Here is a 57,671-nt window from a genome sequence, read left to right as displayed (position 1 = left end):
AATCATCATGTGTTCGGCAATGGGGCAGCAGGCAATGGTAATCGATGCCATTCAAGCAGGAGCTAAAGACTTCATTGTAAAGCCATTCCAGGCAGATCGGGTAATCGAGGCGATTCAGAAGGCTTTAAGTTAACAGTTTTTTAAGAAGGTGTATGGATTGAAGAAGCTTCAACTAGTAGTAAGTTTAGTATTGATGTTCATACTGGCAGGTTCTGGAGAATCAACAGCGCTTGCCAATATGAAGTCTGTGGATGATTGGTATGAAAAGCCAGCAGAAAATGATGGGGAGAAGGAAGGGGATCCTTCTTCTCCTAAAGAGGAGTCTATTGAGAATCAAGCTCCGACAGTCACCTTTTTTGATTATGTGAAAATGGTAGCGGCCCTCATTTTTGTGGTGGCACTCATTTACTTCCTCTTAAAATTCATCAATCAAAAAGGAAGATCATTCCAACAGACGAAAATAATTAATAATTTGGGCGGTACACCCCTGGGGGGCAATCGTTCAGTCCAAATTGTGAAAATCGGAAATCAGGTATTGGTCTTAGGAGTTGGTGAAGACATTCAGCTGTTGAAAGAGGTCCAGGACGAAAAAGAGAAAGAAGAGATATTTGCTTTTTATAATAGCGGAACGGAACAAATGAGTGATCCAAGAACTTTGGTTTCTAACATGCTGATGAAAGTAAAAGGCAGCCAATCGGATGCTTCGTCAAGCTCTTTTCAATCCCACCTTAAAACACAGCTGGAAGAAATGAGTAAAGGAAGAAAAAAGATGTTAAAGGATTTAAAGGGTAAGGAGAATCATTCAGATGAATGAATTCATGGAGTTTTTTAATAGTAGCTCAGCGGATTCTGTCTCCACCAGCGTAAAACTTTTACTATTATTTACGGTCCTTTCTCTGGCACCAAGTATACTCATCCTTATGACATCCTTTACACGTATCATGATTGTCCTTTCGTTTGTTAGGACTTCACTGGCAACTCAGCAGATGCCTCCTAATCAAGTTTTAATAGGGATTTCTCTGTTTCTGACTTTCTTCATTATGGCTCCTACTTTCCAGGAGGTTAACGACCAGGCTTTGACGCCCCTTTTTAATGAAGAAATAAATCTTGAACAAGCTTATGAGAAAGCAGCTGTCCCGTTTAAAGAGTTTATGAGTAAACATACAAGACAAAAAGATTTAGAACTTTTCTTAAATTACTCAGGTGCAGAAAGACCGGAATCGATTGAGGATATCCCAATGACATCCCTTGTTCCTGCATTTGCATTGAGTGAAATCAAAACAGCTTTCCAGATCGGTTTCATGATTTTCATTCCTTTTCTCGTTATAGATATGGTGGTGGCCAGTGTCTTGATGTCGATGGGGATGATGATGCTTCCGCCGGTTATGATATCATTACCATTTAAAATTTTGCTCTTTGTATTGGTGGATGGCTGGTACCTAGTCGTTAAATCTCTTTTAGAAAGTTTTTAAGTAGGTGAGTTTTATGAATGCCGAATCTGTTATAGCTTTAGCTGAACGAGGAATTTATGTAACCTTGATCGTTTCAGGTCCATTATTGCTGCTTGCCCTGGTAGTGGGACTGATCGTAAGTATTTTTCAGGCGACAACTCAGATTCAGGAACAGACGCTTGCGTTTATTCCGAAGATTGTCGCTGTATTAATCGGTATCGTTTTTTTCGGCCCATGGATGCTGACGAAAATCGTTACCTATTCATCTCAGATATTTTCCGATTTAACCAGGTTTGTAGGTTAATAGAATGGAAGATCTCGTACCTGTTTTATCGGTATTTCTACTGGTATTTGTAAGAGTTTCAGCCTTTTTCGTCACCATGCCTTTATTCTCTTACCGAAATATACCAGCTCAGCATCGTGTTGCTTTTTCATTGGTTCTTTCATGGGTGATGTATTATACGATTGATTCAAAAGCATTTGAAATCAACGGTCAGTACTTTCTTCTGGTGATGAAAGAAGCGATGATCGGCCTATTAATCGGTTTTGCTGCGTATATGATCATTTCCGCGATCCAGATAGCCGGCGGATTCATTGATTTTCAAATGGGATTTGCCATTGCGAATGTCATTGATCCCCAGACGGGTGCTCAAAGCCCATTAATGGGACAGTACCTATACACTTTTTCCCTTTTATTACTGCTCGCGTTGAATGGGCACCATCTAATTCTTGACGGTATTTTTTACAGCTATCAGCTCATGCCGATAGACAGCCCTTGGATCCCGTTTGGCGATGGACTGTTGATGGAATATATAGTGAAAGCATTCAACTCAATGTTCATCATCGCTTTTCAAATGTCGATACCGGTTGTAGCCACTCTCTTTCTGGTTGATGTTGCATTGGGGATTGTTGCACGGACTGTGCCTCAGCTTAACGTATTTGTAGTAGGTTTCCCGATAAAAATTGCGGTTTCATTTATCGTCCTTTTTATTGTGATGGGTGTTATGTTTGCAGTCATGCAGGAATTATTTGAAATGATGTTCGTGACGATGAGAGATTTAATGAAGTTAATTGGAGGCTCGTAAAGTGCAGTGGTTAACATTAGATTTACAGTTCTTCAGCGGTGAAAAGACTGAAAAAGCGACACCCAAAAAACGGGACGATGCCAGAAAAAAAGGGCAGACAGCAAAGAGTCAGGATGTTAATACAGCCATCATCCTCCTGGCCGTTTTTTTATTTTTAACCTTTGGTGCCTCTTATATCGGAAATATTGTATTTGACTTGTTCCGTCATTCCTTTCAGGAATATATGCTGATGGAACTAACCGAAAATACTGTTCAGGTAATCACTCTTGATTTAATGAAGGAGCTTGCCTTGCTGCTTGGACCGATCATGTTAGTTGCAATGCTTGCAGGAATCGTATCCAACTATATTCAAGTAGGCGTCATGTTTACGACAAAACCGCTTGAGCCCAAGCTTGAAAAAATCGATCCGATTAAGGGCTTCAAGCGTATTTTTTCGATGAGAGCCATTGTCGAGTTATTAAAATCGATCTTAAAAATCTCTTTTATCGGTGCAATCACGTTCGTCATTCTATGGATGAATATTGAGGAAGTGCTTAGTTTATCTTTCAAATCGGTAGGGGATTCATTGGTGACGATGGCCAAACTTGCCGTTCAGATGGGAATAGCCGCTTCTTTTGCGCTGTTGTTTCTATCAGTTTTTGATTATCTTTACCAGAAATATGATTTTGAAAAGAATATCAGGATGTCAAAGCAGGATTTGAAGGATGAACATAAAAATATCGAAGGTGACCCCTTGATCAAGTCGAAAATCAAACAAAGACAGAGGGAAATGGCCATGCGCCGTATGATGCAGGAAGTCCCGCAGGCAGATGTTGTGATTACAAACCCTACTCACTTTGCGATTGCACTGAAATATGATGAAAGCAAAAGAGACGCTCCCTATGTTGTTGCGAAGGGAGTAGACTATCTGGCGCAAAAGATAAAATATATAGCGAAAGAAAATGAAGTTGTGATGGTGGAGAATCGTCCATTGGCCAGGTCCCTTTATGATGCAGCTGAAATAGGAGATACAGTCCCGGAAGAATTTTTCAAAGCAGTTGCTGAAATTCTGGCCTATGTATATCGAATCAAAAACAAATTGTAAGAATGTTAGGAGAGTATTAGTATGTCAGCAAGAGATTTATCCGTATTAGCCAGTGTCATATTGATTGTTGCAATGCTTATCATTCCTTTCCCGTCATGGATGCTGAGTGTGCTGATCATTATTAATATTTCACTTGCTCTTTTAGTGCTCCTAACCTCCATGAATATGAATGAGCCGCTCCAATTTTCTATATTTCCGTCATTATTACTGCTGCTTACACTTTTTCGTTTAGGTCTAAATGTTTCCACAACGAGATCAATTCTCAGTAAAGGAGAAGCAGGGGGCGTTGTGGAAACGTTTGGAACATTCGTGGTTGGCGGAAACGTATTAGTAGGACTCGTCGTATTCGTGATCCTGATCGTCATCCAATTCATTGTTATTACGAAAGGTTCAGAACGTGTGTCTGAAGTAGCAGCAAGGTTTACTCTTGATGCAATGCCCGGTAAACAAATGAGTATCGATGCAGACTTGAATGCAGGAATGATTTCGGAACACGATGCCAGACATCGAAGAGAAAAAATCAGCAGGGAAGCTGACTTTTATGGTGCAATGGATGGTGCTTCCAAGTTCGTAAAAGGAGACGCGATAGCAGGTATTGTCATTGTCATGATCAACCTGATCTTCGGAATCGTTATCGGTATGACCCAGCAGGGACTTCCGATCGGGGAGGCTGCGACGCGCTATTCGCTTCTCACTGTCGGTGATGGGATTGTCAGTCAGATACCAGCTTTATTGATATCAACAGCTACGGGGATTGTCGTAACCCGCGCCGCTTCGGAAGGGAATCTTGGACAGGATATCATGAATCAGCTTTTAGCTTATCCGTTCATGCTCTATGTTGCCGCGTTTACTATTTTCATGCTTGGGGTGGCAACACCCATTGATGATATATTGACAATACCTATTGCTGCGGCGATGGCATTTGGAGGTTACATGCTTTCTCGCACCCCTGCTGAAAGTGAAACGGAAATTGCAGCAATGGAAGAAGAAGTAGAAACGGATGAAATGAAGAGTCCGGAAAGTGTTGTGAATCTTCTTAATGTCGATCCGATTGAATTCGAGTTCGGCTACGGCTTAATCCCCCTTGCTGATACAAATCAGGGAGGAGATTTGCTTGATCGGATCGTGATGATCAGAAGGCAGTTGGCGATAGAGTTAGGATTGGTCATTCCTGTAGTTAGAATAAGGGATAATATCCAGCTGCAGCCAAATGAGTACCGATTGAAAATCAAAGGAAATGAAATGGCACGCGGTGAACTATTGCTGGATCATTATTTAGCCATGAGTCCTGGAGTTGAAGATGATTCAATCGAAGGGATTGACACAATCGAACCATCATTCGGTCTTCCTGCAAAATGGATTTCAGAGGAAATGAAGGAGCAGGCAGAAATATTCGGGTACACAGTGGTAGATCCCCCATCCGTCGTATCCACTCATATTACGGAAGTGATAAAGACGAATGCACACGAGCTTCTTGGGCGACAGGAGACAAAACAGTTGATCGATCATCTTCAGGAATCATATCCTATTCTGGTTGAAGAGGTCACCCCTAACCCATTGTCTGTCGGTGAAGTTCAAAAAGTACTGGCTAAACTGTTAAAAGAGAATGTATCGATTCGTAATCTGCCGATCATATTTGAAACTCTCGCAGACTTTTCGAAAATGAGTTCTGATACTGATTTACTTGCAGAATATGTAAGACAGGCGCTTGCCCGTCAAATTACGAATCAATATGTTCAGGATAACGGGTCTCTTAAAGTCGTCACCATGTCCGGAAAGTCAGAAAAACTGATTGCAGACTCCATACAGCAGACAGAGCATGGTAATTATCTATCAATGGACCCGAATGATTCTCAGCGGGTACTGGAATCCGTAGCTTCTCAGATCGAACAATTATCATTAATGGAAGAATCTCCGATTATCTTATGTTCACCTGCGGTCAGGATGTACGTTAGACAATTAACAGAGAGGTATTTCCCGCAAGTGCCGATTCTGTCTTATAACGAATTAGAAGCAAATGTAGAAGTACAAAGTGTTGGGGTGGTGAATATAGAATGAAGGTTATAAAATACGCAGCACCGACTATGAATGAAGCCATGAAAAAAGTCAGGAATGACTTGGGGGAAGATGCGGTCATATTAAATTCGAAAGTAACACATTCAGGCGGTGTTTTTGGTTTATTCAAGAAAAAAATGGTTGAAGTCATAGCTGCAGTCGATCCTGGTATAGAAAAAGAAAAAGCGGAAATGAAACGGCAGCGTTCACAGCCTGTTGTACAAAATTCCGCTCCTTTAATAAAAGGAGCATCCAGAGAAATACAGAATATAAGTGATGGATCTGTTCAACAAGAGTTGAAAGAGTTAAAAAACATGATTGCTTCATTTAAATCAAATAACCAATTCGAAAGATATGATTCTTCGATTCGTGAAATATTGATTCATCTCCAAAACCATGGGGTCAATGAGTCACTGCTATTGCAGGCAGGAGACCATTTGAAAGACCGGTTGAAATTTCTGAATGAAAGCAAACAAGGGTTGAACGATTCATTACTTATGGAGGCTAGACACTTTTTGAAAAATGCGGTAAGTGGTCTTCCAATGAGTGGTATAAGCTATGATAAAAAATATATCAATGTCATCGGACCGACAGGGGTTGGAAAAACAACGACCCTTGCAAAAATGGCCGCAGCAGCTGTGATTGAAAAAAGAATGAAAATTGGCTTCATAACGACAGATACCTATAGAATTGCAGCTATTGAACAATTAAAAACTTATGCCGGACTGCTGAATGTTCCAGTGGAAGTAGTCTATAAACTGGATGACTACAAAAAGGCCGTTGAGAAATTCAAGGATTTCGATCATGTCTTCATTGATACGGCTGGAAGGAATTTCAGGGAAAAAAAGTATGTAGAGGATCTTCAAACGGTTATAGATTTCGATCGCGAAATGGAAACATTCCTTGTATTATCTCTTACAAGTAAAGAAAGTGACATGAAAGAAATCATTAAACAGTTCTCTTCTATTGATATCAACCGCTTTATCTTCACCAAGCTTGATGAAACATCAAGCTATGGATCAATGGTAAATATCATCACCGAAACAAAGACCGGTATCGCCTATATCACAACAGGTCAGGATGTTCCGGAAGATATTACTGAAGTAGATGCTTCAAAAATTGGAGATTTACTTCTGAAAGGGTTCAATTATGAAAGATCAGGCATATAATTTAAGGCAAAAAATGCTTCTAAACTCAACAGCTCCTGCAAAGACGATCGGTGTTGTAAGTGGAAAAGGCGGAGTAGGCAAGTCTAACATCTCATCCAATCTCTCCATTTTATTAGGCGAGGCTGATAAGAAGGTTCTGTTGTTTGATATGGATATTGGGATGGGAAACATCCACATATTGTTAGGCAGTTATCACAAATACTCGATCATGGATTATATTGAGGAAAAAGAACTAGTGATTCAGGATGTGATCTGTGAAAATGTTCATGGAATTTCCTATATTAGCGGCGGTAATGGACTTAAAAATATAGTAGAGTGGAAGGAAGAGCAGAAAGAGCGTTTTTTTGATGCGCTAGACTATCTGGTTCTAAAGTATGACTATATTGTGTTTGATATGGGAGCGGGCGCGACTAAAGAAACATTAAATCTACTTTTAACGATGGAACAAATAATGGTTGTTACAACACCGGAGCCGACTTCTATCACCGATGCATACTCAATGATGAAATACATCCATCTGAGAGACGGGGAGAAAGAATTCTATCTTGTCTGTAATCGTGCTGATAACAAGCAAGAAGGGGTGTTGACCATTTCGAGATTGCAAGAAACGGTAAGGAAATTTTTGAACAAGGAAGTGATATCCTTGGGAACTTTACCGGAAGACCCTGCGGTGAGAAAAGCAGTAAGCCAGCAGACGCCCTTGATAAAATGTTTTCCGCGTGCGCCGATTACAGTCAGTTTACAATCCCTTGCAAGCAACTTTCTCTCTGAAGCTGATAAATTGGAATTTCAAAACGCGAAACCTTCGTTCTTGAAAAATATTAAGAACTTATTTTTCAGGAGGTAAGTTGATGAAGAAAAAAGTACTCGTTGTGGATGATTCTGCATTTATGAGAAAGCTGATCAGTGATTTTCTATCAACTTCAGAACAGCTGGAAGTTGTGGGAATTGCCCGTAATGGGGAAGATGCGATCGCGAAGATAAAAAAACTTTCACCTGACGTGATGACCCTTGATGTTGAAATGCCAATAATGAATGGGATTGAAGCCTTAAAGAAAATAATGGACGAGCACCCGTTGCCGGTAGTCATGCTTTCCTCCACCACCAAAGAAGGTGCAGAAGAAACATTTAAAGCTATTCAGCTCGGTGCCGTTGATTTTATTGCCAAGCCTTCCGGTACAATCTCACTTGACTTACATAAAATCCAGGACGAAATCGTGCGCAAGGTGTTGTCAGCGAGTCAAGTATCAATCACGAAACTATTTAACAAACCGGCTTCATCAGTACCTGTTCAAAACAAAGCGAGCATTGAACGACAAACCGTTTTGGGAAAAGAAGATCTTGATATAAAGAAAGGTTCTTCTTCTAATTTCAGTGACAACCATAAGCCAAGGATCATTCTGATCGGAACCTCTACAGGTGGACCAAGAGCATTGCAGCATGTGCTGACTGACTTACCTTTCTCCTTAGATGCACCTGTGGTCATCGTTCAGCATATGCCTCCAGGTTTTACTAAATCATTGGCCGGACGATTAAACTCGCTTTCAAGCATCAGGGTAAAAGAAGCTGAACATGGGGAGCTGCTCCAAAAAGGTACTGCTTATATCGCCCCCGGCGGATTTCATATGCAAGTAATGCAATCCGAGTCAGGGCTTAAGGTCGAACTAAATAAAGAAAACCCACGTAAAGGACATCGTCCTTCTGTTGATGTTTTATTTGAATCAGCGGGCAGAATCGATGATTACAATAAAATTGCTGTCATTATGACAGGCATGGGTTCAGACGGTACACAGGGGTTGAAAAGGCTAAAGGAGTCCGGCAGTGTATTGGCAATCGCAGAGTCACATGAAACTTGCATCGTATACGGAATGCCGAAATCGGTGATAAATGCAAATCTTTCAGATGAAGTTGTGACTGTCGAGGCAATTGCTCAATCAATTATGAAGTACATGGTATAGAGAGGTGTGAAGCACATGGAAATGAGTCAATATTTAGAAGTGTTTATAGAAGAAAGCAAAGAAAACTTACAAACATGTAACGAACAATTACTTGAACTTGAAAAGAATCCTCAGAATCTATCAATCGTAAATGAAATATTTCGAGCAGCTCACACATTAAAAGGGATGTCGGCCACGATGGGTTACGAAGATTTAGCAAATCTTACTCATAAAATGGAAAATGTCCTGGACGGGATCAGAAATGAAAAGATACATGTTTCCCCTGAAATCCTGGACGTTGTATTTAAATCAGTGGATGATCTCGAAGAAATGGTCCTTTCTATTTCAAATGGAGGGGACGGTAAAAAAGATGTGACTGAAGTTGTTACTATGCTGCAAGCAATCGAAAACGGAGAAACAATACCTTCTTCCCAGACGATGGCAGTTCAAGAAACAGCCGCGTCAGCTGTGGAAGACAATGCTTCTTCCATTCATTATGAAGCATATGAACAGACTGTCATTGAACAATCATTTGAACAGGGAATGCAGTGTTATGAGCTGGCAGTATCTTTGAGGGAGGATTGTCTTCTTAAAGCAGCCAGAGTTTATATGGTATTTGAAGTTTTAGAGAAAATCGGGGAAGTGATCAAATCTGACCCGACCGTCGATAGACTTGAAGAAGAACAGTTCGATCAATCTTTTATCGTTACAATCGTAACGAATGACAGCCCCCTAGACCTGGAAAAGAAAGTAATGAAGGTGTCTGAGGTTCAAAAAGTAGAGGTTAGAGAAATAACACATGAAAACTTCCAAAGCCAGAATTCAGTAGATACAAAAGCAGAAGAAGAGCAAAATCCTGAAAGTAAGACAGTGAATCCTTCTGTAAACGAAGAAAAGTCTATCAAAGACTCGAATTCTTCTAAAGAATCCCCAAAATCGAGCACTTCAAATAAAACGATTCGCGTAAATATCGAACGACTGGATATTTTGATGAATTTATTTGAAGAGCTGGTTATTGACCGCGGAAGACTGGAGCAGATTTCCAAGGACCTGGATGATCCGGAATTAAATGAAACGGTTGAAAGAATGACAAGAATTTCGGGTGATTTACAAACGATTATCCTAAATATGCGGATGGTTCCGGTCGAAACAGTGTTTAATCGTTTTCCGCGTATGGTGCGTCAGCTTGCCAGAGATTTGAATAAAAAAATCAACATAGAAATAATCGGAGCTGAAACGGAATTGGATCGTACAGTCATTGATGAGATTGGGGACCCATTGGTCCACCTGATCCGCAATGCGATTGACCACGGGATTGAAAAGCCGGATATCCGTATAAAAAATGGTAAACCGGAAGAAGGTACGGTCAAGCTTAAAGCTTACCATAGCGGAAATCATGTATTTATTGAACTTGAAGATGACGGAGCGGGCATCAATACCCAGCGGGTTTTAGAAAAAGCGATTCAAAAAGGGATTGTTAGTGAAGAAACTGCGGTCACACTGACAGACCGTCAAATCTATGAGTTGATATTAGCTTCCGGCTTTTCTACGGCAGAACAAATTTCTGATATTTCAGGAAGGGGTGTCGGACTGGATGTCGTGAAAGCAACGATCGAGTCCCTTGGCGGATCGATCACCATTGACTCTACGGAAGGACAGGGTTCACTGTTTTCCATTCAACTGCCTTTAACACTTTCTATTATTTCGGTGATGCTTATTGAAATCGGGAAAGAAAAATATGCTATCCCGCTATCGTCAATAATCGAAACGGCCATTGTGAAAAAAGATGAGATTATGAATGCACATAACCAAAGAGTGATCGATTTCAGAGGGAAAGTAGTGCCTTTAGTATTTCTTGAAGACGTTTTTGATGTGCCGAAAGAAAAAATTGAAGACGAAGAATTTTATTCCACAGTAATTGTCCGGAAAGGTGAAAAGATGGCTGGATTGGTTGTCGACTCCTTTATTGGGCAGCAGGAAATCGTCTTGAAATCGTTAGGGAATTATTTAACAGAAGTATTTGCCATTTCCGGTGCCACCATTCTTGGTGATGGACAGGTAGCGTTGATCGTTGATTGTAATGCATTAATCAAATAGGAGGTAGAGGCAATGAGTGAAATGACAGTATTAACAGAAGAACTCAAGCTGATCGTGTTTCAATTAGTGGATAAAGAATATGCCATTCCTGTTAATCAAGTGCGGTCAATCGAGAAACTGCAGTATATTACCAGGGTGCCAAAAACCCCCCCCTATGTGAAAGGGGTCATTAATTTGCGCGGAGTTGTGACTCCGATCATAGATTTGAGATCTAAGTTCGATTTAACGCCGGCTGAGCCTTCGGATGGTACCCGGGTGATTATTGCAGGACTCCAGGATAAAGAAGTAGGACTGATTGTCGATGCTGCCAATGATGTATTGGACGTATCAAGAGACAGTATTGAACCGCCGCCTGAAGTAGTTGGTGTAGTGGAGGCTGAATATATAGGCGGGGTAGTCAAGCAAGACAGAAGATTACTTATTTTACTGCAACTGGACAAGATCCTTCAGTCATTATAGGAGAAAACTTATGGGATACGAACAAAAAATCAACTCAATGCATCTCGATATTTTAAAGGAAGTTGGTAATATCGGGGCTGGTCATGCAGCCACCGCCTTATCGACATTATTAAATAGACAGATAGATATGAAAGTTCCAAGAGTGAAAATTGTTTCTTTTGATGAAATGATCGAAATGGCCGGGGGAGCCGACAAGGTCGTCGTTAGTGTCTTTCTGCGGATTGAAGGAGATGCGCCTGGCAGCATGTTTTTTATGCTTCCTCTTGAACAAGCATCGGCATTTATAAAATCCATGATCCATGATGAACATTTTTCCTTTGATGATTCTCCTCCATCCGAATTGGGTCTTTCAGCAATGCAGGAATTAGGGAATATTCTTTCCGGATCTTATTTATCATCCCTATCGGATTTTACACAACTAAACTTACTGCCGTCCGTACCATCATTATCAGTGGACATGGCAGGGGCCCTCATCGGTTTCGGCTTGATGGAGATTTCACAGGTGAGTGATTATGCAATTGTAATCGATACTGCTTTAAAAGAGGTGACGGCAGCTGACTCAGAAAGTGTAAATGGACATTTCTTTCTACTCCCTGATCCAGATTCTCTTGAAATCATTTTTCATTCATTGGGAGTTCACCTATGATCGAACTTCATACTGTCGTCAAAGTTGGTATCGCTGATATGAATACAGTGAAAGAAAATGGGTCAATTCGAACTTCCGGATTGGGATCTTGTGTGGGTGTCGTCTTATATGATGATTTTGTGAAAATAGCCGGAATGGTACATGTCATGCTTCCAAGTTCTTCGATTGCAAAAGAGAAACCGCTGAATGCAGCTAAATATGCCGATTCTGGTGTGGAATGCTTGATTCGCAGATTAAAGGATATGGGTGCGGCCACGCCCAGATTGAAGTGTAAAATGGCAGGGGGGGCTCAAATGTTTCAACTCTCATCAAAGAGTGAATTGATGAGAATAGGTCCCCGGAATATCCAAGCAGTAAGAGAAGTACTGATGAAAAATAATATTCCGGTCATCGGTGAGGATCTGGGCGGAAACAAAGGAAGGACTATTGAATTCTTTGTTTCAGATAGTACACTTCAAGTCCGTACCGTAAATGAGGGAACAAAAAGGTTATAGCTTCAACGCATAAAAATCATTAGGAGGAGGAGTCTTATGTCTCAGCAACCCGCTCGAACCGAAGAACAATACTATTGGGATAAATGGATAACCAACCGTGACACACATGCGGGTGATCTGTTAGTGAAAAAATATATGCCCTTAGTGTCCTATCATGTTCAGCGCATTTCAGTCGGACTGCCGAAGAACGTCTCGAGAGAAGATATTAAAAGTCTTGGGTTGATGGGATTGCTCGACGCCCTTCAAAAATTCGATCCTTCAAGAGATTTGAAATTTGATACATATGCTTCTTTTCGGGTAAGGGGGGCCATTCTTGACGGCTTAAGGAAAGAGGATTGGCTCCCGAGGTCGACCAGGGATAAAGCAAAAAGAATCGAAGCGAAAATTGTTGAACTTGAACAAAGACATCTTAGGCATGTTACTGCAGAAGAAGTTGCTCATGAATTGGAGATGTCGGCAGAGGATGTTTATCAAACAACAAATGAACACTTCTTTGCAAATGTCCTTTCCATGGATGATCAACTTACAGATGATGATCATGACACTCAAACTTATTCGTTAAAGGATGATAAAACAATCTCTCCCGAAGAGGAAGTTTTAAAGGGTGAGAGGATGATTGAATTGGAACAAACGATCTGTAAGCTCTCAGAAAAGGAACAGCTGGTGTTAAGTTTATTCTATAAAGAAGAATTAACCCTTACAGAAATCGGGGAAATCATGAAGCTTTCCACCTCCAGGATTTCACAAATACATTCGAAAGCCATTTTTAAATTGCGTAATCTGCTTAGCTCTTAACCTTTTCGGAATGAGGTATGAAATATGAGTTTAAAGGCAATTGAAATGCAAGTCGCTCTCCCGAGAACTTTCGAGGCGGCAAAACAGGCTGATCAGCATAATGTTCACAATCATTTGGCTCAGAGCGCCGCAAGTATTGAATTGGAGAAAGAACTGAGAAAGAAAAGACATACAGCAACCGAAATTGAACACAAAGGAGAAGCTGGTCTCCACAGGGAAAAACACCAGGGGAACGATCATTTTGAAACCAAACAGCGCTCTGATTCAACAGCAGTTGAAATAAAGGTTCGTTCCCATCCTTATAAGGGAAAAAAGATTGATTACTCAGGCTAAGTACATAACAGCAATAAGACTGTTCCATTATGTATACTTAAGAGGGCGGTCTTTTTTACTGTACGCAATAAAATTCAAATAATCAGGTGATATAATGACCACATTTTTATTCATCATTTCTTTTCTGCTCAATATCATTTCCCTGCTTGCCATCATTATCCTTTATACAAGACAGAACAGATTTATCGATTTAGAAAAGCGGCAAGGGAAGATGCTTCAAGAAATGGAAGAGACAATATCAACCTATCTAATTGAAATGAAGGAGGAAAACGACGCTTTTATTTCCAGCTTGCATAAAAGTAAAGATGAACATTCAGCTTCACAAAGTAAAACAGTGATACAACAAAAGTCTGATTCAAAGCATAAGGTTGAAGAACCGGGTTCACCTGCCAATAAGCGTCTTAATGCTTATAAAGCGTATAATAAGCCGGCCGCATCAATCCAAGGGAATGAAGATGAGGGAGGATGGTCCCCGCTTGTTCCGGATGAAAGCAGTGCAAATGAGGAAAAATCATTGGTGAACAAAGTGATCACTCTGCAGCAAAAAGGGCTTTCGATTGATGAAATAGCTAAAAGCATGGGAAAAGGAAAAACAGAAATTGAACTTCTATTAAAATTTAATCAAAAATCATAAGAAGTTCTTGCTTGGGCAAAAGAGGTATGCTATAGTATTCATGGTGTGATTACACACGTTTCTCGATTGAGTGGATGGTGCTATTCACAAGAATAGTTTCTGCTGCAAGATGACAGAAACGGAGGAGAAAAATTAAAACCATTAGGAGGAAACACACATGTCAGTAATTTCTATGAAACAATTACTAGAAGCTGGTGTACATTTCGGACACCAAACTCGCCGTTGGAACCCAAAAATGAAGAGGTACATCTTCACTGAGCGTAACGGCATCTACATCATCGACCTTCAAAAAACTGTTAAGAAGGTAGAAGAAGCTTATAACTTCGTAAAAGAATTAGCTGGTAACGGTGGTAAAGTTCTTTTCGTTGGTACTAAAAAGCAAGCACAAGAATCTGTTAAAGATGAAGCAGAACGTGCAGGCATGTACTACATCAACCAACGTTGGTTAGGTGGTACGCTTACAAACTTCGAAACAATCCAAAAGCGTATTTCACGTCTTAAGCAAATCGAAAAGATGGAAGAAGACGGAACATTCGAAGTGCTTCCAAAGAAAGAAGTAGTTCAACTTAAGAAAGAACATGAACGCTTAGTTAAATTCCTAGGCGGAATTAAAGATATGAATACACTGCCAGATGCATTATTCATCATCGACCCTCGTAAAGAGCGTATTGCTGTAGCTGAAGCTCGCAAATTAAATATCCCTATCGTGGGTATTGTCGATACGAACTGTGATCCGGATGAAATCGATGTTGTCATTCCTGCGAATGACGATGCGATCCGTGCAGTTAAGCTTCTTACAGGTAAAATGGCAGATGCCATCTTAGAAGCTAAGCAAGGTGAAGAAGCAGCTGTAGCAGCTGAGTAATTTTAAGAAGGTGATAAGAGGGACTTACCCTTATCACCTTTTTTTAAAGAGTATGCCCAACTGATGTCTCTTATTCAAGGGGTATCGTTCAATGACTAATCATCTTCAATAACTGTAGAATGAACATGTATTATATCGTTTATACTGACTACTGACTGCTTGCTGAAATGATTTTAGTCTACATAGTTAAACTAAGGAGGAAACCCACTATGGCAATTACTGCACAAATGGTTAAAGAACTTCGTGAAAAAACTGGCGCTGGAATGATGGACTGTAAAAAAGCATTAACAGAAACTGACGGAGATATGGACAAAGCAATTGACTTCCTTCGTGAAAAAGGGATCGCGAAAGCAGCTAAAAAAGCTGACCGCATCGCTGCAGAAGGTACAACTTTCATTACAAGTGAAGGAAGCACTGCTATTATCCTTGAAGTAAACGCAGAAACTGACTTCGTTGCGAAAAACGAAAACTTCCAAAACCTCGTTAAGGAACTTGCAGATCACTTACTAGCTACAAAACCAGCTTCTGTAGAAGAAGCTATGGATCAAAAAATGGCTAACGGTTCTTCTGTTACTGAATTCATTAACACAGCTATCGCTAAGATCGGTGAGAAAATCACTTTACGCCGATTTGAGATCCGCACAAAAGGTGATAACGCAGCATTTGGTGAGTACCTGCACATGGGCGGCCGGATCGGTGTTCTTACTGTGGTTGAAGGTACAACTGATGCAAGTGTAGCGAAAGACGTTGCTATGCACGCTGCAGCTTTAAATCCTAAGTATGTTTCACGCGACCAAGTTTCTGCTGAAGAAGTAGAACGTGAGCGTGAAGTCCTTAAACAACAAGCCCTTAACGAAGGCAAGCCTGAAAATATCGTTGAAAAAATGGTGGAAGGCCGCCTTGGAAAATATTTTGAAGATATCTGTATCCTTGATCAAACGTTCGTTAAGAACCCTGACCAAAAGGTACGTCAATACCTTGAGTCCAACAAAGCTACTTTAACTGACTTCATCCGTTACGAAGTAGGAGAAGGTCTTGAAAAGCGTCAAGATAACTTCGCTGAAGAAGTAATGAGCCAAGTTAAGAAGTAATCGGATTAAGGAAGTTAAACATTTCTTAAGTAGGGAACACCTAGCGTGTTCCCTATTTTTCAAGAAAAATTCTACTACATATGGAGGTTCCCATGAGCGTTCCTAAATACAAACGTGTCGTTCTTAAACTGAGTGGAGAAGCTTTAGCAGGAAATGACGGTTTCGGTATCAACCCTTCAGTGATAAAAAACGTGGCAGAAGAAGTAAAAGAAATCGCAGAGCTTGGTGTGGAAATAGCCGTTGTCGTTGGCGGAGGTAACATCTGGCGTGGTAAAATAGGTAGTGAAATGGGAATGGATCGTGCATCAGCGGACTATATGGGGATGCTTGCGACCGTTATGAATTCCCTTGCGCTGCAGGACAGCCTGGAGCAAATCGGGATTGAGACAAGAGTTCAGACATCGATTGATATGCGTCAAGTTGCAGAACCTTACATCAGACGAAGAGCAATTCGTCATCTTGAGAAAAAACGGGTTGTTATTTTTGCTGCAGGTACGGGGAATCCATACTTCTCCACTGATACTACTGCAGCCCTGCGTGCAGCGGAAATAGAGGCTGAAGTAATCCTGATGGCGAAAAACAATGTAGACGGGGTTTATTCTGCAGATCCTAAAAAGGACGAAACGGCAGTTAAGTACAAAGAACTGTCTTACCTGGATGTCCTGAAGGAAGGTCTGGCTGTTATGGATTCTACTGCTTCATCACTATGTATGGACAATGATATTCCGCTTATTGTATTCTCAATAATGGAAGATGGTAATATTAAACGAGCCATTACAGGTGAAAATATCGGTACAATAGTTAGGGGGAAAGCATAATGCCAAATACGATTATTGCAAATGCCAATGAAAGAATGACGAAAGCCATCCAAACTTTTTCGCGTGAATTGGCAAGCATACGTGCGGGAAGAGCCAACGCTTCTTTACTAGATAAGATCACGGTAGATTATTATGGTGCTCCGACACCGGTGAATCAACTGGCGGGTATTTCGATACCAGAAGCGAGAATGCTTGTTATTCAGCCTTATGACAAATCTGCTTTAGGTGATATCGAGAAAGCAATTCTAAAGTCAGACTTGGGAATTACACCGACAAGTGACGGTAATATCCTTCGCATTGTTATCCCTGCTTTAACAGAAGAGCGCCGTAAAGAACTTGTTAAGCTAGTGAAGAAAGAAGCGGAAGATGCGAAAGTTGCCATTCGGAACATCCGACGTGATGCTAATGACGATTTAAAGAAGAAGGAGAAAAATGGAGATATCACTGAAGATGATCTTCGCGGATTCTCTGACGATGTACAAAAAGCTACAGATGAGAGCATCGCAAAAATCGACAGCATTACAAAGGATAAAGAAAAAGAAATCTTAGACGTATAATTCAACTATATGAATTTAAGGGGCTGGCCTATAAGTGAACTCATATTCCTTATGGGACAGCCCCTTTTTCTAATAAATAACATCAATTTTTCTATTAATATTAAAGAAATGTTCGATTAACGTGCAGCATAACTACAAATACATATATCGTTCCTTTACTAACCGGTATGGTTAATAACCGGTTCCAGCTGTTGATTGGAGTGCAAGACGAAGACTCCTGCGGGAAAAGCGAGTTAGGTGAGACCCCGCAGGAGCTTTAGCGACAGGAGGCTCACCAACCGCCCGCGGAAAGCGAAGTCTTGCACGGAAATCAACAGCGGATTTCAAAAGCGATTTTTTATAAAACTTAACCCTTTAACACTAGTGAAGAAAGAAACATAAAGGATTTTGTTAAAGATATCTTCCTTGTTTTTTGATATGATAGTAAAGGTAAATATTTTTTGGATTGTTGGTGGAGGAAATCTTATGCTAAACAAGCTTAAACAATGGAAACGACAACAAAATAATGAAAATGTTGATGAACGCTTCCAGGAATTATTAAAGCATCCCATTCCTGGCCATATTGCTATTATCATGGATGGTAATGGCCGCTGGGCACAGAAAAGAGCTCTTCCTAGAGTAGCCGGGCACCACGAAGGGATGAAATGTGTTCGCAGAATAACCAAACTGGCTAATGAGTTAGGTATAGAAGCTTTAACTTTATACGCATTTTCAACTGAAAACTGGAAACGACCGAAGATGGAAGTGGAATTTTTAATGAAGCTGCCTGAAGAGTTTCTCGGTACTTTCCTTCCTGAATTGATAGAGGAAAATGTTCAGGTGAAGATGATGGGGGCGAAAGAAGCCATTCCGCCACATACATTGAAGGCGGTAAACAAGGCAATTGAAGCGACGAAGGAGAACGATGGACTTATCTTGAATTTCGCCTTGAACTATGGGAGCCGTGCAGAAATACTGGATTCCATCAAACATGTCTTAAAAGACGTTCAAAATGGTATACTAGATGAAAAACAATTAAACGAGGAAGTATTTTCTAATTATTTGATGACAAAAGAATTGAAAGATCCAGATCTGCTGATCCGTACCAGCGGTGAGATTCGATTGAGCAATTTTATGCTTTGGCAGTTAGCTTATACTGAATTCTGGTTTACAGATTGTTTATGGCCGGATTTCGGTAAAGAACAATTAATTGAAGCAATTGAAGCATATCAAGGTCGTTCAAGAAGATTCGGCGGGTTACAAAGTGAGGAATCATAATGAAACAAAGAATCATTACTGCAATTGTTGCAGCGGCAGTTTTTTTACCTATCATCCTTTATGGTAAATCTCCTTTTATCATATTAATGTACCTGATCGCTTCAGTGAGCCTTTATGAAGCACTGAAGATGAGAGGACACAAAATCTATTCCATACCAGGATTACTATCTTTGGCAATTCTGTGGGTGTTCTTGATACCTGAAATTTACATAGGGGTTATTCACTATCTTGGTTATTCAAAGATCGAACTTTCGTTTTTTGCCGTTTTAATTTTTTTAACCTATACGGTCATAACGAAGAATCGCTTTACATTTGACGATGTAGGATATTCATTATTGAGCATACTGTATGTTGGTATTGGCTATTACTACTTTATGGAAATCCGTTTAGAAGAGGGCGTTCAGTTTGTATTTTATGCTCTGTTCATTATCTGGGCGACAGATTCAGGGGCTTACTTTATTGGTAAAGCAATTGGAAAGAAAAAGCTTTGGCCGCATATCAGTCCAAATAAAACGGTTGAAGGATTTCTGGGCGGCGTGGTTTGTGCCGTCATCGTAGGAGTGATCATGACGTTCTTCAGCGACCTGGAAATGTCCATTCCTAAGCTTATTGTTGTAACAGCAATACTATCTATATTTGGTCAAATGGGTGATTTGGTAGAGTCGGCTTTAAAACGTCATTATAAAGTTAAAGATTCAGGTCATTTATTACCCGGACATGGAGGTATGCTGGATCGGTTTGACAGTCTTTTATTTGTTTTACCCCTTCTTTATTTCCTTTTATAAAAGAACTGAGAAGGGCTGCGGGAGGAGTGTAAGTTTTGAAGAAAATTAGTTTAATGGGAGCTACCGGTTCAATTGGAACCCAGACTCTCGATGTAATTAGAGAACATCCTGACGAGTTTAATCTGACGGCTTTATCAGTTGGCAAGAATATAGATGGCGCAAGAAAGATGATCGCTGAATTCAATCCTTCCCTTGTCTCTGTTCAACGGGAAGAGGATGCAGAGATCCTTAAAAAGGACGTACCTTTGAGTGTGAAGGTTCTATACGGTGAAGAAGGATTAGTACAAGTAGCCTGTCATCAGGATGCAGATATCCTGGTGAATGCTGTGCTTGGAAGTGTGGGCCTTTATCCAACAATGCAGGCCATTGAAGCGGGAAAAACAATAGCGATCGCCAATAAAGAAACGCTTGTGACTGCCGGTCATCTTGTAATGGAGGCAGCAAGAAAAAAAGGTGTAGCATTATTACCTGTCGACAGTGAGCATTCTGCCATTTTTCAAGCACTTCAAGGGGAGCAAGAAAAGAATATCGAAAAGCTGGTCATTACTGCTTCAGGGGGAAGTTTCAGAGACCGCACAAGAGATGAACTTGTTGGGGTGACGGTAAAAGAAGCACTCAATCATCCCAACTGGTCAATGGGGGCCAAAATTACGATTGATTCAGCATCTATGATGAATAAAGGGCTTGAAGTAATAGAGGCACATTGGTTATTCGATATACCTTATGATAAAATTGATGTTTTGCAGCACAGGGAGAGCATTATTCATTCAATGATCCAATTCCATGACACTTCCGTAATGGCCCAGCTTGGTACACCGGATATGCGTGTACCCATTCAATATGCACTGACCTACCCTGACCGATTGGATCGGCCGGGTGGAAAGCGATTGGACTTAGCTGAGATAGGTCGGCTGCATTTTGAAAAAATGGATTTTGAGCGATTCAGGTGTCTTGGTTTTGCTTATGAAGCAGGACGCACAGGGGGCAGCATGACAACAGTGCTAAATGCAGCCAATGAAGCTGCGGTAGCATTATTCCTGGACAATAAAATATCATTCCTGGGAATAGAAGAGTTGATAGAGAGAGCATTGAATGAACATGAAGTGATCCGGAAACCTGATCTCGAGACGATTCGCGAGATCGATAGAAGAACTCGATTAACCGTTTCCCAGTGGATTTAAATAGCAGGCTCGTGCATGATTGCATGTACATCGACGTAGTATTATATGAGACATGTTTTTTTCACAATGCTTGTACTTATCAGGCCTGAGAATACCAGGTTATTAAAAGGTGGTTTTTTATTTGCAGACAGTAATTGCCTTTATCGTTATTTTTGGCGCTTTAGTATTTTTTCATGAACTTGGCCACTTAATATTCGCTAAGCGTGCCGGGATATTATGCCGTGAATTTGCGATTGGCTTCGGTCCTAAAGTATTTTCTTTCAAGAAAAACGAGACGACTTACACCATAAGACTCCTGCCTTTGGGAGGGTTCGTCCGGATGGCCGGGGAAGACCCGGAAATGGTAGAACTGAAGGCTGGACATAGAATAGGTCTTGTATTGGACCGGGATGAGAAGATAAAGAAAATAGTCCTGAACAATAAGGACCGCTATCCGAATATCCGCGTAATTGAAGTAGAAGATGCAGATTTAGAGCACCGTCTTTATATCCGGGGATATGAAGAGGATGACGAAGAAGTAATCAAAAAGTATGAAATTTCACGTGACGCAGTGTTTGTTGAAGATGGTGTGGAAACACAAATAGCACCGTGGGATCGCCAATTTGCTTCGAAGTCCCTTCCTAAACGTGCCATGGCCATCTTTGCCGGTCCGCTTTTCAACTTTATTCTGGCATTCTTTATCTTTTTACTAGTTGGACTACTGCAAGGTGTTCCTACTAACGATGCTGTACTTGGAAACTTGACTGAGGACGGTGCAGCCAGGGAAGCTGGTCTCAAAAAGAATGATGTTGTTCAAAGTATTGATGGGAAAGAAATCTCCACTTGGGAAGACATCGTAACCGTTATTCAGAAACATCCGGGTGATGAACTTAAGTTCACTGTTGAGCGCGGGGGCACCACACAGGAAATTTCAGTTACACCAAAACCTCAGGAAGTAGAAGGCAAGGAAATCGGAATCATAGGGGTTCACAGCCCGGTTGAAAAGTCTCCATTGAAGGTGGTGACCAACAGCGCTGAGCAAACGTATGAATGGACAAAGATGATATTTGTACTTCTAGGTAAACTTGTATCAGGGGAGTTCTCGATTGACGCGCTGTCAGGTCCTGTAGGGATTTACCAGTCTACAGATGTAGTAGCCAAATCCGGGATCTTTTATTTGATGAGATGGGCAGCCATTTTGAGTATCAATTTAGGGATTATGAATTTACTTCCAATACCTGCTCTTGATGGGGGAAGACTTCTTTTCTTCGCTATAGAAGCAGTGCGCGGAAAGCCCGTCGACCGCCAAATGGAGGGAATGGTCCACTTTGTTGGATTTGCTCTCTTGATGGTGCTGATGCTGGTCGTGACGTGGAACGATATTCAACGATTCTTTTTATAAGATATACTTTCTTTTAAAAGGATATAGAAGGATTTTCAGGCAGTTTCTACCTCATCCAACTAAAACTGAGGGTAGAACTGCCTGTTCATTTACGCTAAAATAGAGAGGAGAATGGAGAGTGTTTCTCCGTTCTTTTCTTAATTGTCTAGCTCCGGCGCCTAGCCCCTGGAGCCATTACGGCCGCCCAATGAAGTCAAAGAGCAACTTCACCGGACGGTCCTCCAACGCTTGTCGGGGCAAAACAAGCGCTTACGCTTTTTTTATGATTTACATATTATTTAAACTAACTATTATCTGGTAACTGAGGTGCTAATAAATGAAGCAACGTAATACTTTGATTCCTACCCTTAGAGAAACACCGGCAGACGCGGAAATCAAGAGCCATCAGCTTTTACTGCGTGCCGGGTATATTAGGCAAAATGCAAGCGGGATCTACAGCTTTCTCCCTTTAGGGAAAAAGGTCTTGAAAAAAGTAGAGGAGATAGTGCGGGAAGAATTGGATGCGGCCGGTGCGGCTGAACTGTTGATGCCTGCCCTCCAGCCGTCGGAATTGTGGAAAGAATCAGGCAGATGGGGCACATACGGTCCTGAGCTAATGCGCATGAACGATCGCCATGAACGTGAATTTGCACTCGGTGCCACTCATGAAGAGATGATCACAAGTATAGTGAGAGATGAAATTAAGTCTTATAAAAGACTTCCGCTCACTCTATATCAAATCCAAACGAAGTACCGTGATGAAAAACGACCTCGCTTTGGTTTGCTGCGAGGCAGGGAATTTGTGATGAAAGATGCGTACTCTTTCCATGCTTCATCAGAAAGTCTTGACGAGACTTATGAACAAATATTTCAAGCATATACGAATATCTTCACGCGCTGCGGCCTGAATTTCAGGGCAGTAATTGCCGATTCCGGAGCGATGGGCGGAAAGGATACCCATGAATTCATGGTTCTATCTGAAGTGGGTGAAGATACAATCGCCTATTCCGATCAGTCCGCATATGCAGCAAACATCGAGATGGCAGAGGTGCTGGATTCATACTCACTATCAGATGAAGAAATGAAAGAAGTGGAAAAAACATCTACTCCTGGTATCAAAATGATTGAAGAACTCGCTTCTTTCCTTGCTTTCGGTAAAGAGAATTGTATCAAGTCATTACTGTTTAAAGTAGATGAAGAGTTTGTACTGGTTCTTTCCAGAGGTGACCATGAAATAAATGATATCAAAGTTAAGAATTTCTTAAACGCAAATACAGTCGAACTTGCATCTGCAGAGGAAACCAAAGAAATAATAGGGTGCGAGGTCGGTTCGATCGGTCCTTGTTCGGTAGATGAAAAGGTAAAGGTTATAGCTGATCAGGCTGTTAAATATATCCGTAATGGAGTAACTGGTGCGAACGAGGAAGGATACCACTTAATGAATGTGAACCCTGAACGGGACTTCCAAGTTTCCCAATACGGCGACTTGCGTTTCATTCAAGAGGGAGATCCGTCACCAGATGGCGAAGGAACGATCGTCTTTGCGAAAGGTATAGAAGTAGGTCATGTGTTTAAGCTTGGTACAAGATATTCTGATGCCATGAACAGTACGTATCTTGATGAAAATGGCCGTGCTCAGTCAATCATCATGGGCTGCTATGGTATCGGGGTTTCACGTACACTTGCAGCTGTGGCAGAGCAATTCAACGATGAAAATGGCCTCGTTTGGCCATCCAACTTATCTCCTTACGACTTGCACCTGATTCCGATCAATCTTAAGGACGAACAACAATCAGCTCTGGCTCATGAACTTTATGAAGAGCTTAAAAAGAATCGCTATGATGTACTTATGGATGATCGTGCTGAACGTCCCGGGGTTAAGTTCGCTGATTCTGATTTGATTGGCCTTCCGGTACGAGTAACAGTCGGGAAAAAGGCATCTGAAGGCATCGTGGAAGTAAAAGTAAGAAAAACAGGTGAAATGCTTGAAGTCCACAAAGATGAACTTCAGTCCACATTGACCCGTTTATTTGAAACACTTTCTTAATAAAAAAGGGCTGATCCTTTAGGGAAGCAATGATCCTTATCTGACAGCCCTTTTCTTTCGTTTATTGCTAATAATGCGCGAAACATTATTTTGTAAGATATACTTTTCTAACTTAAATTATGTTTAACCGGTTCCAGCTGTTGATTGGAGTGCAAGACGAAGACTCCTGCGGGGAGAGTAGCTAATGTGAGACCCCGCAGGGAGTAACGACCGAGGAGGCTCACGGGCTACCCGCGGAAAGCGAAGTCTTGCACGGAAATCAACAGCGGATTTTAATAGAAAAAATAAATAGAAATGGGGGAAGAGACGAATGGAAGAAAAGCCCCTCGGCAAAAAAGAGAGATTTCAACTGTTATTGAAGCAATTAGGACTGACGGAAGATGCGTTTGTTAAGTATTTTAACAATGCAGAAATTGAAAAACTCTCCGTCTATCGGAGTGAGAAAAAATGGCACTTCTATTTTACGTTAGAAGAAATGATCCCTTGCAGCGTTTGGAGCCGTTTTTCCTTGGCCCTTCAAACATCCTTCAAGCATATAGCCAATGTAAGCTTCAGTCTTAAAGTTCTTAATATGAATGTTACTGAACATTCGATACTCGATTATTGGAGTGAATGTGTGAAAGAAATTCAGGGGATTTCTCCTCCCCTGTTAAAACTTCTGAATAACCAAAAGCCTGAAGTGATAGGGAACAAAATTATTGTTAAAGCTTCGAACGATACCGAAGCGACACAATTAAAGCGTAAATATGGGGAAATCATTTCTTCTGCATTTGAAAATTTTGGTTTCCCTAAATTGGTTTTCGATGCAGTAGTAGCCCAAATTGAAGAACAAAATAATGATTACGAGAAATTCCTGGAAGAAAAGTTGAAAGAAGATCAAGAAAGGGCAAAACAGGCTCTCATCGAAATGGAAAAGGCGGAAAAAGAGGAAGCATCTGATGCTCCAAGCGGACCATTCATGCTTGGCCTTACCATTAAAGACGATGCTGATTTCAGAAAGATTGAAGAGATTTACGATGAAGAGAGACGTATTGCAATTGAAGGCTATGTATTCGATTGTGAGACGCGGGAACTGAGAAGCGGCAGAACTCTACTAACCTTTAAAGTGACAGATTATACCAGCTCGATCCTCGTCAAGATGTTCTCTAGAGATAAAGAAGATGCTGCTATTATGAATAACATGAAAAAAGGAATGTGGGTCCGCTGCCGGGGGAGTATTCAGAACGATACCTTTGTCAGGGATCTAGTCATGATTGCCAATGATGTAAATGAAATTAAGCCTGTCCTTCGACTTGACACGGCACCTGCCGAAGAGAAAAGAGTGGAACTCCATATGCATTCCCCCATGAGTCAAATGGATGCAGTAAGTTCGGTCGCAAGTATTGTCGCCCAGGCTAAGAAATGGGGACATAAAGCAATAGCGATTACGGATCATGCAGTCGCTCAATCTTTCCCTGAAGCCTATAACGCCAGTAAGAAGAATGATATAAAGGTTTTATATGGACTCGAAGCCAATCTGGTAGATGATGGCGTGCCTATCGGTTACAACGAAACCGACCGGCCGTTGGAAGATGCTGTTTATGTGGTCTTCGATGTAGAAACCACAGGGCTATCGGCAGTTTATGATACCATCATCGAGCTTGCAGCCGTAAAGATAAAAGATGGAGAAGTCATTGACCGTTTTGAATCTTTTGCAAATCCGCACCATCCGTTGTCTGCCACTACAATCGATCTAACCGGCATTACGGATGATATGGTTCAGAATGCTCCTGAAATAAATGATGTTCTTCACGATTACCACAAATGGGTGGGGGATGACATATTAGTCGCTCACAATGCCTCCTTTGACATGGGATTCCTGAATGCGGGAAATCAAAAGGCAGGTCTTCCTAAAGCTGCTAATCCAGTAATCGATACATTAGAACTTGCGAGATTATTATATCCGCAGTTTAAAAATCATCGGTTGAACACGCTGGCAAAGAAATTCGATGTGGAATTAACCCAGCATCACCGGGCGATCTACGATGCAGAAGCTACCGGATATCTTCTGCTTAAGATGCTGAAAGATGCGTTCGAAAAAGGTATAACCAATCATAATCAATTAAATGATTATATGGGAAAAGGGGATGCTTATAAACGTTCAAGACCTTATCACTGTACATTGATTGCTCAAAACGAGGAAGGTCTTAAGAATTTATATAAATTGGTATCCATTTCACATATGCATTACTTCTACAGGGTCCCGAGAATACCCCGTTCCCAGCTGCAGAAGTATCGAAGCGGTATTTTGGTGGGATCAGGCTGTGATAAAGGCGAAGTCTTTGAAGGGATGATGCAAAAAGGGAAAGCCGAAGTGGAAGAGACTGCTCATTTTTATGATTATTTAGAGGTTCATCCTAAAGAGGTCTATCAGCACTTGATCGAGCTTGATCTAGTACAAAGCCAGAAGAACCTAGAAGACATCATCAAAAATATTGTTGAACTGGGGGACAAAATCAACAAGCCGGTGGTAGCTACTGGAAATGTCCACTATTTGAACGAAACGGACAAAATCTACAGGCAGATCCTTGTAGGTTCACAAGGCGGTGCAAATCCTTTAAACCGTCATACGCTCCCTGATGTACATTTCAGGACCACCAATGAAATGCTTGATTGCTTTTCCTTCTTAGGGAAGGATAAAGCGAAAGAAATTGTCGTGGAGAATTCCAATAAAATTGCAGATATGGTCGAAGTGATCAAACCGATCAAAGATGATTTATATACCCCTAAAATCGAAGGTGCAGATGAAGAAATGCGCCGAATGAGTTATGCAATGGCCAAAAGTATTTACGGAGAGAACCTGCCTGAGATTGTTGAGGCAAGATTGGAAAAGGAACTTAAGAGTATCATAGGGCACGGTTTTGCCGTAATCTATCTGATCTCACATAAACTCGTAAAAAAATCCCTTGATGATGGTTATCTGGTAGGTTCACGGGGCTCTGTCGGCTCATCCTTCGTTGCGACAATGACAGAAATAACCGAAGTGAATCCACTTCCGCCGCATTATGTATGTCCGGCATGTAAGAAATCGGAGTTCTTTGATGATGGATCTGTCGGTTCTGGCTTTGATCTCCCGAATAAAGACTGTCCTGATTGCGGACTCGCGTATAAAAAAGATGGACATGATATTCCATTCGAAACCTTCCTTGGATTTAAAGGGGATAAGGTTCCGGATATCGATTTGAACTTTTCAGGGGAATACCAGCCTAAGGCACATAATTACACGAAAGTGCTGTTCGGCGAAGACAATGTATACCGTGCAGGAACGATTGGTACGGTTGCAGAAAAAACAGCCTACGGCTATGTAAAGGGATACGCAAATGATCATGCACTCCAGATCAGGGGAGCGGAAATCGACAGGCTGGTCAGCGGATGTACAGGGGTCAAACGTACAACCGGGCAGCATCCAGGGGGAATCATCGTTGTTCCGGATTATATGGATATCTTTGATTTCTCCCCTATCCAATTTCCTGCAGATGACAAAAACTCAGAATGGAGAACGACACACTTTGACTTCCATTCGATTCATGACAATTTGTTAAAGTTGGATATCCTCGGCCATGATGATCCGACTGTTATCCGCATGCTGCAGGATTTATCGGGGATCGATCCAAAAACGATTCCGACTGATGATCCAGAAGTGATGAAGATTTTCAGCGGAACAGAATCATTGGGCGTTACCGAAGAACAAATAATGTGTAAAACAGGGACGCTGGGTATTCCAGAATTCGGTACTCGTTTTGTCCGTCAGATGCTTGAAGATACGAAGCCTACTACATTCTCGGAGCTTGTCCAAATTTCCGGACTTTCACATGGGACTGACGTGTGGCTGGGCAATGCACAGGAATTGATTCACAACAGTATATGTAACCTGAGTGAAGTAATCGGCTGTCGGGATGATATCATGGTTTATCTTATCTATCAGGGCCTAGAACCATCTCTGGCGTTTAAAATCATGGAATTTGTGCGTAAGGGGAAAGGTCTTCAGGACGAATGGGTAGAAGAGATGAAGAAAAACGGAGTACCTGATTGGTATATCGACTCCTGTCTAAAGATTAAGTACATGTTCCCTAAAGCCCACGCTGCTGCATATGTACTTATGGCTGTGAGAATCGCTTATTTCAAGGTTCATCATGCTCTCCTTTATTACGCTGCTTATTTTACAGTCAGGGCGGAAGACTTTGATATTGAAGCGATGGTGAGAGGATCTCAGGCTGTCCGAGCTAAGATCGAGGAGATAAACAGTAAGGGGCTGGATGCATCGCCAAAAGAAAAGAACACACTTACTGTGCTGGAACTGGCACTCGAGATGTGTGAGCGGGGCTACAAATTTCAAAAAGTAGACCTTTACCGTTCCCATGCTTCGGAGTTTATCATTGACGGTGATTCTTTAATCCCGCCGTTCAATTCAATCCCGGGACTGGGTACAAACGCGGCTATAAATATCGTCAAGTCACGCGGAGACGGAGAGTTCCTATCAAAAGAGGATCTTCAGCAAAGAGGGCGTGTATCCAAAACCATCATTGAGTATCTGGACAATCACGGATGTCTTGAAAGCTTGCCTGATAAAAACCAATTATCTCTCTTCTAGCCCTCTGTCATGGGAATTGTTTGCATAAAAATGTGGATTATGGTATATTTTTATTGGAAATACTAAAGATAGCTCTAAAGCAGAAGAGTGGGGTCGCACCCCACTCTTTCGTTATTACATGGAGATTTTTAACGATTATTTCTAGTCTTGGTGCAAGATTTTCATATAGACCAGGAGGTAAGTATGAGCAAAATTATTACACTAGTAGAAGAACTTGTCACACCGATTTTAGAAGATATGTCATTAGAACTTATTGACATGGAGTACGTGAAGGAAGGGTCAAATTGGTTCCTCCGCGTTTTCATCGACAAAGATTCAGGTGTGGACATAGAAGAATGCGGAATAGTCAGCGAGCGTTTAAGTGAGAAACTGGATGAACTCGATCCGATTCCTCACAATTATTTCTTGGAAGTCTCTTCACCAGGTGCTGAACGCCCTTTGAAAAATGAAAAGGACTTTCAGAAATCAATCGGAAAGAATGTATACGTGAAGACGTATGAACCGATTAATGGTGAAAAGGCTTTTGAAGGTACTTTGCTTTCCTATTCTTCAGAACAATTAGCGTTGGAAGTAACCATCAAAACAAGAAAAAAGAAGGTTGAAATTCCTACTGAAAAGATTGCAATCGCAAGGTTAGCTGTTACATTTTAATAGGGATACAACCGTATTATAAAGGGGGATGACACCACCATGAGCACTCAGTTATTAGATGCTCTAACTGTTTTAGAGAAAGAAAAGGGCATCGCGAGAGATGTTATTATTGAAGCAATTGAAGCAGCTTTGGTCTCGGCTTATAAGAGAAACTTTAATCAAGCACAGAATGTCCGTGTAGACCTTAACCTTGAAACAGGGACTATGCGGGTTTTCGCCCGTAAGGAAGTTGTTGATGAGGTCTTTGACTCCCGTCTTGAAATTTCAGTCGAGGATGCAGGCGAAATCAATCCAAGCTATGAAGTCGGCGATGTTGTAGAATTAGAGGTTACACCTAAAGACTTCGGGCGCATTGCTGCTCAAACAGCAAAACAGGTTGTTACACAACGTGTAAGAGAAGCGGAACGCGGAATCATTTATTCGGAATTTGTCGATCGTGAAGAAGATATAATGACAGGTATTGTACAGCGCCAGGACAACCGCTTCATTTATGTTGCTTTGGGCAAGATTGAAGCGCTCCTTCCAGTGAGTGAACAAATGCCTAATGAAACGTATAAACCGCATGATCGAATCAAAGTATTCATCACAAAGGTCGAGAAAACGACAAAAGGTCCTCAAATCTTTGTTTCCCGTACTCATCCAGGTTTATTAAAACGCTTATTTGAAATTGAAGTCCCTGAAATTTTTGATGGGACGGTAGAAATCAAATCGGTAGCTCGTGAAGCTGGCGACCGTTCAAAGATTTCGGTTCATGCTGAAAACTCCGAGATTGATCCGGTGGGGGCATGTGTAGGAACGAAAGGAGCACGTGTACAAGCGATCGTCAATGAATTAAAAGGCGAGAAAATCGATATCGTACAATGGTCCGAAGATCCGGTTACATTTGTCGCAAATGCGTTAAGCCCATCAAAAGTGTTAGATGTTCAAGTAAATGAAGAAGATAAAGCAACCAGAGTGGTTGTACCTGATTATCAGCTTTCGCTTGCGATAGGTAAACGCGGTCAGAATGCACGACTCGCAGCTAAATTGACAAACTGGAAGATTGATATCAAGAGTGAAACCGATGCACGTGAACTTGGTCTATATCCTCGTGAAGAAGCATTCCTTCCTCAAGACGAAGAAGAAGAGTATGATAATGAACCTTTAAATATTGATTTCGATGATCAAGATTAAGAGGTGACAAGCATGGGTGGCAGCAAAAAGATTCCATTGCGCAAGTGTGTAGCAACTGGAGAAATGAAACCAAAGAAAGAAATGATACGGATTGTCCGTTCAAAAGAAGGAGAAGTGTCGATTGATCCCACAGGCAAGAAGTCAGGACGCGGTGCTTATCTTTCGAAGGATAAAGATGTCATTTTACAAGCGAAAAAGAAAAATACTTTAGCCAATCAATTACAAGCAAAGATAGACGATTCTCTTTATGATGAATTGATCAGTCTTGTAGAGAAGGAGTAACGTTTAGCGTATGAAACAAGATCGTTGGATGTCACTTTTAGGGTTGGCAAATCGAGCACGAAAGATTATTTCTGGTGAAGAATTGGTCATTAAGGAAGTTCGAAGCGGAAGGGCAAAGCTGGTGCTGCTTTCAAAGGATGCTTCCACAAATACGCACAAGAAGGTTACAGACAAATGCAAGACATTTAATGTACCGGTCCGTTTTGTGGAAGACAGGTATGCGCTTGGCCATGCGATTGGAAAAGAAGCGAGAGTGGTTGTAGCCTTATCCGATACAGGATTTGCCGATAAATTATCTGAAATGCTCGATTGAATCTCAATGGGGGTGAACATATGAGCAAGATGCGTGTTTATGAATATGCAAAAAAATATAATGTTTCAAGCAAAGATGTTATTTCGAAGTTAAAGCAATTGAATATTGAGGTATCAAACCATATGGCAACAATAGAAGACGACACAGTGAAGAAGTTAGACTCAATGTTTTCAAGTAATTCTAACTCTAAAGAGCAAGGTAATAATTCAGCTCAAGGTAATACCAATCAAAAAACTAACACTGCCAAGGACGGGAATTCCCCTAATAAGGCTAAGGTGAAAACAGCACCGAAGAACCGCGAGGGGAAAAAACACGACCAGCAGTCCCAATCAAAGGAGAAAAAAGTTTTCAATAATAACAATAACAACAACAATAAAAATAACAGAAACAACAAACCAAACAAAAACTTTAAGCAGGCACCCCAGCAGCAACAGCCTGCCAAGAAAAAGGAGCTTCCATCAAAGATTACTTTCTCTGAGTCTTTGACGGTAGCTGAACTTGCCAAAAAACTTCATAAAGAGCCTTCTGAAATCATTAAGAAGTTATTTATGCTGGGTGTCATGGCAACAATCAACCAGGAACTTGATAAAGATTCAATTGAACTGATTGCCGGTGAATACGGTGTAGAGGTAGAAGAAGAGATCAAGGTTGATGCGACAGATCTTAGCGTGTACTTCACTGAAGATGCTGAAGGTCAATTAAAAGAACGACCTTCTGTTGTAACGATCATGGGTCACGTCGACCATGGTAAAACAACGCTTCTTGATTCTATCAGAAACACGAAAGTAACTGCAGGTGAAGCAGGCGGTATCACACAGCATATCGGTGCTTATCAAGTAGAAGTGGATGGAAAGAAAATTACGTTCCTTGATACTCCTGGACATGCGGCCTTCACTACTATGCGTGCACGCGGTGCTCAAGTAACGGATATTGCAATCATAGTGGTCGCTGCAGATGATGGTGTCATGCCTCAGACAGTAGAAGCGATCAACCACGCAAAGGCTGCTGAAGTGCCAATCATCATTGCTGTAAATAAAATGGACAAGGAAGCGGCTAATCCAGACCGAGTAATGCAGGAACTGACAGAATATGAACTTGTTCCTGAAGCTTGGGGCGGAGACACAATCTTTGTTCCACTATCTGCTTTATCAGGGGAAGGTATTGATAACCTTCTTGAGATGATTGTACTTGTAAGTGAAGTAGAAGAGCTGAAAGCAAACCCAGATCGACTTGCACTTGGTACAGTCATCGAGGCTCAGCTGGATAAGGGACGTGGCTCTGTAGCTACTTTATTAGTGCAAAATGGTACATTAAAAGTCGGTGATCCGATTGTAGTTGGAAATACGTTCGGACGTGTTCGTGCAATGGTCAATGATCTTGGACGCCGTGTGAAAGAAGTGGGTCCATCTGCTCCTGTAGAAATTACAGGACTGAATGATGTACCTCAAGCCGGTGATCGTTTTGTCGTGTTTGAAGACGAGAAAACGGCACGTTCCGTGGGTGAATCAAGAGCATCTGAAGCACTTCAAGCACAACGCGGTGAAAAATCCAAAGTAAGTCTTGAAACTTTATTTGAACAAATGAAACAAGGCGAAATGAAGGATTTAAACCTTGTCCTTAAAGCGGATGTTCAAGGCTCTGTAGAAGCCTTGGCTGCTTCACTGTTAAAGATTGAAGTTGAAGGGGTAAAAATTAACATCATCCACACTGGAGTCGGTGCAATCAATGAGTCTGACATCACACTGGCATCTGCTTCAAATGCGATTGTGATTGGATTCAATGTACGTCCAGATGTAAATGCGAAACGTGCTGCCGACGCTGAAGGCGTTGAAATCCGCTTGCATCGCATTATTTATAAAGTGATGGAAGAGATTGAAGCTGCGATGAAGGGAATGCTCGATCCGGAATTTGAAGAGAAAATTATCGGTCAGGCAGAAGTTCGCCAAACATTTAAAGTGTCTAAAGTTGGAACGATTGCGGGAAGCTATGTAACAGAAGGTAAAATTTCTCGTGATTCAGGCGTACGTCTGATCCGCGACGGCGTAGTGATCTTTGAAGGTGAGCTTGATGCTCTAAAACGTTTCAAGGATGATGCTAAAGAAGTTGCGAAAGGCTATGAATGTGGTATTACGATTAAGAACTTCAATGATGTTAAGGAAGGCGATGTAATCGAAGCCTATATCATGGAGGAAATCACTCGTAAATGATCACTTACGTTGAATGTGAGTGCATGATTCATGATTCTCACTCTTTAAAAGAGAAAAGAGCTGTTTTACAAAGGGTCCTTAGCCGGTTAAAGCAGAAATATAATGTAGCTGTTTCTGAAATCGATCATCAGGATGTATGGCAGAGGACAAGAATTGCCATTGTCACCGTCGCTTCTTCCAAGGCATCGAGCGAAAGAGAAATAGAAAATGCATTAAAATTTATTGATTCTTTCCCTGAATGGGAAAGGACCGAAACAATCAGGGAATTGATTTAAAATAGGATCACACTCACGATTCAATGCACACATTAATGACAGAAATATGGGGTGATATTGATGAGCCATCGAGCGAATCGAGTTGGCGAGCAAATGAAGAAAGAGCTCAGCGATATTATCGGACGAAAAATTAAAGACCCGCGTATTGGATTTGTAACAGTTACGGATGTACAGGTTTCCGGGGATCTTCAACAAGCGAAAGTATACATTACTGTTCTTGGTGGAGAAGACCAAAGAGAAAATACATTAAAGGGTCTGGCGAAAGCGAAAGGATTTATCCGTTCTGAAGTAGGCCAACGGGTCCGCCTTCGTAAAACACCGGAAATAATCTTTGAGTTTGATGAATCGATTGAATACGGCAATCATATTGAAACTTTACTTCGTAAAGTTCAAGATGAGCCGGAAGAAGATTCACAGGATAAAGACGAGTAAGATGAAAGGACTGATCCAAGCGGGAATTATTTTCGTAAGGATCAGTCTTTTGTTTTGATTTTTTGTTTAACGGATGGAGGTTCGGAAATGAACGGAATATTACCTTTGTGGAAACCAAGGGGCATGACTTCACATGATTGTGTATTTAAATTAAGGAAATTGCTGCGGACGAAGAAAGTTGGGCATACAGGTACTCTCGACCCAGAAGTTTCAGGTGTTCTTCCTATATGTATCGGCAGGGCAACGAAAATAGCTGAATATATTACTTCTGCAGGAAAAACGTACGAAGGAGAAGTAACACTCGGCTCAAGCACTACAACAGAGGATGCCTGGGGAGAAGTGGTTGAAACAAAGCCAGTTGAGAAACCGATTGACAGAGCCAGAGTACAGCAGGTTTTACACAATTTGACTGGTGAAATCACACAGACGCCACCGATGTACTCTGCGGTCAAAGTGAATGGTAAAAGACTCTATGAATATGCCCGCAAAGGGATTGAAGTTGAGAGGCCATCGAGAAAGGTCCATATTCATGAGCTGGAGCTTTTGAATGAATGGGCTGAATTGGACGGGAAGTATCCTCAGTTTAGCTTTAAGGTGTCATGCAGTAAAGGTACTTATGTAAGAACGCTTGCTGTAGAAATCGGAGAGCAGCTAGGCTATCCCGCCCATATGTCAGCCCTTACTCGAACAAAATCTGCAAGTTTTACACAAGCTGATTGTTTTACTTTTGAGCAAGTGGACGAATACGTACAAAGTGAAAGAGCAGCAGACCTTCTATGGCCTTTGGAATCGGGACTTTCTCATTTGCCGAAAATGGCAATTAGTGATACATTAGCAGAGAAAGTGAAGAATGGTGCGCGCTTACAAGAACCTGAGGACTGGCCGGAAGATTCAGAAGTGGTAATGGAGCATAACGGCCGCGCCATCGCTATTTATCAGAGTCATCCGGATAAACCTGAGGTCATTAAGCCTGTAAAAGTACTATTCAACGACTAGTGAAAAAGGTGAAATACTGTGAAATTAATAACTGTACATCATCCTCATTCGTTCAATAAAGATGAATTTCCTCCAATGGTCTTGGCGCTTGGTTATTTTGACGGCGTGCATAAAGGGCACCAGCGGGTGATCAGAACGGCTGTGGAAACAGCCAAGGAACAAAATGTACATAGTGCTGTGATGACGTTCGACCCCCATCCTTCAGTTGTCCTGGGTCATAAGCACAAACACATAAGCCACATTACCCCGCTTGAAGATAAAAAGGATATCATGAGGGACTTAGGTGTGGATTATTTATTTGTAGTGCGATTCACTTCAGAGTTCGCCAGTCTTTTACCGCAGGAATTTGTCGATCAATACATCATCGATTTAAACGTCGTGCATGTAGTCGCGGGATTTGATTACTCTTATGGCAGAATGGGCAAGGGGACGATGGAAACACTCCCTTTCCACTCAAGGGAGAGATTTACTTTCACAACCATACCAAAGCTTACGGAAGAAGAAGACAAAGTCAGTTCTACCTTAGTCCGTGAAAGTCTGAAAGAAGGAAACGTAGCAAGGGTTGCGAGGCTCCTGGGGAGACCCTACAGTATGAAAGGTACCGTTATTCATGGTGATAAACGCGGCAGGAAAATCGGTTTCCCGACTGCGAATATAGAAATGGCCCATACTTATCTGACCCCAAAGAACGGGGTGTATGCCGTACGTATGAGAATTCACGAACAATGGTATAATGGGGTGTGTAATGTCGGTTTCAAACCCACATTTAAAAATCCTGATGAATATTCTTTATCGATCGAAGTGCATTTGTTTGATTTCGATTCCTCCATATATGGGGAAGAGGTAAATATCGAATGGTATAAAAGAATAAGGGATGAACAGAAATTTTCAGGAATCGAAGAGCTGATCTCCCAAATTCATAAGGATAAAGATACCGCCGTTGGTTTCTTTTCGGGAATTTGAGGTTATCACTTGATTTTTGTAGAAAAAAGTAGTATTCTAAATATCGTATGAAATGAACCTTTTCTTGGCATCACGATTCACCAACGTATGCTGGGTAACAGGGGATTTGAAAGAAATTAATAGGAGGTGAAAAGGATGGCTATCACTAAAGAACGTAAAAACGAACTTATCAGTGAATACAAAGTACATGAGAACGATACTGGATCTCCAGAAGTTCAAATTGCTGTCCTAACAGAAGAAATTAACAATCTGAACGATCACTTACGCGTTCATAAGAAAGATCACCACTCTCGTCGCGGTCTTCTTAAAATGGTAGGTCACCGTCGTAATCTTTTATCTTACCTGCGTAAGAAAGATGTACAACGCTACCGTGAGTTAATTAACAAATTAGGTTTACGTCGATAATCAGAAACAAGGAAGCGGGAATATTTCCCGCTTTTTCTTTAGTTTTTATAAGTGGAAATCTTTGTATGAACCCCCATGATTTTTTGAGGTTTTTCACCTGAAGAACTCATTGTGGTGGTATTCTTACGGCATGTTTTTGTCTACAATACATAATAAGGAACGCTGGACTACTTACTAATATATAATGGGGCACTTTAGCTGCCCGGTTTAACGGAGACTTTATTATCCATACTTATTTGAATATAACGGCACTTAAGTGCATGATATAGATTACTGAATTTATTTATAACGGGTAAGGTAAAACCGACACCCTTTAAGTGATGTATAAAGAGAGGGGTACACTTTATGGAACAAACTAAACAAACCTTTTCCATTGATTGGGCTGGAAGAGAATTAACGGTGGAAGTCGGCCAATTGGCTAAACAAGCCAATGGCGCAGTATTGGTGCGCTACGGAGATACAGCAGTATTAAGCAGTGCAACCGCGTCTAAAGAACCAAAACCGTTGGATTTCTTTCCTTTAACAGTCAACTATGAAGAAAGATTATATGCGGTTGGTAAAATCCCTGGAGGATTCATCAAGCGTGAAGGTCGTCCGAGTGAAAAAGCAATCCTGGCCAGTCGATTAATCGACCGCCCGATCCGTCCATTATTTGCAGACGGCTTCCGTAATGAAGTTCAGGTCATCAGTATGGTGATGAGTGTAGATCAGAACTGTTCGTCAGAAATGGCTGCTATGTTTGGTTCTTCACTGGCTCTATCGGTATCTGATATTCCATTCGAAGGTCCGATTGCCGGTGTGATCGTCGGACTGATTGACGGTGAGTTCATCATTAATCCGTCAATTGAGCAGCTTGAAAAAAGTGAAATCCATCTGTCAGTGGCAGGAACGAAAGATGCTATTAATATGGTTGAAGCAGGTGCAGATGAAGTACCTGAAGAAACAATGCTTGAAGCAATCATGTTCGGTCATGAAGAAATTAAACGGTTAGTTGCATTCCAAGAAGAAATCGTAGCAAAAGTAGGTAAAGAAAAATCAGAAATAAAACTCTTCGAACTTGATCAGGAATTAGAAACTGAAGTGCGTTCACTTTGTGAACAAGAATTAATCCCTGCGATTCAAGTTCAGGAGAAGCACGCCCGTGAAGAAGCGATTTCAGCAGTTAAAAATAACGTGATCGCAGCTTTTGAAGAAAAAGAAGCAGATGAAGATACTTTAAAACAAGTGAAAAAAATCCTGGACAAGTTTGTTAAAAATGAAGTTCGCCGTCTGATCACGGAAGAAAAAGTCCGCCCTGATGGACGTAAAGTGGATGAAATCCGTCCCCTATCGTCTGAAGTCGGCATTCTGCCAAGAACACACGGATCCGGACTATTCACACGTGGACAAACTCAGGCACTGAGCATATGTACGTTAGGCGCTTTAGGAGACGTTCAAATCCTGGATGGCTTAGGAATCGAAGAATCCAAGCGTTTCATGCATCACTATAATTTCCCTCAATTCAGTGTAGGGGAAACAGGACCGATCAGGGGACCAGGACGTCGTGAAATCGGGCATGGTGCGTTGGGAGAGCGTGCTCTTGAGCCGATCATCCCAAATGAAAAGGATTTCCCTTATACAATCAGACTGGTTTCAGAAGTTCTTGAATCCAATGGTTCGACTTCACAAGCCAGCATTTGTGCGAGTACTATGGCGATGATGGATGCAGGTGTTCCTATAAAGGCTCCTGTGGCAGGTATTGCGATGGGGCTAGTGAAATCCGGTGAACATTACTCTATTCTTACTGATATTCAAGGTATGGAAGACTTCTTAGGGGATATGGACTTTAAAGTAGCCGGTACTTCTAAAGGTGTTACTGCGCTTCAAATGGATATCAAGATTGATGGTTTATCAAGAGAGATTCTTGAAGAAGCGCTTCAGCAGGCGAAAATCGGCAGAATGCAAATCCTGGACAGTATGCTTGCAACGTTGAGTGAATCAAGATCTTCCCTTTCTCAGTATGCTCCAAAGATTCTTACCATGCATATCAATCCTGACAAAATCCGTGATGTTATTGGACCAAGCGGTAAGCAAATCAATAAGATCATTGATGAAACAGGAGTTAAGATTGATATCGAACAAGATGGAACCATATTCATCTCTTCAACTGATGAAGAAATGAATAAGGTAGCTAAGAAAACAATTGAAGATATCGTTAGAGAAGTGGAAGCTGGTCAAATGTATCTTGGTAAAGTGAAGCGAATCGAAAAATTCGGTGCATTCGTAGAAATTTTTGCAGGAAAAGACGGACTGGTTCATATTTCCGAGATAGCAGAAGAGCGCATCAGAAAAGTCGAGGATGTTGTTGCGATCGGCGATGAAATCTTAGTCAAAGTTCTTGATGTAGATAATCAAGGAAGAGTGAATCTATCCAGAAAAGCCGTGCTTAAAGAACAGCGCGAAAAAGAAGAACAAAATCAAGCATAACGCTGAAGATTCACAGGCTGGCCTGTATGGAGCTCATTCTCCTCGCAGGCAGCCTTTTTTTGAGTTTAAACCGCGTTCTACCTTGTCCATTAAACACATATGTTTTATATGGAAGGAAGGTGAGCACTGGTGGTTAAAAAATACTTGATAGGAATTTGTGTAATTGCTATTCTGACACTATTAGCTGTGGAAAATCCTTTAACAGATCAATATATTCTGAGCTTAAAACAGGAGTCAGCAGTCGTCAGTGGCGGTATTAAATCAGTAGCAGTCAGTGGTAGTATTAGTAATGAAGAACTGACACTAAAAGTAAAGGAAGCAGCTAAAAACAATTCTTTTCCTGCCCAAAATGCAATGATTGATCCTGTGTGGAAGGCAACTCCAGGGTATAACGGAATAAAAATAGATATTGATAAATCGTTGCAAAATATGAAGAAGAACCGCGTTTTTTCTGAAGATAAGCTTGTTTATAAACAAATCCCTCCTGAAAAGCATTTGTCGGATTTACCTCCTTCCCCTATATACAGGGGGAATCCCGATAAGCCCATGGTATCCTTTATAATAAATGTAGCGTGGGGTAATGAACACATTCCCGATATGCTTGCTACTTTGAAAAAGCATCATGTTTATGCTACCTTTTTTCTAGAGGGCAGGTGGGTAAAGAATAATCCGGAGTTAGCGAAGATGATTGTGGATGCAGGTCATGAGATAGGAAATCATTCCTATTCGCATCCAAATATGGAAACACTCGAAACGTCCAAAGTAATCGATGAGTTGAATAAAACGAATGAAATCATTGAAGTGACTACTGGAGAAAAAGTAAAATGGTTTGCACCGCCAAGCGGCAGTTACAGGGATGAAGTAGTGAAGATTGCTCACAATCTGGATATGAGCACCATTATGTGGAGTGTTGATACAATTGATTGGCAAAAGCCTCAGCCAGATGTACTCATTAATCGTGTAATGTCCAAGCTTCATAAAGGTGCGATCATCCTTATGCATCCTACCGCTTCAACCGCAAACTCGTTAAATAGTTTAATTGTTCAAATAAAAGACAAAGAACTGAGATTAGGTACCATTTCGAGTTTATTTAAAGAAGAAAGAATCCTTGAAGAGGTTGATAATTAATCTAAATGGGGAAAAGTTAATACAAACTTATAATTTGCTGCACCATGAATAGGAGGAAGACTTTTTGATAAAGAAACATACTTGCCAAAATGGACTAAGAATCGTATTAGAAGAAATTCCTACTGTCCGATCAGTAGCAATCGGTGTTTGGATAGCTGCCGGTTCCCGAAATGAAGAACAGGATAACAATGGGATCTCACATTTTCTTGAGCACATGTTCTTTAAAGGGACAAAAACCAAATCTGCCAGGGAAATCGCAGAGTCCTTTGATAGTATCGGGGGCCAGGTGAACGCTTTTACCTCTAAAGAATATACTTGCTACTATGCCAAAGTACTTGATAATCATGCAGAATATGCTCTGCATACGTTGTCTGATATGTTTTTCAATTCCGCATTTGATGAAGAAGAAATGGACAAAGAAAAGAATGTGGTTTACGAAGAGATAAAGATGTATGAAGATACCCCCGATGACATCGTACATGATCTGCTAAGTAAGGCTATTTATGAAGAGCACTCGCTTGGTTATCCTATTCTGGGTACTGAAGACACTTTACGTACGTTTAATAAAGAAAAATTAAAGCAATACATGCATGACATGTATACTCCCGATCAAGTCGTTGTTTCGGTGGCGGGAAATGTGGACGAAACTTTCATCAAGGAAGTTGAAAAACTATTCGGCTCTTACCATGGAGGAAAAGGACCTGAAGAGAGGAATCAGCCTTCATTCCGATACAATAAACTTGCCCGTAAGAAAGATACAGAACAAGCTCATCTATGTCTCGGCTTCGACGGGCTTCAAATTGGCCACAGTGATATTTATAACCTGATTGTATTAAATAATATCGTCGGTGGCAGCATGTCATCCCGTTTATTCCAGGAAGTCAGAGAGCAAAGAGGGTTGGCATACTCTGTATTTTCTTATCACTCCGCTTATCAAGACAGCGGGATGGTGACCATTTATGGAGGAACTGGTGCGAACCAATTGGATCAATTATTTGATACGGTTCACCATACTCTTGAGGACTTAAAAGCAGAAGGCATCACTTCCAAGGAGTTGACCAACAGTAAAGAGCAACTGAAAGGAAACCTGATGTTAAGCTTGGAAAGTACGAGCAGCCGCATGAGCAGGAACGGGAAGAATGAATTGTTATTAAAACGACATCGGACACTGGATGAGATTGTAGAGGAAATTGATGGGGTGACCATGGATAAGGTGAATCAACTTGCGAAGGACATTTTCACAGATGACTACGCTGTCTCGTTGATCAGCCCTGATGGTAATTTGCCCAATAACATTAAACAATGATTTCATTGACTAAAAGCAGGCGAAAGCCTGCTTTTTATTGTATTTGGGAAAAGAAAATCCTTCTAAATGTTCTGGACAATGTATACATTGTACTACAGAGCATAATGGGAGGACTGATTTCAGTGAGATTAAGTGAGTTAAGCGGAAAAGAAATAGTGGATTATCGGAAAGCTGAAAGTCTAGGCGTTTTGGGACACACCGATTTAGAGTTTAATGACAAATCAGGCCAGATTCATGCCCTGGTGATACCAACAGGTAAATGGATGAGGAAACAAGCTGGAGAAATCAGGGTACCATGGAATCAAATCAGGACAATTGGTACGGATATGATCATATTGGAAGTTTCAAATGATTGATTGAATATAGAATTACCTTCGGAACGGGGATAATCCCCGTTCTTTTTTTATGCCACCCGCCTCTGAGCAAAGCCCCTCCGCTTTTCTTTTCACCCATTATGTACCGATAACATACACTGTTGAAGTGAAAAGGGATTTAGAATAGCGATTATGTAAAAAGAAGGTGAAAGCAGTGATGTTGACCGGAATGCAGATCGCAGTTCTAGGCGGAGATGCTCGTCAACTGGAGATCATACGCAAGCTTACTGAGCTGGATGCGAAGATTTCTCTGGTTGGTTTTGAACAGCTGGATCATGCCTTTACAGGGGCTTCGAAGGAAAAGTTAGGTGAAATAGACTTCTCCATTATGGACGCCATCATCTTACCTGTACCCGGCACGAATCTACAAGGAGAAATCGATACGATCTTTTCAAATGAAAAAATATGTCTGACTGAAGATATCGTATCGCAAACGCCGCAGCACTGTACGATCTATTCAGGAATAAGCAATAAATACTTGGATAATGTAGTCAATTCAACTAACCGGAAACTGGTTCAGTTATTTGAGAGAGATGATGTCGCCATCTATAATTCAATTCCAACGGTTGAAGGAACAATTATGATGGCTATTCAACATACGGATTTTACAATACATGGCTCTTCTATTGTCGTTTTAGGCTTGGGGCGAGTAGGCATGAGTGTAGCCAGGACATTCAGTAATTTAGGAGCGAAGGTGAAGGTAGGAGCACGGAAAAGCGAGCATCTTGCCAGAATCACGGAAATGGGTCTGGAAGCGTTCCATCTTGACCATTTACCTAAAGAGGTGGAAAGCTGTGATATTTGCATTAATACAATTCCTACTTCCATTATAAAAGCCAATGTGATTGCTAAGATGCCCCCTCATACGCTGATCATTGATTTGGCGTCAAAACCCGGAGGAACTGACTTCCGTTATGCGGAAAAAAGAGGGATAAAAGCGTTATTGGCACCAGGGCTTCCTGGCATTGTAGCACCAAAAACAGCCGGTCAAATATTAGCCAATGTATTGGCACAGCTTCTTGAGGGAGATCTTGATTCTGGAAAGGAGAGCTTATCATGAGTATTAAAGGAAAACGAATAGGTTTTGGATTAACAGGCTCACATTGTACCTACGATGCGGTATTCCCCGAAATAGAAAGACTGGTGAATAACGGTGCGGAGGTCATGCCCATTGTAACTTCTACGGTAATGAATACAGAAACAAGGTTCGGTAAAGGGGAAGACTGGATCAAGCGAATTGAGAATGTAACAGGTCATAAGGTGATTGATTCAATAGTGAAAGCAGAACCTTTAGGGCCTAAAATACCGTTGGATTGCATGGTGATTGCACCTTTAACAGGAAACTCGATGAGTAAATTTGCAAATGCCATGACCGACTCCCCGGTGCTGATGGCTGCAAAAGCGACCCTTCGTAATCATCGGCCAGTCGTATTGGGGATTTCTACAAATGATGCATTAGGTTTAAATGGCATCAATCTAATGAGATTGATTTCGACGAAAGATATTTACTTTATCCCATTCGGGCAGGATGCTCCTGAAAGTAAACCAAAGTCAATGGTTGCAAGGATGACTCTTATACAAGAAACAATCGAAGCAGCTATAGAAGGAAAACAACTGCAGCCGGTCATTATAGAAAAGTACTTGGATTAAATGATTAGAAGGCTATCATCTGCTGGTTGGATGGCCTTCTTTTCATGCAGATAAATAAATTCATTTTAAAAAACCACTATTGTCAAATAATTGTTTATGTTAAAATAACCTTTATTATAGTAAAAGACTAAATTGTTTGAAACTACTATGAAAAAACATAAATGGTTGGAAGGAGAGAAGAGTTTTGAATACAAGTGGTTTTCATGTAGCGGTTGTCGGGGCTACAGGTGCTGTAGGACAACAGATGCTTCATACATTAGATAAAAGGGATTTTCCAATAAAGAAACTGACGTTATTGTCATCAGCACGTTCAGCCGGTTCGACCGTTACTTATAGAGGAAAAGAATATACAGTTGAAGAAGCTAAACCTGAAAGCTTTAATGGTGTGGACATTGCGTTATTTAGTGCTGGTGGAAGTGTATCAAAACTTCTTGCTCCCGAAGCTGTTAAGCGAGGTGCGATCGTGGTGGATAATACGAGTGCTTATCGTATGGATCCCAATGTACCACTTGTCGTACCGGAAGTGAATGAAGAGGATATAAAACTTCATAATGGAATCATCGCCAACCCAAACTGCTCCACAATTCAGATGGTAGCTGCGCTTGAACCAGTCAGAAAAGAATATGGTTTATCGAAAGTGATCGTATCCACTTATCAGGCAGTTTCCGGCGCGGGTGCTGCTGCAATTGACGAAATGCATGAACAATCACAGGCAATATTAAATGAAGAACCCATCGAGCCTGCAGTATTGCCCGTGAAGGGGGATAAAAAGCACTATCAGATTGCTTTTAATGCCATTCCTCAAATTGACATGTTCCAAGACAATGGATTTACTTTCGAAGAAATGAAAATGATTAATGAAACGAAGAAGATCATGCACATGCCTTCTCTCAAGGTCTCCGCTACATGTGTGAGATTGCCAGTTGTAACAGGTCACTCTGAAAGTGTATATATTGAAATAGAAAAGGAATCAGTCTCAGTAAAAGAGCTTCAGTCCGTACTGAAAGATGCACCAGGCGTAACGCTTGAGGATATCCCTGAAGAACAAGTGTACCCTATGCCCGCGTACGCAGTAGGAAAGCCTGATGTATTTGTCGGGAGGGTGCGTAAGGATTTAGATGAAGATAATGGATTCCATATGTGGATTGTCTCTGACAACTTGTTGAAAGGTGCAGCGTGGAATTCCGTACAGATTGCTGAAAGTTTAGTTAAACTGGGATTAGTGAAGTAAATAAGAGGATTATACTACTATTCGTTTCCTATGATCTACTAACTCGTTCCCTTCATACCTCTTGAACAATGACAATGAGGTGTAGTCATGAAAGTGATCGTTCAAAAATTTGGTGGAACATCTGTACGTGATGAAGAAAGTCGTATAAAGGCTCTTGCTCATATTAAAGAAGCGATCGGTAAGGGGTATAAGGTGGTAGTAGTGGTCTCCGCAATGGGAAGAAAAGGAGAACCCTATGCCACCGACTCTTTATTATCCTTGATTGGGGGAACAAACGCCCTGGTCAGTAAAAGAGAACAGGATTTACTGTTATCGTGCGGGGAAATCATTTCAAGTCTGGTTTTCTCGAACATGCTGCTTGAAAATGATATCCATTCTACAGCATTAACTGGTGCGCAGGCAGGTTTTATCACGAACCACGATTTTAATAATGCTAAAATCATTGAGATGCGATGCGGCCGTCTTTACAAAGAGCTTCAATCTCATGATGCAGTCGTCGTTGCAGGCTTTCAAGGAGCGACGAAAGAAGGGGATATCACAACAATTGGAAGAGGGGGAAGTGATACGTCTGCTTCTGCACTTGGAGCCGCACTGAAAGCCGAGTTTATTGATATTTTTACAGATGTCGAAGGGGTAATGACTGCGGACCCGCGAATCTCAGCTAAAGCAAGGCCGATTTCCGTTGTCTCATATAATGAAGTATGCAATATGGCCTATCAGGGAGCGAAGGTGATCCACCCAAGAGCCGTCGAGATCGCGATGAATTCAAATATTCCGATCAGAATTCGATCCACCTATTCAACGGGTGAAGGCACACTTGTGACGACAGCAGAGAATACGAAGGCGCATAAAGAATTCAGAAATCACCCTGTCACAGGAATTGCGCATGTAAGTCAACTGACTCAAATAAAAGTATTCGCAAAAAAGGATCAGTATAATCTTCAGGCTGAAGTGTTTAAAGCGATGGCAAATGAAGGGATCAGTGTCGATTTCATTAACATATCACCCCGCGGAGTCATTTATACCATTGCTTCAACTCTTGCAGAAAAAGCGATAACGGTTTTAAAGAAGAAAGGTCACGAGCCAGTAATCGAAGAAAACTGTGCAAAAATTTCAGTTGTCGGGGGCGGAATGACCGGAGTGCCTGGAGTCACATCTGCGATTGTCTCTTCTCTGTCTGATAATGGTATCCGCATTCTTCAATCTGCAGACAGCCATACGACCATTTGGGTCCTTGTGAAAGAAAGTGAATTAATTCGTGCAGTGAATGCTCTTCATGATACATTTCAATTAGATAAGGCACACTGCACATTCAAAGCAGGATAGATCTATAAAAGGGGAGTGTAAATCTTGAATTTTGGCCGTGTTTCTACCGCTATGGTCACACCTTTTGATCATAAAGGTAACATAGACTTCACTAAAACAACTCAACTGATCAATTACTTGATTGATAACGGAACGGATTCCCTTGTGGTTGCAGGAACCACCGGGGAGTCACCTACATTGACAAAAGAAGAGAAGGTTGCTTTATTTCGTCACGTGGTGAAAGCCGTGAACGGCAGAATCCCTGTGGTTGCAGGAACAGGAAGCAATAATACTCATGCATCCATCGAATTGACTAAGAAAGCTGAAGAAGTGGGTGTCGATGCTATCATGCTTGTGGCGCCGTATTATAATAAGCCTAGTCAGGAAGGGTTGTTCCAGCACTTTAAGACTATTGCTCAGTCAACCTCTTTACCAGTCATGCTTTATAATATCCCTGGTCGATCTTCAGTGAACATAGCACCAGATACGATCATAAGATTATCGGAAGTCGAAAATATCGTAGCAGTCAAAGAGGCTGGCGGCGACTTGGATGGAATGACGGAAATCATCTCTAAGACCTCCGATGAGTTTGCTCTGTACAGCGGAGATGACGGTCTTACACTGCCGGTCCTTTCCATTGGCGGGAATGGAATTGTTTCTGTCGCATCTCATATCATCGGGAACGAGATGCAGGAAATGGTCAAAGAATTTGTCGAAGGCAATGCAGCTGCTGCAGCCAAGACTCATCAAAAACTATTACCGGTAATGAAAGGGTTGTTTACGAGCCCGAGTCCGACGCCTGTAAAAACGGCACTGCAATTAAGAGGCCTGGATGTAGGATCTGTGCGTCTTCCATTAATCCCCCTTTCTGAAGCTGAAAGAACAAAACTCAGCCAGTTGATCAATACCATATAAGAGTCAAAAATGTGCAGAGATTTCTGCACATTTTTTTATATAAGCTTTGAAATGATTAAGGGCCGTTAATTCATACTGAAAAAATAAATCATGAAAATAGAGGATTTACTAAACGGATATCGAAATAGTTACGTAGAAAAATGATGCATACTTCGACCTTATCCAGTAGAACATCTAAGAACCTAATCGTTCCTTTTCAGGGTAAAATTGGTTGTACTTAAAAAAAGTTATCAAGTATAATGAATCTGACTGATTATAGATCGGGGAAGCACAGCATAGGAGGACACAAATTGTGAGTAAGACAAAAAACGAGGTAATCCGTATAATCCCTTTAGGCGGGGTAGGAGAAATCGGCAAGAATATGTACGTTGTGGAAGTCGACCACGAAATCTTCATCATTGATGCAGGTCTGATGTTCCCGGAGAACGAAATGCTCGGAATAGACATCGTCATACCAGATATTCAATATCTGATCGAACACAAGGATCGGGTGAAAGGGATATTCTTGACTCATGGTCATGAAGACAGCATAGGGGCTATTTCATATGTGTTAAACAGAATCAAAGCCCCTGTATACGGAACAAAATTGACCAATGCCTTAGTGAAAGCACGTTTAAAAGACGAGCAGGTTCATGAGGATGTTAAATTTTTCAATGTTCATTCAGACAGCTTGTTGAATTTTGATGGAGTTCAAGTTTCTTTTTTCAGGACCACTCATAGTATTCCTGATTCGGTAGGTGTGTGCATCCATACTTCGGAAGGGGTAATTGTACATACCGGAGAATTTAAATTTGATCAGTCTGCCAAACATCTTTACAGACCTGATTTAGGTAAAATGGCGGCAATCGGGGATAAAGGCGTACTCTGTCTATTATCTGACAGCACTGAGGCAGAGAGGCCGGGGTACACTACCTCCGAGGCTGTCATTGCCAATCAACTTACCGATACATTCCGGACCGCTAAAGGAAGAATTATTGTCGCATGCTTTGCATCCAATTTGATCCGTTTGCAGCAGGTCTTTGATGCAGCTGAGCAAAATAATCGTAAAGTGGCGGTTGTCGGCAAAAGCTTGAAAAGAGTATATGATATAGCATTGAAGCTCGGATATTTGCATATCCGGGATGAGATCATGATTCCGCTTGATGAAATTGAAAATCATCCAAACGATGAAATAGTCATAGTTGCAACAGGAACACAAGGAGAACCTTTTGAAGCACTGCAGCGCATGGCAAAGAAATCACATCGGCTCGTTAACATCGAATCCGGGGATACAGTTCTTATTACAGCTACTCCGTCGCCTGGTATGGAAGTAATCATCGGACGGACAGTTGATATGTTATTCAGGGCTGGTGCAGAGGTACTGACTGCGAGTAAAAAAGTACATGTATCCGGACACGGCAGTCAAGAGGACTTAAAGTTCATGCTGAATGTAATGAAACCCAAACATTTCATACCGATCCAGGGAGAATATAAAATGCTGGTCGCACATTCTCAGCTGGCTCATGATATCGGACTCCCTTATAAGAAGATCTTCATCATGGATAAGGGGGATGTTCTTGAATATAAAGATGGAAAGATGAAAATGAGCGGCAGGGTTCAGGCAGGGAATGTCCTTATAGATGGAAGCGGAGTAGGCGATGTAGGAAATATCGTGCTGCGAGACCGCAAGCTTCTGTCTGAAGATGGTGTATTCACAGTAGTGGTGACCATTAACCGCAGATCTAAATCCATTGTCGCGGGTCCTGAGATTATCTCGCGCGGATTTGTTTACGTAAGGGAATCGGAGGAGTTAATTGAAGGAGCATCGGGCATTGTCACTGATGTCGTTCAAACTTATCTGCAAAAAGGGTCCTTTGAATGGTCTGCCATCAAGCAGGACATCCGTGATCAGCTGAATTACTACTTATTCAACAAAACAAGAAGAAGACCGATGATTTTACCGATCATCATGGAAGTATAACTCCTGGTAATCAAAAGTATTTTTGAAAAGAAGGCTGGGACAAACGTATTCTAGTCTAAGTGAAACCCGAACTGATTTGCATTCAATGAGGCAAATTTGTTCGGGTTTTTAGTTTGTTTAAATTTACAATGAAATTTTATTACTTTCCAGCATTTGATTGGAGTGCAAGACGAAGACTCCTGCGGGAAGAGTAGCTTGTGTGAGACTTGTCCAGCTCCAGGTCTTAGAGGGGCACATGCCATAAGTCAAACCGTCCAAGAAGGCAAAGAACGCCTTCTTGGCCGATTCGCCTTATGCCACCAGCCTCTGAATAAAGCCCTTCCGCTTTTCTTCCCGCAGGCTTGCCGAGGAGGCTCACGGGCTACCCGCGGAAAGCGAAGTCTTGCACGGAAATCAATAGCGGTGATTAGAGGCAATTTCTTTGCCTGATTTCCAATAGAGTATTGTTTTGTGAACGATTTTCCCGATGGCATTAGAATAACGATAGGTAGTATGAAAAAAGTCTCTTTTTTAAATAATAACAAGAGAAGAGGAATGAAAAGGAGATGTCTTTATGAATGAGAATAAGTTAAACATGAATCAAGAACAGCAGCCCAGTCAGCCGAATAAAGGTGAAGAGGATGGGAAAGACAAACCATCGGGGTTAATGGAAAAGATACAGCAATTGGGACAGACCAATGTTCCTCAGCTTTCTCAGGATTCAAATATCCATTGCTTGACAATTGTCGGACAGATTGAAGGTCATATGCAGCTGCCTCCGCAAAACAAAACAACTAAATATGAACATGTGATTCCTCAATTAGTTGCCATAGAGCAAAATCCGAAAATAGAAGGCTTGGTAATCATTCTTAATACGGTTGGCGGTGATGTGGAAGCGGGCCTCGCTATTTCCGAAATGCTCGCCTCTTTATCAAAACCTACTGTTTCCGTAGTATTGGGCGGGGGGCATAGTATCGGGGTGCCGATTGCCGTTTCCTGTGATTACTCACTCATCGCCAGCACTGCGACCATGACTATACACCCGGTGCGTTTAACGGGCCTGGTCATAGGCGTGCCACAGACATTTGAGTATCTTGATAAAATGCAGGACCGCGTCGTAAGTTTTGTCACAAAGCACAGTAACATTTCAGAAGAAGCGTTTAAGGACTTAATGTTTGCCAAAGGTAATCTAACACGTGATATTGGTACAAACGTAGTCGGGGATGATGCTGTTGAATATGGTTTAATTGATGGAATTGGCGGTATCGGGGCAGCCATCCGCAAAATTAATGAATTGATTGAAATCAAAAAGCAAAGTGATGGAAAAGAAGGTTTGATACAATGATTTTATATACAACCGTCCCGCAAGAACAGATTTACCCTGTGGATGCAGCAGAATTCAGCGGCCAGATGATGATGGAACATCAAGGTGTGCCGCTTCTCGTACAGAAAGTGGATGACAAATATCGAATCCTGCGTGTAATGAGTAGTGATCCCGCACATTATTTGAACAGCACGATATGCCCAGGAGAATTTATCACGAATTAAGAGAGAAAGAGGATTTTCTGAAAATATTGGATATGCTATAATAAATGTGGAAGAGAAACAATTGCTGTGTAAATCAAAATCCATTTTTAACGGGAAGGGTCTGACACCTTAGGCACATGAAATGCCCCAAGTGATCAGCCCTTTCTTCAATTACATAACAACAAAGAATTTAAAGAATTTAGGTGAAACATATTGGCAAAACGAAAAAAACGAAAGAAACGTTCTTCAACAAGTGCGTCTCTCAAACAAACGATCAAGTATGAGATTACCGGACTTGCCCTAATTGCCTTAAGTTTAATTTCCATCATCGAGCTGGGAGCAGTAGGAAAGGCATTCGTGTATTTCTTTCGGTTTTTTCTTGGTGAATGGTATATGGCTGCCTTATTATGGGTGCTCTATATTGCAGGTTACCTCATGATTAAACGGGAAGTACCTTTATTATTCAGCAGACGATTACTCGGACTTTATATTATTATCGCTAGTTTTTTACTGCTGAGCCACGTGAAATTATTTGATTTGTTATCGAATAATGGAATGTTTGAGAATCCTAGTGTCATCATGAATACATGGGATTTATACTGGATGGATGTGAATGGCGAGACCAGCACATCAGACCTTGGCGGAGGGATGATTGGCAGTATACTATTTGCCGTTTCTTATTTCCTGTTTGATTCACAGGGTGCCAGAATCGTGAGTGCTACGTTCATTTTAATTGGGATCATTCTGGTAACGGGTAAGTCACTTGGCGAGGTACTGGGAAAGATAGGTTCCCGTTTTCGTTTATTCTTGAGCGGACAATGGGCTGCATTCAAGAATGACATGAGTGATTGGAAGGAATCTAAAGGAAAGAAAAAAGCAGAAAAACAACAAAACGTAAAAGAGGCAGGCAAAAAGAAAGAAGCACATGTCCCTCAAGAGATACAGGAAGAAGAAAAGATAGAGCCCATCATTTCTAATTTCGCAGAAAGAGCCTATGGTGGAACACCTCCAGTTAAAGAGGAAGCCGCCGCTCAGAATGGTGAAACGGAAAGGGCAGCTTCTTCCGGAAAAACCAAAGGTGAAGAAGGTGAAGTCGAAGCGGACAGTTCTCCGCCTATCACTTTTACGGAAGTGGAAAATAAAGATTATAAACTTCCCTCACTCGCTTTACTGAAAAGCCCAAAACAGACGGATCAGAGCAACGAGTATCAGTTAATCCATGCAAATGCTGCTAAACTGGAGAGGACATTCCAAAGCTTCGGTGTGAAAGCAAAGGTGACTCAAGTTCATTTAGGCCCTGCTGTTACAAAGTATGAAGTCCATCCGGATGTAGGGGTAAAGGTAAGCAGAATCGTTAACTTGAGTGATGACTTAGCATTGGCACTGGCTGCTAAAGACATAAGAATAGAGGCCCCGATCCCGGGGAAATCAGCAATTGGAATCGAAGTCCCGAATTCAGAAGTGGCCATGGTCTCTTTACGAGAGGTATTAGAGTCTAAGCAGCATAATAAGCCAGACTCGAAACTGCAGATAGGTCTTGGAAGAGACATCACAGGTGAAGCAGTTTTGGCTGAGCTTAATAAGATGCCCCACTTGCTTGTAGCCGGTGCTACAGGAAGTGGTAAGAGTGTATGTATCAATGGAATCATCACAAGTATTTTAATGCGTGCGAAGCCTCATGAAGTGAAATTGATGATGATCGATCCGAAGATGGTGGAATTAAATGTGTACAACGGGGTACCGCATCTATTGGCGCCGGTCGTCACAGATGCGAAAAAAGCTTCACAGGCATTAAAAAAGGTTGTAAGTGAGATGGAACGGCGTTATGAATTGTTTTCCCATACCGGAACAAGAAACATAGAAGGCTACAATGACTATGTGAAAAGACAAAATATGGAGAATGAAGAAAAGCAGCCATTGCTTCCGTACATTGTAGTTATTGTAGATGAGCTGGCGGATTTAATGATGGTAGCCTCGAATGACGTAGAGGATGCAATCACCCGGCTTGCTCAAATGGCACGTGCAGCGGGAATCCACTTGATCATTGCAACCCAGAGACCATCCGTCGATGTCATTACTGGCGTGATTAAAGCGAATATACCTTCCCGTATCGCATTTGCTGTTTCTTCTCAGACGGATTCCAGAACCATATTGGACTCTGGCGGGGCAGAGAAGCTGTTAGGCCGGGGAGATATGTTGTTTATGCCCGTCGGCGCATCTAAGCCGACAAGGGTCCAAGGTGCTTTCTTATCCGATGACGAAGTGGAAGAAGTGGTGGATTTCGTCATTTCACAACAAAAAGCACAATATCAGGAAGAAATGATTCCTGATGATATACCGGAGGAAGCCAGCAGTGGCGAAGCCGAGGACGAATTGTATAACGACGCCGTCCAATTAATTGCAGAAATGCAAACCGCTTCAGTTTCGATGCTTCAGCGAAGATTCAGGATAGGATATACGAGGGCTGCGAGATTAATCGATGAAATGGAAGTAAGAGGAGTGGTTGGTCCTTATGAAGGGAGTAAGCCAAGAACGGTCTTGGTCGGTAAACCTTCAGAAGAACAAAATGCTTAAAACGTCAGACTGTTTTCAAAAGAATTGTGGTTAGTGAAGTAAAGCGCGAATGTTTAAATGATTTGTCCTTTAGAGTGAAGTTTTCCTTGAAAGAGGGAGCTTCACTTTTTTTAGTACTTTTACTGCATAGGAAGAAAAATATCACATTCATTAAATCTTATTAAATACTCAGAAATTATACATGTCATAGTTCTTATGGAACCGTTTTATTTTCTCGTATTCTAGTTTATCCACCAATGTGATATACTATTAAAAGCGTTTACAAAAAGAATATAATTATTTCAAATATGTAATAACAAGTTGTGCAGCATTGTATTATGTAAAAAACGGGTAAAATTTGTAATCAAAATATGAAAAAATACCGATATTTTACCTATTATTTACCATAAAAGTTTTCAGAATTGCCTCATTGGTCTTTTTTTTCGACAAAATCACATAATGCTATTTATTTATTAAAAGAAAAGTGTTATAGTATTTTCGATTAGTAGGAAAGATATACATCAGAGGTCTGATGTCTTGAGAAAATTTGGTGGTGGTTCCAGTGACGATAAAAACAGACAATCGACATTTATACTTACAAGTTATTGACCGTTTGAAAAAGGATATTGATGCAGGGGTTTATAAAGAAAAAGAAAAACTCCCGTCTGAATTTGATCTTTCCAAACAACTTGGTGTTTCAAGAGCGACTCTCAGGGAAGCGTTAAGGATCCTTGAGGAAGAAAGTGTCATTATCCGCCGGCATGGTGTAGGAACTTTTGTAAACGCTAAACCCTTATTCACTTCAGGGATTGAGCAATTGAACAGTGTTTCCAACATGATTAAACAGGCAGGCATGGAGCCAGGAACCATTTTCTTAAGCTCAACGACTCAAGAAGCAACTGAGGATGATGCAAAAAGGTTTCAAAGTGAAGAAGAGGAGAACATCCTTCTGGTTGAACGTGTTCGGACTGCTAATGGTGAACCGGTGGTGTATTGTGTGGACAAAATTCCTGAAGGGATCTTATCCCGGAACTTCACACATGAAGATAATTCAATATTCTCTGTATTGGAAAATCGTGAGAATAGAAGAATTACCCACGCCGTAGCCCAGATCGAGCCGATGGGATATCATGATAAAATTTCCCCGATTCTGAACTGTGAACCCGAGACGGCTTTACTCGTACTTAAACAAATGCACTTTGATGAGAATGATGAGCCCATCCTGTACTCAGTAAACTATTTCAGATCAGACAAATTCAGCTTCCATGTTTTAAGAAAACGTGTCTAGCAAACAATCTTTCTACTAATTTATTACAACAAATTTGGGGGGTACTCTAGGTGAAAAAGCGTAAATTCGGTTTAGCGCTGTCTTTTGTTCTTGCAGCAGGTACAATTTTAGGTGCGTGTGGATCAAGCGAGAAAGAAGAAGGTGCATCTAGTGGTGATGGCAAGAGTAAAGAAGATCAATTTACAGTAGCAATGGTTACAGATGTTGGTGGAGTAGATGATAAATCATTCAACCAATCAGCTTGGGAAGGTCTAAAGGCATTCGGTGAAGAACACGGATTAGAAAAGGGCAAAAGCGGTTACGATTACCTTCAATCTCAATCTGATGCGGACTATGCTACAAACTTAAATACATTAGCCCGTCAAGATTTTGACTTAGTATACGGAATTGGCTTCCTAATGGAAGGTGCAATCAATGATATTGCACAGCAGCAGAAGGATTCTCACTTTGCTATCGTAGATGCTGTAGTAGATCAGCCGAACGTTGCGAGTATCACGTTTAAAGAGCAAGAAGGTTCATTCCTTGCTGGTGTGGCAGCAGGATTAGCAACAAAAACGAATAAAATCGGTTTCATCGGTGGAATGGAAATCCCGGTAATCGAGCGTTTCCACTCTGGTTTCTTAGCTGGTGTCAAAGCAGTAAATCCGGAAGCAGAAGTAGTTGCCGATTATGCGGGTGCTTTTGATAAGGCAGAGCTTGGTCAAACGATCGCTTCTAAAATGTATTCTCAAAATGCAGACGTAGTTTTCCATGCGGCAGGCGGAACAGGTAACGGTTTATTCAAAGAAGCACGTGACCTGAAAGAAAAAGATCCTTCCCGTGAAATCTGGGCAATCGGGGTTGACTCCGATCAATCTGCAGAAGGTAAAGTAGGAGATCATAACATCGTTCTGACTTCTTCTTTAAAGCGTGTTGATAATGCAGTTCTGGACCTTGCAAACAAGGCAAAAGAAGGAAACTTCCCTGGTGGGGAAATGATTTCATACGGTCTTAACGAAGATGGTGTAGGACTTGCTGAACTTAACGACGAACTTTCAAACAAAGACGAAGTAATGACAAAAGTGAACGAGTGGAAAGAAAAGATTGCTAACGGAGATATCACAGTACCTGAGTCTCTTAAAGATGCAGAGGCTTTCTCAGCAAACTAAACGTCATATGATAAAAGGGGTAAGCGGGCCATGGAATGCCGGTCTCTTATCCCTTTTTCTTTAATAAGAACTGGATACATAGTACTAATAAACTTAATCATAACTGGTAGAATATAACTGAATTTATGTTTAAAACTTTAATTGAAGTATAGAAACAATACCTTCTATCTTTCATTTAGAGTTTTAATAGGGGGCCACCCTTTTTTTTCTGGCGGACCAAGGTCTGACCTCTAACTACTAAACTATTTATCCCTAGCCTAAGCAAGGAGTGAAAGCAATGGATTATGTAATCGAGATGCTGAATATCCGTAAGGAATTCCCGGGCATCGTGGCAAATGACAATATTACCCTCCAGCTGAAACAAGGTGAAATTCATGCGCTTCTTGGTGAAAACGGTGCAGGTAAGTCAACGTTAATGAATGTCTTATTTGGACTATATCAACCGGAGCAAGGTGAAATTCGTGTTAAGGGTAAGAAAGTGAATATCACTAACCCTAATATTGCAAATGATTTGGGGATCGGTATGGTCCATCAGCATTTTATGCTTGTTGACACATTCACCGTCACCGAGAATATCATTCTTGGCCGAGAACCGAAGTCCGGAGCATCTGTAGATATTAAAAAAGCTGAAAAAGATATTTTGGATATCTCCGAAAAGTATGGACTTAAGGTAGATCCTTCAGCAAAAATATCAGATATTTCTGTAGGAATGCAGCAGCGTGTAGAGATTCTTAAAACCCTTTACCGCGGGGCAGACATCCTGATTTTTGATGAGCCGACAGCAGTATTGACCCCGCAAGAAATCAAAGAACTCATTCAAATTATGAAAACGCTTATTAAAGAAGGCAAATCGATTATCCTCATCACCCATAAACTCAAAGAGATCATGGAAGTGTGTGATAATGTAACCGTTATCAGAAAAGGTAAGGGTATTGGAACCGTAAAAGTTTCTGAAACAAACCCTAATCATCTTGCCAGCCTGATGGTAGGGCGTGAAGTGACTTTTAAAACAGATAAAACGGAAGCATCTCCCGAGGGGAATGTTCTGGAGATTCGGGATTTGAATGTAAAGGATAACCGAAACGTACCGGTAGTAAAGGGGCTTAACCTTGAAGTTCGAGCGGGAGAAATCCTTGGGATTGCCGGAGTAGATGGCAATGGTCAAACAGAGCTCATCGAAGCGATCACAGGGCTCCATAAAGCTGAAAGCGGTTCGATCAAGTTGAATGGCAAGGAAATAGCGAATATGAAGCCAAGGAAGATTTATGAAAACGGAGTGGGGCATATTCCTCAGGATCGTCACAAACACGGTTTGGTATTAGATTTTCCGATAGGCGAAAATATGGTTCTTCAAACCTATTATCAAAAGCCATATTCTAAAAAAGGAATTTTAAATTACAAAAAGATCTATGATCAAGCCAGAAAACTAATTTCTGAGTTTGACGTGAGAACTCCATCCGAATTCACTCTTGCACGTGCTTTATCAGGGGGGAATCAACAAAAAGCGATCATCGGGCGTGAAATAGACCGGGATCCGGATTTATTGATTGCTGCTCAGCCGACACGGGGATTGGATGTAGGTGCGATTGAATTCATCCACAAACGTCTGATTGAACAACGGGACAATGGGAAAGCCGTATTGCTGCTTTCTTTTGAACTGGATGAAATCATGAACGTCAGTGATCGCATTGCGGTCATTTACGAGGGTCAAATTGTGGCTATCGTAGATCCGAAAGAAACGACGGAACAGGAGCTTGGTCTACTGATGGCCGGTTCAAAAGGAAAGGGAACGGGGGAAGATACAAATGTCTAATCGATTAACAAATATATTAATCCCGGTTATTTCTGTCCTTTTAGGCATTATTGTAGGAACGATCATTATGCTTGTCAGCGGTTATGATCCAGTTGCAGGGTATTCTGCATTATGGCAGGGGATATTTGGCGAGATATACTATGTAGGTGAAACGATCAGACAGGTAACACCATATATTTTAGCTGGACTGGCTGTAGCTTTTGCATTCAGGACGGGTCTTTTCAACATTGGTGTCGAAGGGCAATTAATAGTAGGCTGGATGGCAGCTGTTTGGGTGGGGGTTGCGTTTGAAGACCTGCCGAAAATCATTCACCTGCCTTTGGCGATCATCGCGGCTGCGCTTGCTGGAGCAATTTGGGGATTCATTCCCGGCTTGCTGAAAGCCAAGTACCGGGTGCACGAAGTTATCGTTACGATCATGATGAACTATATCGCGTTACACGTAACAAATTCCATCATTCGTGATGTGTTGACAGAACGTAAAGATCGTACAGACTATAT

At 41.4% G+C, this 57,671-nt stretch carries 54 protein-coding genes (2 of these 54 cut by a window edge); all 54 read left to right on the top strand.

Going from position 1 to position 57,671, the window contains the following annotated elements:
* Nucleotides 1-133: the 3' end of a response regulator gene (locus AAEO50_RS03395; RefSeq protein ID WP_341980436.1), read on the top strand. It extends 230 nt beyond the left edge of the window; 133 of the gene's 363 nt are visible here — the last part of the coding sequence; the start codon falls outside the window, past its left edge; its stop codon occupies nt 131-133.
* A gap of 24 nt (nt 134-157) precedes the next feature.
* On the top strand, nt 158-814 hold the full coding sequence (locus tag AAEO50_RS03390; protein WP_341980434.1) for a flagellar biosynthetic protein FliO: 657 nt from the start codon (nt 158-160) through the stop codon (nt 812-814).
* A complete protein-coding gene (fliP, locus tag AAEO50_RS03385) occupies nt 807-1,472 on the top strand; it encodes a flagellar type III secretion system pore protein FliP (protein ID WP_341980432.1) in 666 nt (221 codons plus the stop codon). Before AAEO50_RS03390 ends, fliP begins: the two co-directional genes overlap by 8 nt.
* Nucleotides 1,473-1,485: 13 nt before the next feature.
* Complete coding sequence (fliQ, locus tag AAEO50_RS03380) at nt 1,486-1,755, top strand: flagellar biosynthesis protein FliQ (RefSeq protein WP_341980430.1); 270 nt, start codon at nt 1,486-1,488, stop codon at nt 1,753-1,755.
* 4 nt (nt 1,756-1,759) lie between these two features.
* A complete protein-coding gene (gene fliR / locus AAEO50_RS03375; RefSeq protein WP_341980427.1) occupies nt 1,760-2,536 on the top strand; it encodes a flagellar biosynthetic protein FliR in 777 nt (258 codons plus the stop codon).
* 1 nt (nt 2,537) lies between these two features.
* Nucleotides 2,538-3,620 carry a flagellar biosynthesis protein FlhB gene (flhB, locus tag AAEO50_RS03370; RefSeq protein WP_341980425.1) on the top strand — a complete coding sequence of 361 codons (1,083 nt, stop codon included), beginning with the start codon at nt 2,538-2,540 and terminating at the stop codon, nt 3,618-3,620.
* Between the two features lie 21 nt (nt 3,621-3,641).
* Nucleotides 3,642-5,678 (top strand): flagellar biosynthesis protein FlhA, encoded by a 2,037-nt coding sequence (gene flhA / locus AAEO50_RS03365; protein ID WP_341980423.1) that lies wholly within the window; start codon nt 3,642-3,644, stop codon nt 5,676-5,678.
* Nucleotides 5,675-6,844 (top strand): flagellar biosynthesis protein FlhF, encoded by a 1,170-nt coding sequence (gene flhF, locus AAEO50_RS03360; RefSeq protein ID WP_341980421.1) that lies wholly within the window; start codon nt 5,675-5,677, stop codon nt 6,842-6,844. The genes flhA and flhF overlap by 4 nt, the downstream gene beginning before the upstream one ends.
* Nucleotides 6,825-7,691 carry a MinD/ParA family protein gene (locus tag AAEO50_RS03355; RefSeq protein ID WP_341980419.1) on the top strand — a complete coding sequence of 289 codons (867 nt, stop codon included), beginning with the start codon at nt 6,825-6,827 and terminating at the stop codon, nt 7,689-7,691. The genes flhF and AAEO50_RS03355 overlap by 20 nt, the downstream gene beginning before the upstream one ends.
* Nucleotide 7,692: 1 nt before the next feature.
* Nucleotides 7,693-8,802 carry a chemotaxis response regulator protein-glutamate methylesterase gene (locus tag AAEO50_RS03350; RefSeq protein ID WP_341980417.1) on the top strand — a complete coding sequence of 370 codons (1,110 nt, stop codon included), beginning with the start codon at nt 7,693-7,695 and terminating at the stop codon, nt 8,800-8,802.
* Nucleotides 8,803-8,817: 15 nt separating this feature from the next.
* Nucleotides 8,818-10,878: a chemotaxis protein CheA gene (locus tag AAEO50_RS03345; RefSeq protein ID WP_341980415.1), complete on the top strand. Its 2,061-nt coding sequence runs from the start codon at nt 8,818-8,820 to the stop codon at nt 10,876-10,878.
* A gap of 12 nt (nt 10,879-10,890) precedes the next feature.
* Nucleotides 10,891-11,337, top strand: a complete 447-nt coding sequence (locus AAEO50_RS03340) for a chemotaxis protein CheW (protein ID WP_341980413.1) — start codon at nt 10,891-10,893, stop codon at nt 11,335-11,337.
* Between the two features lie 10 nt (nt 11,338-11,347).
* Complete coding sequence (locus AAEO50_RS03335) at nt 11,348-11,983, top strand: chemotaxis protein CheC (protein WP_341980411.1); 636 nt, start codon at nt 11,348-11,350, stop codon at nt 11,981-11,983.
* On the top strand, nt 11,980-12,477 hold the full coding sequence (locus tag AAEO50_RS03330; protein WP_341980409.1) for a chemotaxis protein CheD: 498 nt from the start codon (nt 11,980-11,982) through the stop codon (nt 12,475-12,477). Before AAEO50_RS03335 ends, AAEO50_RS03330 begins: the two co-directional genes overlap by 4 nt.
* Before the next feature lie 36 nt (nt 12,478-12,513).
* Entirely contained in the window at nt 12,514-13,272 is a 759-nt protein-coding gene (locus tag AAEO50_RS03325) for a FliA/WhiG family RNA polymerase sigma factor (RefSeq protein ID WP_341980407.1), read from the top strand.
* A gap of 24 nt (nt 13,273-13,296) precedes the next feature.
* Nucleotides 13,297-13,605, top strand: coding sequence for a hypothetical protein (locus AAEO50_RS03320; RefSeq protein ID WP_341980405.1), 309 nt, complete (start codon nt 13,297-13,299; stop codon nt 13,603-13,605).
* 94 nt (nt 13,606-13,699) lie between these two features.
* Nucleotides 13,700-14,239 carry a hypothetical protein gene (locus AAEO50_RS03315; RefSeq protein ID WP_341980403.1) on the top strand — a complete coding sequence of 180 codons (540 nt, stop codon included), beginning with the start codon at nt 13,700-13,702 and terminating at the stop codon, nt 14,237-14,239.
* Between the two features lie 157 nt (nt 14,240-14,396).
* Nucleotides 14,397-15,104, top strand: coding sequence for a 30S ribosomal protein S2 (rpsB, locus tag AAEO50_RS03310; protein ID WP_048004028.1), 708 nt, complete (start codon nt 14,397-14,399; stop codon nt 15,102-15,104).
* 209 nt (nt 15,105-15,313) lie between these two features.
* On the top strand, nt 15,314-16,195 hold the full coding sequence (tsf, locus tag AAEO50_RS03305; protein ID WP_341980394.1) for a translation elongation factor Ts: 882 nt from the start codon (nt 15,314-15,316) through the stop codon (nt 16,193-16,195).
* A 92-nt stretch (nt 16,196-16,287) separates the two neighbouring features.
* Nucleotides 16,288-17,013: a UMP kinase gene (pyrH, locus tag AAEO50_RS03300; protein ID WP_341980392.1), complete on the top strand. Its 726-nt coding sequence runs from the start codon at nt 16,288-16,290 to the stop codon at nt 17,011-17,013.
* Entirely contained in the window at nt 17,013-17,570 is a 558-nt protein-coding gene (gene frr, locus AAEO50_RS03295; RefSeq protein WP_341980390.1) for a ribosome recycling factor, read from the top strand. Before pyrH ends, frr begins: the two co-directional genes overlap by 1 nt.
* Before the next feature lie 465 nt (nt 17,571-18,035).
* The gene (locus AAEO50_RS03290) at nt 18,036-18,827 is read left to right on the top strand and encodes an isoprenyl transferase (RefSeq protein ID WP_341980529.1); all 792 of its coding nucleotides are present in this window, start codon (nt 18,036-18,038) and stop codon (nt 18,825-18,827) included.
* Nucleotides 18,827-19,612, top strand: coding sequence for a phosphatidate cytidylyltransferase (locus tag AAEO50_RS03285; protein ID WP_341980388.1), 786 nt, complete (start codon nt 18,827-18,829; stop codon nt 19,610-19,612). Before AAEO50_RS03290 ends, AAEO50_RS03285 begins: the two co-directional genes overlap by 1 nt.
* A 35-nt stretch (nt 19,613-19,647) precedes the next feature.
* A complete protein-coding gene (gene dxr / locus AAEO50_RS03280) occupies nt 19,648-20,793 on the top strand; it encodes a 1-deoxy-D-xylulose-5-phosphate reductoisomerase (protein ID WP_341980386.1) in 1,146 nt (381 codons plus the stop codon).
* Nucleotides 20,794-20,914: 121 nt separating this feature from the next.
* A complete protein-coding gene (rseP, locus tag AAEO50_RS03275) occupies nt 20,915-22,174 on the top strand; it encodes an RIP metalloprotease RseP (protein ID WP_341980383.1) in 1,260 nt (419 codons plus the stop codon).
* 316 nt (nt 22,175-22,490) lie between these two features.
* On the top strand, nt 22,491-24,200 hold the full coding sequence (locus AAEO50_RS03270) for a proline--tRNA ligase (RefSeq protein WP_341980381.1): 1,710 nt from the start codon (nt 22,491-22,493) through the stop codon (nt 24,198-24,200).
* 310 nt (nt 24,201-24,510) lie between these two features.
* On the top strand, nt 24,511-28,830 hold the full coding sequence (locus tag AAEO50_RS03265; protein WP_341980379.1) for a PolC-type DNA polymerase III: 4,320 nt from the start codon (nt 24,511-24,513) through the stop codon (nt 28,828-28,830).
* 183 nt (nt 28,831-29,013) lie between these two features.
* Entirely contained in the window at nt 29,014-29,481 is a 468-nt protein-coding gene (rimP, locus tag AAEO50_RS03260; protein ID WP_341980377.1) for a ribosome maturation factor RimP, read from the top strand.
* Nucleotides 29,482-29,520: 39 nt separating this feature from the next.
* Complete coding sequence (nusA, locus tag AAEO50_RS03255; protein ID WP_341980375.1) at nt 29,521-30,654, top strand: transcription termination factor NusA; 1,134 nt, start codon at nt 29,521-29,523, stop codon at nt 30,652-30,654.
* Nucleotides 30,655-30,666: 12 nt separating this feature from the next.
* Nucleotides 30,667-30,936 (top strand): RNase P modulator RnpM, encoded by a 270-nt coding sequence (gene rnpM, locus AAEO50_RS03250; RefSeq protein ID WP_341980373.1) that lies wholly within the window; start codon nt 30,667-30,669, stop codon nt 30,934-30,936.
* 10 nt (nt 30,937-30,946) lie between these two features.
* The gene (locus AAEO50_RS03245; protein ID WP_341980370.1) at nt 30,947-31,249 is read left to right on the top strand and encodes a YlxQ family RNA-binding protein; all 303 of its coding nucleotides are present in this window, start codon (nt 30,947-30,949) and stop codon (nt 31,247-31,249) included.
* 20 nt (nt 31,250-31,269) lie between these two features.
* A complete protein-coding gene (gene infB / locus AAEO50_RS03240) occupies nt 31,270-33,456 on the top strand; it encodes a translation initiation factor IF-2 (protein ID WP_341980368.1) in 2,187 nt (728 codons plus the stop codon).
* Nucleotides 33,453-33,731, top strand: coding sequence for a DUF503 domain-containing protein (locus AAEO50_RS03235; protein ID WP_341980366.1), 279 nt, complete (start codon nt 33,453-33,455; stop codon nt 33,729-33,731). The genes infB and AAEO50_RS03235 overlap by 4 nt, the downstream gene beginning before the upstream one ends.
* A 60-nt stretch (nt 33,732-33,791) precedes the next feature.
* Entirely contained in the window at nt 33,792-34,163 is a 372-nt protein-coding gene (gene rbfA, locus AAEO50_RS03230; protein WP_341980365.1) for a 30S ribosome-binding factor RbfA, read from the top strand.
* Nucleotides 34,164-34,250: 87 nt separating this feature from the next.
* Nucleotides 34,251-35,159 carry a tRNA pseudouridine(55) synthase TruB gene (gene truB, locus AAEO50_RS03225; protein WP_341980363.1) on the top strand — a complete coding sequence of 303 codons (909 nt, stop codon included), beginning with the start codon at nt 34,251-34,253 and terminating at the stop codon, nt 35,157-35,159.
* Between the two features lie 18 nt (nt 35,160-35,177).
* Entirely contained in the window at nt 35,178-36,122 is a 945-nt protein-coding gene (gene ribF, locus AAEO50_RS03220; RefSeq protein ID WP_341980361.1) for a bifunctional riboflavin kinase/FAD synthetase, read from the top strand.
* Between the two features lie 135 nt (nt 36,123-36,257).
* Nucleotides 36,258-36,527: a 30S ribosomal protein S15 gene (rpsO, locus tag AAEO50_RS03215; protein WP_034760125.1), complete on the top strand. Its 270-nt coding sequence runs from the start codon at nt 36,258-36,260 to the stop codon at nt 36,525-36,527.
* A gap of 345 nt (nt 36,528-36,872) precedes the next feature.
* A complete protein-coding gene (gene pnp / locus AAEO50_RS03210) occupies nt 36,873-38,993 on the top strand; it encodes a polyribonucleotide nucleotidyltransferase (RefSeq protein WP_341980348.1) in 2,121 nt (706 codons plus the stop codon).
* A 129-nt stretch (nt 38,994-39,122) separates the two neighbouring features.
* Entirely contained in the window at nt 39,123-40,121 is a 999-nt protein-coding gene (locus AAEO50_RS03205; RefSeq protein WP_425383142.1) for a polysaccharide deacetylase family protein, read from the top strand.
* A 64-nt stretch (nt 40,122-40,185) separates the two neighbouring features.
* The gene (locus AAEO50_RS03200) at nt 40,186-41,427 is read left to right on the top strand and encodes a pitrilysin family protein (protein ID WP_341980346.1); all 1,242 of its coding nucleotides are present in this window, start codon (nt 40,186-40,188) and stop codon (nt 41,425-41,427) included.
* A 122-nt stretch (nt 41,428-41,549) separates the two neighbouring features.
* The gene (locus AAEO50_RS03195; protein WP_341980344.1) at nt 41,550-41,783 is read left to right on the top strand and encodes a YlmC/YmxH family sporulation protein; all 234 of its coding nucleotides are present in this window, start codon (nt 41,550-41,552) and stop codon (nt 41,781-41,783) included.
* A 175-nt stretch (nt 41,784-41,958) separates the two neighbouring features.
* A complete protein-coding gene (gene dpaA, locus AAEO50_RS03190; RefSeq protein WP_341980524.1) occupies nt 41,959-42,861 on the top strand; it encodes a dipicolinic acid synthetase subunit A in 903 nt (300 codons plus the stop codon).
* Nucleotides 42,858-43,451 (top strand): dipicolinate synthase subunit B, encoded by a 594-nt coding sequence (locus AAEO50_RS03185; protein WP_341980342.1) that lies wholly within the window; start codon nt 42,858-42,860, stop codon nt 43,449-43,451. The genes dpaA and AAEO50_RS03185 overlap by 4 nt, the downstream gene beginning before the upstream one ends.
* 184 nt (nt 43,452-43,635) lie before the next feature.
* Nucleotides 43,636-44,682 carry an aspartate-semialdehyde dehydrogenase gene (gene asd / locus AAEO50_RS03180; RefSeq protein WP_341980338.1) on the top strand — a complete coding sequence of 349 codons (1,047 nt, stop codon included), beginning with the start codon at nt 43,636-43,638 and terminating at the stop codon, nt 44,680-44,682.
* Nucleotides 44,683-44,769: 87 nt separating this feature from the next.
* Complete coding sequence (gene dapG, locus AAEO50_RS03175; RefSeq protein ID WP_341980336.1) at nt 44,770-46,008, top strand: aspartate kinase; 1,239 nt, start codon at nt 44,770-44,772, stop codon at nt 46,006-46,008.
* A gap of 21 nt (nt 46,009-46,029) precedes the next feature.
* Nucleotides 46,030-46,902 carry a 4-hydroxy-tetrahydrodipicolinate synthase gene (dapA, locus tag AAEO50_RS03170; protein ID WP_341980522.1) on the top strand — a complete coding sequence of 291 codons (873 nt, stop codon included), beginning with the start codon at nt 46,030-46,032 and terminating at the stop codon, nt 46,900-46,902.
* 292 nt (nt 46,903-47,194) lie between these two features.
* Nucleotides 47,195-48,862, top strand: a complete 1,668-nt coding sequence (locus AAEO50_RS03165; protein ID WP_341980335.1) for a ribonuclease J — start codon at nt 47,195-47,197, stop codon at nt 48,860-48,862.
* 574 nt (nt 48,863-49,436) lie between these two features.
* Nucleotides 49,437-50,186, top strand: coding sequence for a ClpP family protease (locus tag AAEO50_RS03160; RefSeq protein ID WP_425383144.1), 750 nt, complete (start codon nt 49,437-49,439; stop codon nt 50,184-50,186).
* A complete protein-coding gene (locus AAEO50_RS03155) occupies nt 50,183-50,389 on the top strand; it encodes a YlzJ-like family protein (RefSeq protein ID WP_341980333.1) in 207 nt (68 codons plus the stop codon). The genes AAEO50_RS03160 and AAEO50_RS03155 overlap by 4 nt, the downstream gene beginning before the upstream one ends.
* 192 nt (nt 50,390-50,581) lie before the next feature.
* Nucleotides 50,582-52,942 (top strand): DNA translocase FtsK, encoded by a 2,361-nt coding sequence (locus tag AAEO50_RS03150; protein WP_341980332.1) that lies wholly within the window; start codon nt 50,582-50,584, stop codon nt 52,940-52,942.
* 541 nt (nt 52,943-53,483) lie between these two features.
* On the top strand, nt 53,484-54,209 hold the full coding sequence (locus AAEO50_RS03145; protein ID WP_341980330.1) for a GntR family transcriptional regulator: 726 nt from the start codon (nt 53,484-53,486) through the stop codon (nt 54,207-54,209).
* Between the two features lie 50 nt (nt 54,210-54,259).
* Nucleotides 54,260-55,357 carry a BMP family protein gene (locus AAEO50_RS03140; protein WP_341980328.1) on the top strand — a complete coding sequence of 366 codons (1,098 nt, stop codon included), beginning with the start codon at nt 54,260-54,262 and terminating at the stop codon, nt 55,355-55,357.
* A 277-nt stretch (nt 55,358-55,634) separates the two neighbouring features.
* Entirely contained in the window at nt 55,635-57,170 is a 1,536-nt protein-coding gene (locus tag AAEO50_RS03135) for an ABC transporter ATP-binding protein (protein WP_341980326.1), read from the top strand.
* Nucleotides 57,163-57,671, top strand: the 5' end (the start) of a protein-coding gene (locus AAEO50_RS03130) for an ABC transporter permease (RefSeq protein WP_341980324.1). It continues 541 nt past the right edge of the window; only the first 509 of its 1,050 coding nucleotides appear in the window; it begins with the start codon at nt 57,163-57,165; its stop codon lies off the right edge, out of view. The genes AAEO50_RS03135 and AAEO50_RS03130 overlap by 8 nt, the downstream gene beginning before the upstream one ends.

Origin of the sequence: Rossellomorea oryzaecorticis (assembly GCF_038405515.1) — a bacterium.
Classification (GTDB): Bacteria; Bacillota; Bacilli; order Bacillales; family Bacillaceae_B; genus Rossellomorea; species Rossellomorea oryzaecorticis_A.
The sequence above is the reverse complement of the archived record's forward strand: the minus strand, read 5'-3'. Positions and strand labels throughout refer to the sequence as shown.

Bases quoted from the DNA above. Each gene is read 5' to 3' on its own strand.
- fliP (WP_341980432.1), top strand. From the start codon at position 807: ATGAATGAATTCATGGAGTTTTTTAATAGTAGCTCAGCGGATTCTGTC.
- fliQ (WP_341980430.1), top strand. From the start codon at position 1,486: ATGAATGCCGAATCTGTTATAGCTTTAGCTGAACGAGGAATTTATGTA.
- fliR (WP_341980427.1), top strand. From the start codon at position 1,760: ATGGAAGATCTCGTACCTGTTTTATCGGTATTTCTACTGGTATTTGTA.
- flhA (WP_341980423.1), top strand. From the start codon at position 3,642: ATGTCAGCAAGAGATTTATCCGTATTAGCCAGTGTCATATTGATTGTT.
- flhF (WP_341980421.1), top strand. From the start codon at position 5,675: ATGAAGGTTATAAAATACGCAGCACCGACTATGAATGAAGCCATGAAA.
- AAEO50_RS03355 (WP_341980419.1), top strand. From the start codon at position 6,825: ATGAAAGATCAGGCATATAATTTAAGGCAAAAAATGCTTCTAAACTCA.
- AAEO50_RS03345 (WP_341980415.1), top strand. From the start codon at position 8,818: ATGGAAATGAGTCAATATTTAGAAGTGTTTATAGAAGAAAGCAAAGAA.
- AAEO50_RS03340 (WP_341980413.1), top strand. From the start codon at position 10,891: ATGAGTGAAATGACAGTATTAACAGAAGAACTCAAGCTGATCGTGTTT.
- AAEO50_RS03335 (WP_341980411.1), top strand. From the start codon at position 11,348: ATGGGATACGAACAAAAAATCAACTCAATGCATCTCGATATTTTAAAG.
- AAEO50_RS03330 (WP_341980409.1), top strand. From the start codon at position 11,980: ATGATCGAACTTCATACTGTCGTCAAAGTTGGTATCGCTGATATGAAT.
- AAEO50_RS03325 (WP_341980407.1), top strand. From the start codon at position 12,514: ATGTCTCAGCAACCCGCTCGAACCGAAGAACAATACTATTGGGATAAA.
- AAEO50_RS03320 (WP_341980405.1), top strand. From the start codon at position 13,297: ATGAGTTTAAAGGCAATTGAAATGCAAGTCGCTCTCCCGAGAACTTTC.
- AAEO50_RS03315 (WP_341980403.1), top strand. From the start codon at position 13,700: ATGACCACATTTTTATTCATCATTTCTTTTCTGCTCAATATCATTTCC.
- rpsB (WP_048004028.1), top strand. From the start codon at position 14,397: ATGTCAGTAATTTCTATGAAACAATTACTAGAAGCTGGTGTACATTTC.
- tsf (WP_341980394.1), top strand. From the start codon at position 15,314: ATGGCAATTACTGCACAAATGGTTAAAGAACTTCGTGAAAAAACTGGC.
- pyrH (WP_341980392.1), top strand. From the start codon at position 16,288: ATGAGCGTTCCTAAATACAAACGTGTCGTTCTTAAACTGAGTGGAGAA.
- frr (WP_341980390.1), top strand. From the start codon at position 17,013: ATGCCAAATACGATTATTGCAAATGCCAATGAAAGAATGACGAAAGCC.
- AAEO50_RS03290 (WP_341980529.1), top strand. From the start codon at position 18,036: ATGCTAAACAAGCTTAAACAATGGAAACGACAACAAAATAATGAAAAT.
- AAEO50_RS03285 (WP_341980388.1), top strand. From the start codon at position 18,827: ATGAAACAAAGAATCATTACTGCAATTGTTGCAGCGGCAGTTTTTTTA.
- AAEO50_RS03270 (WP_341980381.1), top strand. From the start codon at position 22,491: ATGAAGCAACGTAATACTTTGATTCCTACCCTTAGAGAAACACCGGCA.
- AAEO50_RS03265 (WP_341980379.1), top strand. From the start codon at position 24,511: ATGGAAGAAAAGCCCCTCGGCAAAAAAGAGAGATTTCAACTGTTATTG.
- rimP (WP_341980377.1), top strand. From the start codon at position 29,014: ATGAGCAAAATTATTACACTAGTAGAAGAACTTGTCACACCGATTTTA.
- nusA (WP_341980375.1), top strand. From the start codon at position 29,521: ATGAGCACTCAGTTATTAGATGCTCTAACTGTTTTAGAGAAAGAAAAG.
- rnpM (WP_341980373.1), top strand. From the start codon at position 30,667: ATGGGTGGCAGCAAAAAGATTCCATTGCGCAAGTGTGTAGCAACTGGA.
- AAEO50_RS03245 (WP_341980370.1), top strand. From the start codon at position 30,947: ATGAAACAAGATCGTTGGATGTCACTTTTAGGGTTGGCAAATCGAGCA.
- infB (WP_341980368.1), top strand. From the start codon at position 31,270: ATGAGCAAGATGCGTGTTTATGAATATGCAAAAAAATATAATGTTTCA.
- AAEO50_RS03235 (WP_341980366.1), top strand. From the start codon at position 33,453: ATGATCACTTACGTTGAATGTGAGTGCATGATTCATGATTCTCACTCT.
- rbfA (WP_341980365.1), top strand. From the start codon at position 33,792: ATGAGCCATCGAGCGAATCGAGTTGGCGAGCAAATGAAGAAAGAGCTC.
- truB (WP_341980363.1), top strand. From the start codon at position 34,251: ATGAACGGAATATTACCTTTGTGGAAACCAAGGGGCATGACTTCACAT.
- rpsO (WP_034760125.1), top strand. From the start codon at position 36,258: ATGGCTATCACTAAAGAACGTAAAAACGAACTTATCAGTGAATACAAA.
- pnp (WP_341980348.1), top strand. From the start codon at position 36,873: ATGGAACAAACTAAACAAACCTTTTCCATTGATTGGGCTGGAAGAGAA.
- dpaA (WP_341980524.1), top strand. From the start codon at position 41,959: ATGTTGACCGGAATGCAGATCGCAGTTCTAGGCGGAGATGCTCGTCAA.
- AAEO50_RS03185 (WP_341980342.1), top strand. From the start codon at position 42,858: ATGAGTATTAAAGGAAAACGAATAGGTTTTGGATTAACAGGCTCACAT.
- dapG (WP_341980336.1), top strand. From the start codon at position 44,770: ATGAAAGTGATCGTTCAAAAATTTGGTGGAACATCTGTACGTGATGAA.
- AAEO50_RS03160 (WP_425383144.1), top strand. From the start codon at position 49,437: ATGAATCAAGAACAGCAGCCCAGTCAGCCGAATAAAGGTGAAGAGGAT.
- AAEO50_RS03155 (WP_341980333.1), top strand. From the start codon at position 50,183: ATGATTTTATATACAACCGTCCCGCAAGAACAGATTTACCCTGTGGAT.
- AAEO50_RS03135 (WP_341980326.1), top strand. From the start codon at position 55,635: ATGGATTATGTAATCGAGATGCTGAATATCCGTAAGGAATTCCCGGGC.